Source organism: Amycolatopsis sp. NPDC005961 (assembly GCF_040629235.1).
Lineage (GTDB): Bacteria > Actinomycetota > Actinomycetes > Mycobacteriales > Pseudonocardiaceae > Amycolatopsis > Amycolatopsis camponoti.
Genome location: NZ_JBEXVF010000060.1, coordinates 1 through 56,020 on the forward strand (window position 1 = coordinate 1; position 56,020 = coordinate 56,020).

The following is a 56,020-nucleotide window of genomic DNA, read 5'->3' on the forward strand; positions in this document are numbered from 1 at the left end:
CGCCGAGCGAGACGTCCTTGATGGTGCCGACTTCGTACAGCGTGACCGTGCCGGGACCGGCGATGGCGCGGCCCGGCTCGCCGGCGATGCGCGGCCCACGAAGGGACTTCGAGTCCCTCGATGGGCCATTCACGGCTTCCGAGATGGGCGGCTCAGGCCGCGGCCGGAAAACCTCCGCCGAGCGCGCGGTGCCCGGCGTCGGTGAGTTCGGCGGGGGCCCACTGCCCGACGGCGGTGACGCCGACCGCGCGGATCAGCCCGGCGCGGGCCAGGTCGTGGGCGGTGTTCTGGTCGCAGCACGACAGCCCGTCCACGCGGAGGTCGGGTTCACAGCTGCAGCGGAGCTCGGCACGCCCGTCGCCGACCGCCTTGAGCATGGCGATCGCGCGGCGGCTCAGCGCGTTCGGGTAGGGGGACATCGGTCTGGCCTTTCGGTGCGCGGCTGGGTTCTGGCGGCGAGCGCTGCAGCTCTCACCGATGACTACGCGCCGGACGTGAGCGAGGTTCACTTCGATCGCCTCTTGACAGCGGAAGGCGCAGCGAGCAGGGTCATTCATCGGATGAATCAGCTCCGCCACCGACAGAATGCCCTAACAGGGCGGAACTCTGTCGCCATTCCGCCGTAGTCATCCGATCCCTGGAGGTTCAGTGACGACCTTCCGTCGCCGTCAAGCCCTCGGCATCGCCCTGGGTGGTGCCGTCGCCCTCGGCGCGGCCGGCCTCACCCCGGCCGGTGCCGCCGTGCCCGTGGACGCCGCCCCCGACAGCCCCGGCACCCCGATCGTACCGCCCCCGCCACCCGTCCCGGTCGCGCTCGACGCCTGGTTCTCCAACGACGGCATCGACAGCGCTTCGGCCACCGGCGGTGATTTCGACGGCTCCGGCTACACCTTCCCGGCCGAACACCTTCCGGTCGGGCAGACGGCGACCGTCGGCGGCGTCCCGTTCACGCTCGGCTCCGCCGCGGCGGGCGCGAAGAACAACATCGCCGCCACCGGCCAGACGATCGACCTGCCGAAGGGCCGGTACTTCGTCGCCTACTTCCTCGTCGCCGCCAGCTACGGCACCACCGGCGGCACGGCGACCGTGCACTACGCCGACGGCAGCACGAGCACCGGCTCCCTGTCCGGTCCCGACTGGTACACCGGCACCGGAGCCCTCGTTTCGCCGTTCCGCTACGCGCCCGGCGGGGTCGTCGACACCAACCCGGTTTCCCTGGCCACCGGCCAGGTCTGGGTCGACCCGGCCCGCGACGCCGTCGCGCTGACCCTGCCCACCACGGCCACGCCGGCGCCGAACGTCTCCAGCCTGCACGTCTTCGCGCTCACCCTGCAGCCGGTCGCCGTCGGCCGCTCGGCGCTGATCCTCGACGGGCGCTCGACGGCCAACCTCCTGACCGACGGCGGTCCGCAGGCCGCCGAGGCGACCGTCGTGAACGCCGGAACGGTGTGGCTCGGGGCGCGCGACAAGATCACCGTCACGGTCGACGTCCCCGGCGGCCGCACGACCGTGCCGGCGACCATCCGCGCGCTGGCGCCGGGGGAGCAGGCGACGGTCCGGCTGGGGCTCGCGCCGAACGCCTCCGTGCCGCCCGGGACCACCACGAACGGCCAGGTCCGCGTCACGGCCGGGCGCGGCACGCTCGCCACCCAGCAGGTCCCGATCACCCTCGGCGTCCCGGACTTCCGGCCCACCGACGCGTCCCTGTCGACGCACCGGGCGCCCTACTGGTTCACCGACAGCAAGTTCGGCATCTTCATCCACTGGGGCGTGTACGCCGTGCCCGCGTGGGCGCCGGTCGGGCAGCAGTACGCGGAGTGGTACTGGCAGAACCAGCAGGACCCGAACGGCGCGACCTACGCCTACCACAGGGAAAAGTACGGCGAGGACTTCGGCTACGACGACTTCATCCCGCTGTTCACCGCGAAGAAGTTCGACCCGCGCACCTGGCTGAACCTGATCGCCGACGCGGGCGCCGAGTACTACGTCCTCACATCGAAGCACCACGACGGCTTCGCGCTGTGGGACACCAAGGTCAGCGACCGCAACTCCGTGAAGCTCGGCCCACGCCGGAACATCATCGCCGAGCTGTTCGCGGCGTCCCGGAAGTACACGCCCCAGCTGCGCAACGGCCTGTACTTCTCGCTGCCGGAGTGGTTCAACCCGGACAACCCGTGGATGGGCCACGCGCCGCGCAACCCGTACACCGGCGCGGCGCTGCCCTACACCGGGTACACCGCCGGGAAGGACTTCGTCCGCGACTACCAGGCGCCGCAGTTGCTCGAGCTGATCTCGGAGTTCGACCCGGACGTCCTGTGGTTCGACATCGGCGGCGTCAACGACAGCCGGACCGTGCTCACCGAGTACTTCAACCACGCGAAGAACCGCAAGCGCCCCAAGGACGTCACCTACAACGACCGCGGCGGCATCCCCGACCACGACTTCACGACGCCGGAGTACACGACGTACCCGAACACCGTGGTGGCCAAGTGGGAGGCGAGCCGCGGCCTCGACCCGTTCTCCTACGGCTACAACCGCGCGACCCCCGACGACCGGTACATGACGGCGGAGGAGGTCGTCCGGACGCTCGTCGACATCGTGTCGAAGAACGGCAACTTCCTGCTGGACATCGGCCCGGACTTCGACGGCACCATCCCGGACGTCATGCAGAAGCACCTGCGGGACGCGGGTGCTTGGCTGAAGGTCAACGGCGAGGCGATCTACGGCACGACGTACTGGTCGCGGATGGCCCAGCTCGGCGACCTGCGGTTCACGGTGAAGCAGAACGAGGCGTTCTACGTGCACTCGCTGGTGGCGCCGGGCAGCCGGCTGGTCGTCGACGCGCCGGTGCCGATCCGCTCGGGTGACCGCGTCACGCTCCTGGGCTACCGCGGGACCCTGCACTGGACGGTCGAAAACGGCTCGCTGGTGATCGACGTCCCGGCCGCGGCCCGGCAGGCGGGCCGCTTCGCCTGGACGTTCAAGATCGCCTGGAGCTAGAGCTGTGTCTTCTTAAAGATCCGCGTTCTTGCCGATGTACAGCTCCGCGAACGCCGCCGCGGCCGCGGGCGAACCCAGCAGGCGACGCATCCGGGCCTCCGCGATGCGCGCCGCGAACGGGTTGTCGCCCGTGGCCGCGGTGTGGTGGAAGATGTCGGACAGCCACAGGGAAAACTCCTGGTACTGCCACACCAGCGGCAGGCACGCGGCGGAGTACCCGGCCAGCCCGGTGGGGTCGCCGGCGTAGTGCGCCTGGTAGGCCTCGGCGAGCAGGAACGCGTCGTGCAGGGCGAGGTTCATGCCCTTCGCCGCGATCGGCGCGACCAGGTGCGCCGACTCGCCCGCCAGGTGCAGCCGGCCGTGCGCCATCGGCTCCACGACGTAGTTGTGCATGCCGAGGATCCGCTTCTCGATCAGCTTTCCTTCGGTGATCGGGCCGTCGGGCACGGCCAGGCGGGCCCGCAGCTCCGTCCAGACGCGCTCGTCGGGCCAGTCCGCTTCGGTTTCGCCCGCCGCGGTCTGGAGGTAGAACCGCGTCACCGCGGGCGTGCGGGCCATGTGCGCGCCGAAGCCGCGCGGGTGGATGCCGAACAGCACGCCGTCGGCCGACGGCGGTGCCTCCGCGAGCAGCGCCAGCCAGCCGATTCCGTAGTCGTGGTGGGACTTCACGGTGGATTCCGGGGGCAGGTAGCCCTGCGATACCCCGCGCGCGCCGTCGCAGCCGGCGACGAAGTCGCAGTCGAGCCGGTGCTCGCCGTCCGCGATCCGGAACGTCACGGCGGGGGAGTCCGACGTCAGGTCGTGCAGCCGGACGTCGGAGACTTCGAAGACGGCGTCGCCGCCCGCGTCGGTGTACTGCGCGAGCAGGTCGGTGACCAGGAGTTGTTGCGGGTAGACGAAATGCCGTTGCCCGGTGACGTCGCCGTAGCGGAAGGTGTGCCGCCGCCCGGCGAACCGGAACTCGAACTTCTCGTGCCGCGGTGCCTTCGCGACGAGCTGCTCGCCGAGCCCGCGCTGTTCGAGCCCGCGGACGGCCCACTCCTCGATGAACCCGGCGCGCGGCCGCTGTTCGATGAACGCCCGGCTCTCCCGTTCGAGGAGCACGCAGTCGATTCCCGCCCGCCGCAAGAGGTTCGCCACCGTGAGTCCGGCCGGGCCCGCCCCCACCACGGCCACCGCCGTGCGCCTCGCCACCATGCGCCCGAGGGTAGCGCGAACCGGGCTCAGTAGAACTGCCGCAGCTTCGGCCAGGCCGTCGACCACGGCTCGGTCAGCGTGCACAGCGAGAGAAGGGTGCCGTTCTCGTCGTTGTCGACGCCTTCGACCGTGCGGTTCTTGGCCACCGCGCGGCAGCCGGTGATCAGGCGGGCCGCGGGCGAGTCGCGCTCGTGGCCTCCGACGAGCAGCACCGGGCCGACCAGCCGGTCCGGCGGCGGACCCCAGTCGGCGTAGGACATGTGCGGCGAGTAGGGCTGGGGCAGCCCGCGCGCGGGTCCGTAGTGCTCGAGCGCGCCGGCCTCGCCGTAGTTCGAGGTGACGATCACGGCCGTGTCCCGCTCGGTGGCCGGGATGCTCGCCCACGCGCGGGCGACGGTATCGGTGAACTCCGGCCAGCCGACCTGCTCGCCGGGCTCCTTGTTGACCGCCAGCACCGGACCCAGCGCGCCGGCCGGCAGCACCGGGAGTCCGATGAGGACGGACACCGCGACGCACACCGCCGCGGCCACGCCGGTCAGGGTCCGCGCCACCGTGCCGACCCGGGCCAGCCACGCCAGTGCGGGCTCGGCACCGAGGGCCACCAGCGGCAGCAGCAGCGGCACCGAGTAGTACGGCTTCCCGCCCAGCGCCAGCAGCACGACGCAGACCACGGGGTAGGCGATCGTGAGGGCGCGGGCCCAGCGCACGCGTTCGTCGGACAACGGCCGCCGGAGCCCGGCGATCCACACCGGCACCAGCACCGGCGACAGGTAGACCAGCTGCATCGGCACGAACAGCACGCGGTTCTCCACGCCGTCGTCCTCGCTGATCCCGCCCGCGACCGTGAGCATCGGCCAGCCGTGCGAGGCCTGCCAGAGCACCGTCGGCGCGGCCAGCACGACGGCGACACCGATGCCGGCGGCGAGCCACCAGGTCCGGAACACCCGGCGCGGCCCGGCGACGGCCACCCCCACGCCGAGCCCGGCCAGCAGGAGCAGCACCAGCCACTTGTTCGCGAGGCCGACCCCGGCCGCGGCACCGACGGCGAGCCACCACCGGCCGTCCTGGGTGCGCAGCAACCGGAGCCCGAAGAAGGTGACGAGCGACCACAGGAACGTGTCCGCGGTGTTCGTCGCGAGCATGTGCGTCACGGCCAGCACGTACGTCGAGAGCGCGGTCGCGACCGCCGTGAACAGCTGCGCGCGGCGACCGCCGCCGAACTCGCGCGCCATCAGCGCGACGACCACCACCGTCGCCATGCCCAGCAGGGTCGCGACGACCCGCAGTCCGATCGGGGTTTCGCCGAACAGCGCCGTCGACGCGCGCGCGAGCCACGGCGTGATCGGCGGGTTGTCGACGTAACCCCAGTCCGGCCGTTTCCCGGCGGCGACGAAGTACAGCTCGTCGCGGTGGAAGCCGTAGCGTCCGGACAGGACGGTCAGCACCACCGCCTGGACGATGACGACGACGCCCACCGGCAGTGCGGCGAACCGCGGCAGTTCCCGACCAGCCCCCATGGCAATCCCCCTCGGCGTGCCCGGATGCTACGCCGGTGATCACGCCCGCGGGAGCGCTCCGACGTATTCGCCGCCGGCGTCGGCGACCAGCTCGGCGATCGACTGCGCGCGCCGGATCGGCGTGAACTCCACGTGTCCGCGCGCGGACACGGTGAAGCCGTGGACGGCCGGGCGCGGCAGCGTGTTGTAGGCGTAGTGCGCGCCGAAGTAGTAGGCGCCGGTGTCGTGCGCGACGACGAGGTCGCCCGGTTCCAGCAGCGGCAGCGGTCGCTCCTTCGCCAGGAGGTCGCCCGCGAAGCACAGCGGCCCGGCGATGTCCTGGGCGACGTCCGGCCCGGTCTTCGGCCGGCCCGCGGCGTCGAGCGCGGTCAGCCGCAGCGGCCAGTGCTCCGGCTGGAGCACCGTGCGGGCCGCGACCTGCGCACCCGCGTGCGTCACGGCGATGGGCCGGCCGCCCGCGACCTTCGTGTACTCGACGGTGCTGACGAGGAAGCCGTTCTTCGCCAGCAGCGACCGGCCGAACTCGGTGACGAAGGTGTAGCGCCCGTCGGCCAGGGCGGGGACCGTGGCCAGCAGCGTCGCGACGTAGTCGGCGTAGGTCGGGCCGGCGTCCTCGGAGGCGAAGTTCACCGGCAGCCCGCCGCCGAGGTCGAGGCTGGTGACCTGCCGGCGCCCGGCTCGGGCGTTGATCTCCTCGGCCAGCCCGTGCACGGCGGCGACGCCGTCGGCCATCAGCTGCGGCGGGCAGCCCTGCGAGCCGACGTGGACGTGCAGCCGGGTCAGCCACGGCCGCCGCGCGAAGGCCTCGACGACGCGGGTCCGGTTGTCCCGCAAGGGGATGCCGAACTTCGACGTCGTCGTCGCGGTGCTGGTGTCGCCGATCCGGCCCGCGCCGACCTGGGGGTTGATCCGCAGGCCGAGCACCGAGTGCGGGCGGTCCCCGACGAGGTCGTCGAGCCGGCCCAGCTCCTGGAAGTTGTCGGCGTTGACCGCCGTGCCTTCGGCGAGGGCGTGCGCGAGCTCGGCGACGGTCTTGGCGGGGGAGTCGAGGACGAGCCGCGGACCGCGGATGCCGGCGGCTTCGGCGACGGCCGTCTCGCCCGGGCTCGCGACCTCGGCGTCGACCCCGAGGTCGGCGAGGTAGCGCAGGACCGGCGCGAGACCGCACGCCTTGGCGGCGACGGTGTGCTGGACGCGCCCGAGCGGCGCGAACGCCTTGGCCAAGTCTTCGACGGCTTCGCGGATCCCGGCGAGGTCGACGAAGCCGGCCATCGGGTCGAGGAGGTGCTGGTCCGCCGCGGCGGCGAGGGCGTGGAGCTTGCGGTCGGTGCGGTTCACCTCCCCAGTCTCGGGCCGGGTTCGGCGGGCGGTCCAAGACTTCGTCCTTCTCGATCTATAGGCCGGTCCTATAGTGGCTGGGTGGACCTGCGCCGATGGCACTACTTCGCCGTGCTCGCCGAGGAGATGCACTTCACGCGGGCGGCGGCGCGGCTGTTCGTTTCGCAGCCTTCGCTGAGCCAGCAGATCCGGGCGTTCGAGGCGGAGCTGGGGGTGGCGCTGCTCGACCGTTTGGGCCCGCGGTTCGCGCTGACGGAGGCGGGCCGCGTGGCGGCGGAGGAGGCGCGGGAGCTGCTTTCCCGGCTGGACCGGGCCCGCGGCGTGATCGCGGCGGCGGGCCGCGGCGACGCCGGACGGCTGCGGATCGCGTACACGCGTTCGGCACCGGGCCCGCTGGCCGGCGACCTGGTGGCGGCGTACCGCGCTGCTCACCCGGACGTCTCGCTGGCGCTGGAGACGGGGTGGACGAGCTTGAACCTGGCCCGCCTGTCGGCGGGCGAGATCGACGTGGGGTTCGTCCGGCCGCCGGTGGTGGCGCCGGGCATCGAGGTGGCGGTGGTGGGGTCGGAGGAGGTGCTGATCGCGGTGCCGTCGGACCACGCGCTGACCCGGCGGCGCGGCCGGCTGCGGCGGGAGTGGATCGCCGAGGAGCCGGTGGTGTTCTGGCCGCGCGAGAACGGCCCTGGCCAGTACGACGCGATCAGCGCGCAGGTCTGGCCGGGCGGGGTGCCGCGGATCGTCCGGGAGGAGCCGGAGGACGAGCAGCTGATGCGCGCGGTCGCGGAGGGAGCGGGGATCGCGGCGGTGCCGGAGCACCGGGCGCGCGGGTTGAAGCGGCGCGGAGTGGTCCTGCGTCGGGTGGCGGAGCCGGTGCCGGTGATCGACCTGGGGGTGGCTTGGCGGGCCGGGACGGCGGCGCCGGTGGTGCGGGCGTTCGTGGAAATGGCGCGCGGCGCGGAAGGGTAGGCGCGGCTGGGACTGCCCACCGCCGGTCCGGACGACGACTCATCCGCGCGCCGACCGCGAAGCCGCGCGGGCCCTCTCGGCGACCCGGATCACCCGGGCAGGGGTACCCGCGCGGCGTATGATCGCGGGCGGACAGGAGGGTTTCGCATGCCAGGCCACGAAGTCACCGACCGCATCGCCGACCTGATCGACGAGGAGCACCGCCTGCGCACGGGCGCCCTCCACCACGGTGGGCTCACGCCCGCCGAGCGCCTCCGGCTCAAGGACCTCGAACGCCAGCTCGACGAGGCCGTCGACCGCCTCCACCGCCGCCAGGCCCTGTCCGCCTTCGACGACGACTGACGGCGACCGGACGACTGACCACGCCCATCGGCAACCACCAACGCTCGTCGGCCGGACAAGTCGGCTCAGCTGTGCCGTAGCGAGGCTCCGAAGCCCTCCCAGAGGTCCAGGCGCTCGTCCAGCACCACGACCTCCGCACCGGTGGCGACCGCCGCGAACGGGATCGCCTCGTCCGCCCGGCGCTGCTCCGGCTCGGCGACGCCGAGCGCCTGCAACCCGGCCTTGCCCACCGCCACCTGCGTGGGCTCCGGCCCGGCGAACACCGACGTGGCGCCGGGGGAGCCGACGAGCAGGGTGGCCACGTTGGCCTCGGCCAGCGCCGTCGTCACGGCTTCGAGGCCGCTGACCGCCAGTCCCGACTCGCGGCCCGACTCCGCCCGGAACTTCTCGGCCACGTCGTCCAGGCTCGCCAGCCGGCGGCCGGCCAGCAGCTCGTGGACCCGGCGGTCCAGCTCGTCGCGCGACGAGCCCGGCGCGCGGCTGCCGCCCTCGACCTCGGTGGTGATCCGGCGGACCGGCTCCGGCAGCCGTTCGTGCAACGCCGTGCGCGCCTGTACCTCGCCGGCCAGGACGACCAGCTCGGCTCGCGAGCGCTCGGCTGCCTTCGCGACGTGTCGCGCGATCTCCTCGAAGTTCTGCCGGGCCGTCTCGCCGGTCTGCTTGTCGCGGTGCGCCGGGCCGCTGCCGCCCTGGACCTCGAGCGGGTCCACGCCTTCGACCGTCTCGGTGCGCGGCGTGCCCCGGCCGTGCTCGGTGACTTCGGCGCCGACCTGGTCGGTCACGACGACGAGGTACGGCAGCGTCTCCGCCTCGTGCGTCGCGAGCGGGAGCAGGTACGGCAGCGCCGAGAACCGGACGATCTGCTCCGGCGGCGGCGCGGCCAGGCGCCGGTCGAGCAGCACCGAGCCGTGCGCGGCGACGATGCTGCGGCCGGCCTTGCCGACCGGCGGCTCGCTGCCGACGACGGCCTGCAGGACGGCGTGCACCGTCTCGGCGTCGGCCCGTTGGTCGCTCAACGCCGCTTCGATTTCCTTCAGCCGGATCGTGAGCCTCTTGGCGGCGTCTTCGGTGTCGTGCGACTCGTCGAAGTGCACGGATGCGAACGGCCCGCCGGCCGTGGTGAGGTCGCGCAACGCGGATGTGTCCACAAGGGACTCCCTTCAGCGTTTGGTGGGCAAGAGCTCCTGGAGCTTGGTCTTCATGCCCTGGGTGAACAGGTGCCAGGCGTTCGGGTCGCCCTTCAGCACCGCTTCGGTCATCGACTTCAGCTGCTCGGCCGTGGCGTGCGGCGGGATCGGCGGGACCTCGGGGTCGCACCGCACGTCGAGCACCGTCGGCACGCCGGCGCCGAACGCGGCCGACCACGCGTCGCCGAGCTGGTCCGGGTCGTCGACGGCGATGCCGCGCAGCCCGATGCCGCGCGCGAAGTCCGCATAGGACACTTCGGGCAGCGACTGCGACGCCTCGAACTTGGGTGCGCCGCCCATCGCCCGCAGCTCCCAGGTGACCTGGTTGAGGTCGCCGTTGTGGAACACGCAGATCACCAGCCGCTGGTCGGCCCAGAGCTCCCGGTAGCGGGCGATGGTCAGCAGCTCCGCCATGCCGTTCATCTGCATGGCGCCGTCCCCGGTCAGTGCGACGACGGGCCGCTCGGGATGGGCGAACTTGGCGCCGATCGCGTACGGCACCGCCGGGCCCATGGTGGCCAGCGTGCCGGACAGCGAGGAGCGCATCCGGCCGCGGATCCGCAGGTTGCGGGCGTACCAGTTGGTGGCCGAGCCGGAGTCGGCGGTGACGATCGCGTCGTCGGGGATCCGCTCGGACAGCTCGTGCACGATCCGCATCGGGTTGACCGGGTCGGCCTCCAGCATCGCCTGCCGCACCACGGTCTCGTGCCACTCGGCGACGTTGTGCGCCACCTTGCCCTGCCACGACGTGTCGCTCTTGCGCTCCAGCAGCGGCAGGAGCCGTTCGAGGGTGCTCTTGGCGTCGCCGAGCAGGTTCACCTCGGTGGGGTAGCGCAGGCCGAGGAACCGCGCGTCGACGTCGATCTGGACCGCCCGCGCCCGCCCGAACTCGGGCAGGAACTGGGAGTACGGGAAACCGGACCCGACGATGACGAGCGTGTCGCAGTCGCGCATCAGCTCGTAGCTGGGCCGGGTGCCGAGCAGCCCGATCGCCCCGGTCACGTAGGGCAGGTCGTCGGGCAGGACGTCCTTGCCCAGCAACGCCTTCGCGATCCCCGCGCCGGTCAGCTCGGCGAACTCGCGCAGCTCGGTGACGGCGTTGCGGCCGCCCTGGCCGACGAGCACCGCGACGCGCTCGCCCGCGTTGATCACTTCGGCGGCCCGCGCCAGCTCGTCCGCGGGCGGCACGACGCTCGCCCGCGGGTGGAACGGCGGGCTGGACGGCACCTGCTTGAACTCGTGCTGCGGCGCCGAGTACGTCTCCTCCTGCAGGTCGGCGGGGATGATCACCGCCGTCGGCGCGCGTTGCGCGATCGCGGTGCGCATCGCCCGGTCGAGCGCGTTGGGCAGCTGCTCGGGCACGTTGACCTCGACGAGGTACTCGCTCGCGACGTCCTTGAACAGCGCCTGCAGGTCGACTTCCTGCTGGTAGCTGCCGCCCATCGCGCTGCGTGCGGTCTGCCCGACGATCGCCACCACCGGGACGTGGTCCAGCTTCGCGTCGTAGAGGCCGTTGAGCAGGTGGATCGCGCCGGGACCGGACGTCGCCATGCAGACGCCCGGTTTGCCGCTGAACTTCGCGTACCCGACCGCGGCCAGTGCCGCCATCTCTTCGTGGCGCGCCTGGACGAACCGGGGTGCGTCATCCGCCTTGCCGAACGCGGTGACGAGTCCGTTGATCCCGTCCCCGGGATAGGCGAAGACCTGGTCGACGTCCCATTCTCGTAATCGGGCCAGTAGGTGGTCGGCAACGGTTTCGCTCATGCGCGGCGGTTACCGCCCGTGTCGCGCGGCTAAACGTCGCCCAGTGCCGCCCGGACGGCCGCCACGACGTCCGGGTGGCCGAGCGGCAGCGGGTCTTCGGCGTCCGCCGAGAGCACCTGCACGTCCGTGCCCGCTTCGCGCACCTTCGTCACGACGTCGTCGCGCCCGGCCGGCGAGTCCGAGTCCGAGTCCGGGTCGACCAGCAGCAGGAACGTGGCCGCGCCCGGGTGGCGCTCGATGAACTGCAGCGCGGTGGCCGCGGACGAACCGCCCGCCACGACGGCGATCTCCGGATCGCCCGGCCCGTGGTCGCCGAGCAGGTCGTCGGCCTCGCCGAGGGCACCGCCGGCCGGCACCCGGCACCAGAAGACGCCACGCCGCTCGGCCAGCGGCCGCCAGGTCGCGGGCAGCCCGTCGTGCTTCCCGGCGCCCGCCGGGTCGAGGACGATCACCTTCGGCCCGGACGGGTCGCCGGCGGTGACGACGGACGGGCCTGCGGCGCGGGCGGAATCCGATGCGGCGGCGGTCATGGGTTTTCCCTTCAGCGCCGGGGGAGTTCGGGGGAGTCGGTGTCGAGCGGCACCGCGCCGGAGCGGACCAGTCCCAGCTGGACGGTCTGGCGGCCGGTCAGCCGGTCCAGGATCCAGTCGACGGCCGTGCGCACGCGGTTCCCGGGCATCGCCATCAGGTGGTAGGCGCGGGTCACGACCTTCGCCGGCAGCCCGGAGAGCGGGATGTGCAGCGGGTTCGCCGCGGCGGCGCCGGCACCGAGGTCGACGACGAAACCGAGGTCGTGGTGCCGGTAGGTACCGGTCCGGCCGTAGCCGAGCGACGCCGCGACGTTGCGCCCGGCGAGCTTCCCCTGCCGCTCGGCGTGCTGCGCGGTCATCGCGGTGTACTGGCCGGGCCGGGTGAGGTCGGGCACGGCGGCCGCGTCACCGCAGGCGAAGACGTCCTCGTGGCCGGGGACGACGAGCTGTTCGTTCACGCAGAGGCGGCCCTTCGCCGTCTCGAGCCCGATGTCGGCCACCAGCGGGTCCGGCCGCACGCCGACGCACCACACGAGGGTCCGGGTCGGCACCGGCTCGCCGTTCGTCAGCGTGACGCCCTTGGCGTCGGCGTGGTCCACCGAGGTTTTCATCAGCACCTCGACGCCGCGGGCGCGCAGCACCTCGTCGGCGGTCTTCCCCAGCCGCTTGCCGAGTTCGGGGAGCACCCGCTCGGCGACGTCGAGCAGCAGCCAGCGAATCTTCTGCCCGGCCAGCTCGGGGTGGCGCGCGGCGAGGGCGTCGGTGAACGCCGGGCCCTGCGCGGCGACCTCGGTCCCGGTGTAGCCGGCACCGACGACGACGAAGGTGCAGCGCGCGTCGCGTTCGGCGGGGTCCTCGGCCGCGGCGGCGAGCTCGATCTGGCGCGTGATGTGGTCGCGCAGGTACAGCGCCTCGGGCACACCGCGGAACCCGTGCGCGTACTCCGGGACGCCCGGGATCGGCAGGAGCTTGTTGACGCTGCCCGCGGCGAGCACCAGCCGGTCGTACCCGATCCGGTGATCCTGGTCCTCCGGATCCGTGTAGGTGACTTGGCGAGCGTCGAAGTCGACGCCGGTGGCGGTACCGAGCACCAGGCGGACGCCGGGCAGGGTCTCCGGGAGCGAAACCGTCACGCGCCGCGGGTCGAGGATCCCGGCCGCCACCTCCGGCAGCAGCGGCAGGTAGAGGAAGTAGTCCGTGGGGTTGAGCACGACCACTTCGACGTCCGCACCGGCCGTCTTGCGCAGGCTCTTGGCCGCGTGGTAGCCGGCGAAACCACCGCCGACGATGACGACTCGCATGGAGCTCCTTCCGGGCCGGATTTCGGTCTTCCGGCGATTACCCGAGGTCAGCGCGGGGAAACCCGCGGGGTTGACCTGGGGGCCCAGGGGCGTACGGTCAGAGGCGTTGGCTGTTGTTCAGACTCACGTGCTCCGGTCAGCGCCCCTGCACACTGCGTTAGGGAGCGCCATGTACTGCTTTCGCACGATCGACGAACCGTCCGGCCTGACCTACACCACCACCGAGCGACCGGGCGGCGTCCGCGTGGTCACCATAGTCGGTGACGTCGACGCCGCCACTGTCGAAACCTTCGACGAAGCCCTCGCCACCGGCGAGCGGCTGGTCGTCGACCTGACCCGCGTCGCCTTCCTCGGCTGCGCCGGTGTCCGGTCCCTGCTCGCGGCGAACAACCGCGCGCGCCTTGCCGTCGTCCTCGGCGGCCACGCCGTCACCCGCTCGCTGGAGGCCACCGGCGCGGACGTGCTGCTGGAGATCCACCCCCGGGTCGGCGCCGCGCTCGCGGACCTGACCCCGGTCGCCGAGCCCGGCCGGGAGGCGTGACCGCCCGCCGGTCCCGCCTCCCGTCGTCCACTGTGGACAGTAAAGACACTGTGGTCAGTCGTCCGGCCAGTCGCCGGTGGCTTTCTCGTAGCCGATGGCGCCGGCCCGCTCGGTCGCGGCCTTGACCGCGGCGAAGATCGCGCCCTGCACCGCCGCCGCGATGATCACCTGCCGCCAGGTGTAGTCGCGGTCGGTGGCGTCGGGCGCGTCTTCCTCGCCCGCGACGCGCTTCCAGACCTGCTTGAACGCCTGGCCGGCGAGGATGCCGCCGAGCGCGCCCACCACCCAGCTCAGCGGCTTGTACAGCACCTTGTTCACGAGTCGTTCCTCCGTCGCAGGATCAGCCGGATCACGATCACCAGGCCCAGCACCCCGGCGAAGATCGGCAGCGGGTTGCTGCGCACGACGTCGGCGCCCTGGCGGAACTTGACCGCGGTGGGCTCGTTCGTCACGTCGGCGACCTTCGCGGTCGCCTGGTCGAGCTTCTCGTCGACGTTTTCCTTGACCCGGGTCTTCACGTCGAGCTTCTGCCCGAGCGCTTCCAGCGTTTCGGTCAGCTCTTCGCGGGTGGTGTCCCGGTCGAGCCGCGCCTCTTCGGCGTTCTTCGGGAAGTCCCCGCTCATGTGTGCACTCCCTGTTTCACGGTTTCCACGTCTTCGCGGACGCCGCTGATGGCTTCTTCGGGCACCGGTGGCACGCCCTGCGTGACTTCCTTCTTGCCGACCAGCGCGGCGATCCCGGCGACCAGGAACAACGCGACCGCGACGATCACCGCGGCCAGCCAGCCGGGTACGACGAGCGCGAGCGCCAGCACGGCGGCCGCGACCAGCGTGGCTGCGCCGAACAGCGCGAACAGGCCCGCCGCGCCGAACAGCCCGGCACCGAGGCCCATCTTCTTGCCCTTGCGCTGCAGTTCGAAGACCGCGAGCCGCATCTCGTCCCGGACGAGCCGCTTGACCTCGCCGGTCAGGTCCGTCACCAGCTCGCCGACCGAGCGGTCGGCCGCCGGCTGCTTGTTGACTTCTTCGATCACGGAACACCTCCTTGCCTGGCCGCCGTGTACCCACTGGGCCCGGGGTCAACCACGCCGGGTTTGACCGGTGCGGCACCGGGTAGGCGGTTTCCCGGTCGTCGGCCCCGGTCCGGGAGCACGCCGGCGCACACCCCAACGCCACACGAACGGGTGACGCGGCGAGGCGGGAACGCACCGCGGTGTTTCGCGTCCGGGGGCCTCGGGTAGGCGGCAAGCATGACTTCCCCCGACGTCCCGGCCGTGGAACTGAACAACGGCGTGCGGATCCCGCAGTTCGGGTTCGGCGTGTTCCAGATCCCGCCCGAGGAGACCGCCCAGGCCGTGCGGACCGCGCTGGAGGCCGGCTACCGCCACATCGACACGGCGCAGATGTACCGCAACGAACAGGGAGTCGGCGCCGGGATCGCGGAGTCGGGGATCCCGCGCGAAGACGTGTTCGTCACGACGAAGCTGGCGAACGACGCGCACGGCCACGACAACGCCATCACCGCGCTCGAGGGCAGCCTGCAGCGCCTGGGCTTCGACTACGTCGACCTCTACCTGATCCACTGGCCGTTGCCGCACAAGAACAACTACGTCGCGACGTGGCGGGGCTTCGAGGACATCCTGCGGGCGGGCAAGGCCCGCGCCATCGGCGTCTCGAACTTCCAGCCCGCGCACCTCGACCGGCTCGCCGAGGAGACCGGCACCGTGCCCGCGGTCAACCAGATCGAGCTGCACCCGGCGTTGCAGCAGACCGAACTGCGCGCCTACCACCGGGAGCACGGCATCGCCACCGAAGCCTGGAGTCCCTTGGCCCAGGCCGAAGTCCTCTCGGACCCGGTGCTCACCGACCTGGCCGAGAAGCACGGCCGGACCGCCGCGCAGGTGGTGCTGCGCTGGCACATCCAGCTCGGCAACATCGTCTTCCCCAAGTCGTCTTCGCCGGAGCGGATCAAGCAGAACATCGACGTCTTCGGCTTCGAGCTCGACGACGAGGACATGACGGCGATCGGCAAGCTCGACGCCGGCCGGCGCACCGGGCCGGACCCGGAGACCTTCACGGGGTGACCGCGGCGTTTCCCTCCGCAACCGCCCGGGTACCTCACCCGGAGAGGTCCCCCTGGAAGGAGCATCCGGCATGAGCACCAACGCGTACCTGTCGTTTCTCGTGATCGGGGTGGTGCTGGTCCTGGTCGACGGGCAGATCATCTACCGCAGCGGACGCCGTTACCTGGAGAACTCCTACGGCGACCCGGCGGCGGGAGCGTCGATGACCCGGCTGGTCACGGTGCTGTTCCACCTCGCGACGCTGGGCATCCTGGCCCTCATGTCGACCATCGACCTCGGCGACGGCATCCCCGGCGTCGTCAAGCGCGTCGGCGTTCTGCTGCTGATCCTGGCCATCGCCCACGCGATCACGCTCGCCGTCCTGTCCCGCATCCGCGGCGAGCAGGAGGTGGAGGCGGTCGTCCAGCGCGGCCCCCGGCCGCAGCAGCGGGTGGAACCCGAGCCGCAGCGCCCGACCGTGACGCCGGCGCCGGGTCAGCCGGGTACCTACCCGGACGTCAGCCCGTCGCTGGAGAACCGGTCCCCGTACTCGGCTTCGTAACCGGATTCCGGCCCGAGGGCGGCACTTTCCCGGGAAAGTGCCGCCCTTGTCCGTGCCCGGGGCTCAGTGGTCCGCCGGCAGCTCCACCTCGGTGTGGCGGGTGGCGAGCGTCCGGGCCAGGTCGGCCAGCTTGACGTTCAGGTCCTGGGACGCGCGGCGCAGCACGTCGAACGCTTCGTCGGCGGTGATGCCGCGGCGCTGCATCAGGATGCCCTTCGCCTGGCCGATCACGTCCCGGCTCTCGACCGCGCGGCGCAGGTGCTCCGCCTCCAGCTCGGCCGCCACGACGGCCTCCGTGTGCGCCAGCGCCAGGGACGCGTGGGTCGCCAGCAGGAGCGCGAGGTCGATCGCCGCGCCGTCGAACGCACCCGGCCGGCTCGAGTAGATGTTGAGCGCGCCCGAGCGCCGCGGCGGACGGGCGTCGGGGAGCAGGGCCGTCGCCAGCACCGAGTGGTACCCGTAGCCGGCCGTGGCCGGACCGAACGACGGCCAGCGCGGGTCGCGGCCGACGTCCTGCGACCAGGCGATGGCCGGCCCGTCCGGGCGCGCCGACTCGACGCACGGCCCCTCGTCGTGGTCGTACTGCACCTGGTCCAGCCGCACCGCGACCGGGTCGGTCTCCACCGGCGTGTGGTACCGGCCGTCGGGTTCCCGCAGGGTGACGCTGACCAGGTCGGCGTCCGGGACGAGCGCGCTCGCGGCGCCGACGACGAGCCGGAGCACGCCGCCGACGGTCGGGGTCACGTCGAGCAGCGTGCGCGTGAGATCGGCGAACTGCCGCGCCAGCGGCCCGGCCGGCCCGGCGCCGTCCTGCCCGAACCCGGCGCGTTCCCGCGCCCACTCGTCTTCGTCGATGCTCATGCTTCTCCGTCGTCTTCGGGATGTACCCCCATTCAACCCGACGTCGGTGCTCAACCGGGCGAGCCGGCCGCGTGGCGCAGCGCGGCGCGCGCCCGGTCGACGAAGCCCGGGCCCGGCCACAGCTGGTCGGCCTGGGGCATGCGGTCGGACAGGTCCGGGTGCGGCAGCGTCGCCGCGTCGTCCCGGGCCGCCATGACCTCCTTGCCCAGCTCGGCGCGCCGCTCCGGCGAACACGTGAGCCGGACCTGCCGCACCGCCTCCGGGCCCTCTTCGCGGACGTGCCGGCGCACGGCGCGGATCAGCCCGCCCAGGAGGCGCTCGAACCGGGTCTCCTGCGGTCCGACGCCCTCCAGCTCGCGCATCAGGCCGTCCGCCTCCGCGAGGTCGCCTTCGCCGTCGACAAAGGACTCTTCGGCGACGGCGTGGCGGACGACCTCCGCGATCAGGTGGTCGGCGAGGTCCTTGCGGTTCTCGGGGCTGCCCTGGCCGAGCTCGAGCTCGGTGCACAGCCGGTCCAGTCTCCGGTGGTCGCCGGCGAGGACGGTGGTCAGGTCGGTTGCGGGCTGGCTGCCGTTCATGCACGCTCCTGGTCCGGACTCGGGTTTTCCCGGACCGGATACCCGCTGACCGGCGGCCGAATCCCGTGTCGGCCCGGTGCCCGCCGGGTACCCGCCGGGGGAACCGGCCCCGAAGGAGGATGACCATGGCAGCGCCGTCGTCGGTGATCGAGCGCGAACGCAAGTACGAGATCGTGGCGGGCAGTGGCGTGCCCCGGCTCGTCGGCGTCGCGGGCGTCGAGACGCAGGACGACCCGGTCGAGCAGATCCTCGACGCGTCCTACTACGACACCGAAACCTTCCGGCTGGCGCGCGGCGGCATCACGCTGCGGCGCCGCGTCGGCGGGCACGACGCGGGCTGGCACCTCAAGCTGCCGGTCTCCGCCGACGAGCGGCAGGAGATCCAGCTGCCGCTGGGCGGTGACCCGAACAAGGTCCCCGGACGGCTGCGCCGGCTCGTGCGCGCCTACACGCTGGGGGAGAAGCTGGTGCCGATCGCGCACCTGCGCACCGACCGGTTCGCCCACCGGCTGGCCGACGGCGACGGCCGGACCGTCGCGACCCTCACCGACGACCACGTGACGGGCGAAGCCGGTGGCGAGAGCGCGCGGCTCGACGAGTGGCGCGAGCTGGAGCTGGAACTCGATCCCGCGACCGACCCGGGCCGGCTCGAGGACTTCGACCGGGCCCTCGGGGAAGCCGGCGCCTCGGCCTCGCCGTGGCCGTCGAAGCTGCGGCGCCTGATCGGCGACCGCGTCCCCGCGCCGCCCCGCGGCCGCAAGAAGCCGACGGCGGGCGACGTAGTGCTGACGTCGCTGCGCGAGCACTACGCCCGGCTGCGCCGCGCCGACGTCGGGGTGCGCCTGGACGTCGAGGACTCCGTCCACCAGATGCGCGTCGCGACCCGGAAGCTGCGCAGCTCGCTGAAGACGTTCGGGTCCGTCGTGGCCGAGGACGAGACGCTCACGGCCGAGCTGAAGTGGCTCGGGCAGCAGCTGGCGCCGGCCCGTGACGCGGAGGTCAGCGAGCAGCGGTTGCGCGAGCAGCTCGACGAGATCCCGTCCGAGCTGGTGTTCGGGCCCCTGCGGCAGTATCTCACCCGCTATTTCGCCCGCGAGGCGGAGGAGGGGCGGACCCGGGCGATGGCGGCGCTGACCGGCAAGCGGTACCGGACCTTGCTGCGCACGCTGGACACCCTGGTGGAGGACCCGCCGCGCACCCGCCGGGCGCGCAAGCCGGCGAAGTCCGCCTTGCGCAAGCCCGTGCGCAAGGCCGCCGCGAAGCTGCGCCGGGCCGAAGCGGCGACGCGCGGGCTGACGGGCCACGAGCTCGAGACCGCACTGCACGAGGTTCGCAAGAAGGCGAAGCGGGCCCGCTACGCCGCCGACACCGTCAAGCCGGTCTACGGCAAGAAGCTGCGGCAGTGGCGCAAGAACGTCAAGACCGTCCAGGGCACACTGGGCGAGCACCAGGACACCGCGGTCGGCCGGGACGTCCTGCACCACCTCACCATCGCCGGGCACGGCGAAGGGCAGAACACGTTCACGTTCGGGCTGCTCTACGAGCGGGACGCCGAGACGGCGGAGAAGCTGCGCCGGCGGTTCGCGGGGGAGTGGCGGCGGCTCCGGAAGGGCGAGCGGCCGGGCTGGCTGCGCTGACGCCGTCCGGGAGGCCGGGAACGGCCTGGTCAGGACGCCGGATGTCATGAACGGGCTCGTTCATGACATCCGGGTCTAGCCTTCGCCGGTGAGCTTCCCGCGGAGCTGCTCCAGGGTCTGCGACAGCAGCCGGGAGACGTGCATCTGGGAGATGCCGACGCGGTCGGCGATCTGCGTCTGGGTCAGCCCGCCGAAGAACCGCATCACGAGGATCGCGCGCTCGCGCGGCGGCAGCTCCTGGAGCAGCGGCTGGAGGGCCTCGTGGTTCTCGACCATGGTCATCTCGTGGTCGGGTTCCCCCATGGTGTCCGCCAGCGACAGCGCCTCGGCGTCGTCGTGCACCGGCTTGTCGACGGACAGGGCCTGGTAGGCGTTGCCGGCCAGCAGCCCTTCGCGGACCTCGTCGACGTCCAGGCCGAGGTGCTCGGCCAGCTCGGTCGGGGTGGGCGCGCGACCCAGGCGCTGGGACAGCGCGGCCGAACCCTGGCTCAGGGACAGGTGCAGCTCCTTGAGGCGGCGCGGGACCCGCACCGACCAGCCGGTGTCCCGGAAGTGCCGCCGCACCTCGCCCATGATCGTCGGCACCGCGAAGGACAGGAAGTCGTGACCGCGGGCGGGGTCGAACCGGTCGACCGCGTTGATCAGGCCGATCCGGGCCACCTGCACCAGGTCCTCGCGGGGCTCGCCGCGGCCCGAGAACCGGGTGGCGATGTGCTCGGCGAGCGGCAGCAACTCGGTCACCAGCCTGCTGCGGACGACCTCGCGCCGCGGGTCGTCGGGGCCGAGGGTGCCCAGCTCCTCGAACAGCGGTTCGCAGTGGGCGTATTCATCCGGGCGGTGCAGGACGGTTTTGCGTTCGGTGCTCACGCGCTCGTTCCCGCGTTGAGCACCAGCTCGATCGTGACGATGCCCGCACCCCCGCCGGGGAGGACGTCGCAGTGCGCAGTCACCGAACCACTCAGCGTGGTCAGCACGTGCCAGCCGAAAGTGCGGTCGCTCGGCGGCCGCGGGTCGCTGGAGCGCGTCGAGATCGTCACGTGCAGGCCGTCGGGACCCTGCCGGAAGCGGCAATGCAGCTGGCTGCCCAGCTCGGCCAGCTGCACGAGCTGGGCGCAGGCCTCGTCGACGGCCATCTTGGCGTCGGCGATGGCGTCCAGCCCGAAATCGGCGCGCGAGACCACGCCGTGGGTGAGCATGCGGACGAGGGGGATCTGCTCGGCCATCGCGGGCAGCCGCAGCTCCACCAGTTCCTCGAGCAGCTCTTCCAGCGTCGGCTTGCCGCCGTGCGAGCTACCGCTTCGTGTTTCTTCCATGCCGAAGGTACTACCCATCTGGGCGAATGACGACACTTCGTGGCCAGGGATTTCCGGTTTCGTCACCGGCCCAGCGCCCGTTCGAGTTCCTTCTTGGTCATTTTCGAGCGCCCATCGATGTTCTTCTTCTTCGCCTCGTTGTAGAGCTGGTCCTTGGTCGGGCCCCCGGGACCCTTCCGGTTGCCGGACCGTTCGCCGCCGCGCTGCTGGGGCGACTTGTCCTCGATCGACGTCCGGCTGGCCTCGCGGGACTCGCCCGCCTGCGCACGGTTCTTGTTCACCGTGCGGGCCGCGATCTCCTTGGCCCGTTCCGGACCGGCCCCACGGTCCTCGGCCGAGTCCTTGACGTGCTCGTACTGGCGCTCGCGCTTCTTGCTCCACGACTGAGGCATGACCGCTCCCTTCGACTGCGTGGACGGGGTACCCGGTTGATCATCGGGTAAACGCCACTTCCGGGCGGTGAGCGGCCGGTTACCCGACCGGGGAGCGGGTACGCGGGGTGGGAGCGAAAGGAGGCGCCGATGCGGATCGGGTACACGCTGATGACCGAGCAGACCGGGCCGAACGAACTGGTCCGGTTCGCCGCCGGTGCGGAACAGGCCGGCTTCGACTTCGAGGTCATGAGCGACCACTACTCGCCCTGGCTGGCCGAGCAGGGGCACTCGCCCTACGCATGGAGCGTGCTGGGCGCCGTCACGCAGGTCACCGACCGCGCCGAGCTGATGACGTTCGTGACCTGCCCGACCATGCGCTACCACCCGGCGGTGGTCGCGCAGAAGGCGGCGACCGTGCAGGCGCTCTCGGGTGGCCGGTTCACCCTCGGGCTCGGCGCGGGGGAGAACCTCAACGAGCACGTCGTCGGCCGCGGCTGGCCGCCGGCGAACGTCCGGCACGACATGCTCGCCGAAGCCCTGCAGATCATCGGCGGCCTGTTCGACGGCGGGTACTTCGACTACGAGGGCAAGCACTTCCGCGTCGACTCGGCGAAGCTGTGGGACCTGCCGGAGCAGCGGACGCCGATCGGCGTCGCGGTGTCCGGCTCGCAGTCGATCCGGCGGTTCGCCCCGGTGGCCGACGCCATGGTCGCCGTCGAGCCGAAGGCCGAGCTGGTGAGCGAATGGGACGCGACGAAGCCGGGTCCCCCGACCCGCAAGATCGCCCAGCTGCCGGTGTCGTGGGGCACCGACCGCGAGGCCGCCGTGAAGCGCGCGCACGAGCAGTTCCGCTGGTTCGCCGGCGGCTGGAAGGTCAACGCCGAGCTGCCCGGCCCGGCCGGGTTCGCCGGGGCCACGCAGTTCGTCCGCGAGGACGACGTCGCCGGCTCGATCGCCTGCGGCCCGGACGTCGAGCCGATCGTCGCGGGCGTCCGCGAGTTCGAGAAGGCGGGCTTCACCGACGTCGCCCTGATCCAGATCGGCGGCGACCAGCAGGAAGGCTTCCTGGACTTCGCCGAAAAGGAGCTGCTCCCGGCGTTGCGGGAGTAGCTCCACCCGTTCGGGGTAACGCGGATCTATGCCGGCAGGAGTAAGACGCGCAGTACGGACAGTCCGGCGACGGGAGTTGCGGATGACCGACGTGAAGCCGACCCTCCAGGCGGTACCGCTGGCGGTGGCGCGGCGGGGCCCCAAGGGCGGGACCCTCCTGGCCCTGCTGCGCACCACCGACCCGAAGCAGATCGGGTTGCTGTACCTGACGACGTCGTTCGCCTTCTTCATGGCGGGCGGCGCGATGGCGCTGCTGATGCGCGGCGAGCTGGCCCGGCCGGGGCTGCAGTTCCTGTCGCCGGAGCAGTACAACCAGCTGTTCACCATGCACGGCACGATCATGCTGCTGCTCTACGCCACCCCGAACCTCTTCGGGTTCGCGAACTACATCCTGCCGCTGCAGATCGGCGCGCCCGACGTCGCGTTCCCGCGGCTCAACGGCTTCGCCTACTGGCTCTACCTGTTCGGCGGGCTGATCGTCATCAGCTCGTTCCTCACCCCGGGCGGCGCGCCCGACTTCGGCTGGACGGCCTACACCCCGCTGTCCAACGCCATCCACTCGCCGGGCATCGGCGGCGACCTGTGGATCATGGGCCTGATCGTGTCCGGGCTCGGCACCATCCTCGGCGCGGTCAACATGGTCACCACGATCGTGTGCCTGCGCGCGCCCGGGATGACGATGTGGCGGATGCCGATCTTCACCTGGAACATCCTGTTCACCGCGGTCCTGATCATGCTGGCGTTCCCGATCCTCACCGCGGCGCTGTTCGGCCTCGAAGCGGACCGCCGGCTCGGGGCGCACGTGTTCGACCCGGAAAACGGCGGGGCGATCATGTTCCAGCACCTGTTCTGGTTCTTCGGCCACCCCGAGGTCTACATCGTGGCGCTGCCCTACTTCGGGATCGTCACCGAGATCGTGCCGGTGTTCAGCCGGAAACCGCTCTACGGCTACCGGCTGATGGTGTTCGCGACCGTCGCGATCACCGGCCTGTCGGCGGTGGTGTGGGCGCACCACATGTTCGCCACCGGCGCGGTGCTGCTGCCGTTCTTCTCGATCATGACCTTCCTCATCGCGGTGCCGACCGGGATCAAGTTCTTCAACTGGATCGGCACGATGTGGAAGGGGCACCTGACCTTCGAGACGCCGATGCTGTGGTCGGTCGGCTTCATGGTCACCTTCCTGTTCGGCGGCCTCACCGGCGTGATCCTGGCGTCGCCGCCGCTGGACTTCCACGTCACCGACTCGTACTTCGTCGTCGCGCACTTCCACTACGTGCTGTTCGGCACGATCGTGTTCGCGACGTTCGCCGGGATCTACTTCTGGTTCCCGAAGATGACCGGCCGGATGCTCGACGAGGGGCTCGGCAAGTGGCACTTCTGGACGACGTTCATCGGCTTCCACACCACGTTCCTCATCCAGCACTGGCTGGGTGACGAGGGCATGCCCCGCCGGTACGCGGACTACCTGACCTCGGACGGTTTCACGACCCTGAACACGATCTCGACGATCGGCGCGTTCATCCTCGGCGCGTCGACGCTGCCGTTCGTCTGGAACGTCGTGAAGAGCTACCGCTACGGCGAGCGGGTCCTGGTCGACGACCCGTGGGGCTTCGGCAACAGCCTCGAATGGGCGACGACGTGCCCGCCGCCGCGGCACAACTTCCTGGACCTGCCGCGCATCCGGTCGGAGCGGCCCGCGTTCGAGCTGCACCACCCGGAGGCCGTCGAGCGGATGGCGGAGGAGCGGCACGTGCGCTCCAAGCGGGCCCAGGCCCGGGCACTGGACCGGGCCGCGAGTCCGTCCGGAGCGCGGGAGGGGCACGCGGGCGCGGCGGGTTCGTCGCGCTGACGCGCCGGTCGCTCAGGCCGGCGCGGGCTCCGGTCGCAGCGCGGCGACGGTGAGGCGCCGGTCGGCCTCCGTCACCCGCAAGGCCCGGCGGACCATCGGGTTCGGCCCGGTGACGACCAGCAAGTCCGTGCCGCTCTGCTCGGCCTGCAGCGCCGCGTGCAGCAGCATCCGGACGCCCGCCACGCCGAGGAAGTCCACTTCGGACAGATCGAGGGTCAGCCGCTCCGGCGTCGCCCACAGGCGGTCCGAAACGAGGGCGGCCAGATCGCCGGCCGTCGCGGTGTCGAGGGCGCCGCGGGCGGTGATCAGCACCGCGTGCGGAGCGGGCCACGACGTGCGTAGCCGCAGGGCGGGATTTCGTGTTCGGGGAAGCATGATGCGGTTCGCCGCCGTCCTGGTGTGGCGCGGGGCCGCAGCGCCGCGCTCGAGGGGTTTCCGAGCCGGCTGCTGTGCTGAACCGATACCCGAGCCTAACCGTGGGCGAGCGGCTCGCAACCGTCGTTGCTCCGAACGGGCGTGTGGCGCGCCGCGGCGGTGACCGCTTGTGCCCGTGCCGACGAGGATGCAGTAATCTCGCGCTGGACCCGTTAAAGCGCTAGCGGCCCACTAGTGGCGCGCGCCCGGGTCCTCCCTGGTTCTTAGCGCCCTGAGCACAAGAAGAGGGGCGTCACCAGGATGACGGGCGGCGATGAGCAGCTCACCGCGCGGTTGGACGAAGTCACGGTAGCGATGGAATCGCTGACCGCGATGCTGGACTCGGAGCTCGATCTGGGCCAGATGCTGCAGGCGGTCTGCGACCACGTGGTGCAGGTGGTGCCGGGAGCCGACATGGCGAGCATCACCCTGGTGCGCGAAGGCGAGCCGGAAACGGTGGCCAGCACGGACCAGCGGGCGGTGAACTTCGATCGCGAGCAGTACCGGATCGGGGACGGCCCGTGCCTGCGCGCGGCCGAAACCGGGCAGCCGGTGCGCGTCGGCGTCGGGGCCGTGGGCGACGTGTGGCCGCAGTTCGTGTCGAAGGCGGAACAGCTGGGCGTCGCGAGCTTCCTGGCCGCGCCGCTGACGGTGGACGACGACATGTCCGGCGCGGTGAACCTGTTCGGCTTCGGCGAGCACGGCTTCAGCGAGCTGGGCACGAAGATCCTCGAGCTGTACACGGCGACGGTGGTGATCGGCCTGCGCAGCGCGCGCCGCTACTTCGCGGCGCGCGAGCTGATCGACCAGCTGAACCGCGCGCTCGAGACGCGCGCGGTGATCGACCAGGCCAAGGGCATCCTCATGGCCGCGCACCGGATCAGCGCGGAGGAAGCGTTCCAGCGGCTCGTGAAGCGCTCCCAGGACGGCAACCGCAAGCTCCACGAGGTGGCGGCGGAGTTCGTGGAGGCGGTCGCGACCACGACGGCGTGACACCCGGCTAGCTGGTCGGTACCTCGTCCGGTGGTGCCTCGGCTTCGGCGATCGGGTCGGGCCGGTGCCGGCTGCGCTGGCACGTCGTGCAGACCAGCGTCCGGCCGAGCACGGTCCCGTCGTCGGCGACGACCTGGGCGACGTGCATCGTCGGGAAGCCGCAGACTTCGCAGGGCAGCGACCCGTCCTCACGGCTGATGCGGATCTGGGTGCCCATCCGGCCTCCTGTGTGACGTGGGTCTCACACACCTTGCCGGGTTCCCGGTCGGAACCGGCCGAATTCACTCGTTCGGCCTAGCGTCGGCTGTCTCCGGGAACCCGTTCGGTGCCTCTTGTGTTCAGGGGGATGAGACGGGGTAATCGCCCGGCGAAGGGTGACCGGGGATAGCCGGAGGGGAGCGAACATGCGAGACAAGCGGAACGACCTGCGACCGGTGGCGGACCTGCTCTTGGAGGGCGGGGACACGCCGGCCCAGGCGTCGACGCGGCGCAAGGCCGCGCTGGCCGTCGCGGCGAACGCGAAGGACCCTGAAGACTGCGCGCAGCTGCTCGACATGCTGGGCCTGCACCGGGCCGGCAGTCGCAGCAGCGAAGTCGCCTGACGCACGCCGGAGCCCGCTGTGACCACCCGGTCGCGGCGGGCTTTGGCGCGTCACCCTCCGTGTTTCGCGCTCCGGGCCCGCGGGTATCGCTGCCGGTGAGGAGGTCGAGACATGGCGAGACCGGTGTGGAGCGGGGCGCTGAGCCTGGGGCTGGTCACCGTTCCGGTGGAGCTGTACCCGGCGGTGGCGGACCACACGATCCACTTCCACCAGTTCGAACGCGGCACGTCGGACCGGATCCGCAACCGCCGGGTCAACGAGCGGACCGGCGACGAGGTGACCCAGGACGAGATCGTCAAGGGCTACGACCTCGGCGGCGGCGACCACGTGCTGGTCGAGCCGGACGAGCTGGACGAGATCGCCCCCGAGCGGTCCCGGCGGATCGACATCGAGCAGTTCGTCGAGCTGGACGAGATCGACCCGTGGTTCTTCGACCGCACGTATTGGCTCAAGCCGGCGAAGGAGGACTTCGCCAAGGCGTACGGCTTGCTGCTGCAGGCGATGGACCGCAGCGAGAAGGCCGGCGTCGCGAAGTTCGTGCTGCGCGGCAAGGAGTACCTCTGCGCGGTCCGCGCCGGCGAAGGCGTGATGGTCCTCAACACGCTGCACTTCGTCGCGGACCTGCGGAAGCCGGAGGACGTCATGGGCGGGCTGCCCAGCCTGCCGAAGCCGCGGCCCAAGGAGCTCGACATGGCGCTCGCGCTCGTCGACCAGATGACCGCGCCGTGGAAGCCGGATGACTACCGTGACGAGTACTCCGAGCGCGTCGAAAAGCTGATCAAAGCCAAGGAACAGGGCAAGGAGATCGCCCACGAAGAGGAGCCGGAGCCGTCGGCCGACGTCGTCGACCTCTTCGAGGCGCTGGCGCGCAGCGTGAAGAACCGCAAGGGCGGGCGAAAGCAGGGCGGCAAGCAGGACCTGTCCGGCTTGACCAAGTCCGACCTGGAGAAGCTGGCGCGCGAGCAGGGCGTGAAGGGCCGCTCGAAGATGACGCGCGCCGAGCTGGAGAAAGCGCTGAAGGCGTCGTGAGCCGAGCGAAGGGAAGCGGCGCAGAAGCAGCTCACTCGAGTATCTTGCCAGCCGCCTTCAGATCGGCGACGAAGGCGGCGTAAGCCTCGTCGCGGTCCGGTGCGCGCAGGACGGCCGACGGGTGCACCGTCGCGACCGCCGACGGCACCAGCTCGGCCACGTCGTCGGGTGCTTCGACGGGTTCGCCGCGGTGGGCTGTCAGCCGGAACTTCGGACCCAGCAACGACTGCGCGGCGGTCGCCCCCAGCAGCAGCACCAGCTCGGGGCGCACCGCGCGCAGCTCCGCCAGCAGCCACGGCCGGCAGGCGACCACCTCGGTGCGGCCCGGCTTCTGGTGGATGCGCCGCTTCCCGCGTTCGTCGCGCTTGAACTTGAAGTGCTTGACCGCGTTGGTGACGTACAGCGTCTTCCGGTCGAAGTCCGCCTCGGCGAAGGCCCGGTCGAGGAGCTTCCCGGCGGGTCCGACGAACGGCTCGCCCGCGAGGTCCTCCTTGTCGCCCGGCTGCTCGCCGACGACCAGGATCTTCGCCTTCTCGGGCCCTTCGCCGAACACGGTCTGCGTGGCGTCCTGGTGGAGGGCGCACCCGCGGCAGTCCGACGCGGCCGAACGCAGGCGGTCGAGGTCGGTGGTGTCCGGCGGCTCCGCGCCGCGGGTGTCCGGCATGTGCCGGGCATTCCCCGGGCGGTGGGTGCGTAAACCCGCCGGTCACGGGGAGCGCGAGCTGCCCATCCGCGGCGAGGACAACCGGCTCGAAAGCGTTCAGTGCGAGCCGGCGGCCGGGGTGGTTCCGTCCGGCGCGGGCTCGCGGGTCGTCTCGGCGCGGGCGATGTGCCACGCCACGAGCGCGCCGGCGCCGACCGTGCCCCAGAGCACCAGGCCGGCGTCGCGGGCGAACAGGCCGACGAGCAGCATGAGTGCCGCGGTGACGTCGCACAGCACGAGGAGCAGGGTCCAGCGCCGCTTCTCGCGCAGGGTGCGGCCGGCGAAGGCGGCCGCGAACGCGGGATCGCTCGCCTGCAGCTCCAGCTCGATTTCGCGCAGGGCGTGGCGTTCGCGATCCGGCAGCATCAGTGGCCTCCTCGCCTCGGCTATCGCTGGAATACCCCCTCGGGGCCCGTTCGAAGCGGCACTTTCCGGTGGGATCAGTGGTTGTCGCGGGGGATGCCCTTCGTCGTCGCGATCCGCTGGTACGCCACCGCCGGGCGCAGCACCATGCCGTCGCAGAGCTGGTCGACCAGCGACCGCTGGATCTCCTGCCACGGCGTCTGCGCGTCCGGGACCGGGTACCCGCCCGCCTCGGCCAGCTCCTTGTGGCGCAGCGCCAGCTCCTCGTCCGGGATCAGGACGTCCGCGGTGCCGGCGGCGAGGTCGATCCGCACGCGGTCGCCGGTCCGCAGCACGGCGAGCCCGCCGCCCGCCGCGGCTTCGGGGGAGGCGTTGAGGATCGACGGCGAGCCGGACGTACCGGACTGACGGCCGTCGCCGAGGCACGGCAGCTCGCGGATCCCCCGCTTGATCAGCTCCGCCGGCGGCCGCATGTTCACCACCTCGGCCGCGCCCGGGTAGCCGAGCGGCCCGGTGCCGCGCATGACGAGCAGCGAGTGCTCGTCGACGCCGAGGTCCGGTTCGTCGATGCGGGCGTGGTAGTCCTCCGGGCCGTCGAACACGACCGCGGTGCCCTCGTAGACGCCGCCGGCGAGGTACCGGCGCCGGAACTCCGGCGAGATCACGCTGGACTTCATGATCGCCGCGTCGAAGAGGTTCCCCTTGAAGACCAGGAAGCCCGCGTCTTCGGTGAGGGCCGTGTCGAAGGTGCGGATGACGTCGCGGTCGCCGGCCTCGCTCTCGCGGCAGTTGTCGCCGAGCGTGCGGCCGTTGACCGTGGGCGCGTCCTCGTGGATCAGGCCGTGCCGCATCAGCTCGTGCACCACCGCCGGCACGCCGCCCGCGCGGTGGAACTCCTCGCCGAGGTACTTCCCGGCCGGCTGGAGGTCGACCAGCAGCGGGACGTGGTGGCCGAGCCGCTGCCAGTCGTCGAGGGGCAGGTCGACGCCGACGTGCCGGGCGATCGCGCCGATGTGGATGGGCGCGTTGGTCGAGCCGCCGATCGCCGAGCTCACGACGATGGCGTTCTCGAACGCTTCGCGCGTCAGGATGTCCGACGGCTTGAGGTCCTCGCGCACCATCTCGACGATCCGCAGCCCGGTGCGGTAGGCCATCCGCGCCCGGTCGCGGTGCGGCGCCGGGATGGCCGCGCAGCCGGGCAGGCTCATCCCGAGCGCCTCGGCCAGCGCGTTCATCGTGGAGGCGGTGCCCATGGTGTTGCAGTGCCCCGGTGACGGCGCGGACGACGCGACGAGCTCCATGAACCCGGCGTCGTCGATCTCCCCGGCGGCGAGCAGTTCACGCGCCTTCCAGATGATCGTCCCGGAGCCAGTGCGCTCGCCGTTGTACCAGCCGTTGAGCATCGGACCGCCGGACAGGACGATGGCGGGGATGTCGACGGTCGCGGCGGCCATCAGGCACGCCGGGGTGGTCTTGTCGCAGCCGGTGGTGAGGACGACGCCGTCGATGGGATAGCCGTAGAGCGTCTCGACCAGGCCGAGGTAGGCGAGGTTCCGGTCCAGGGCGGCGGTCGGGCGCTTGCCGGTCTCCTGGATGGGGTGCACGGGGAACTCGATGGCGATCCCCCCGGCCTCGCGGATGCCTTCGCGGGTGCGGTCGGCGAGCTGCAGGTGGTGCCGGTTGCAGGGGGACAGGTCGGAGCCGGTCTGCGCGATGCCGATGATCGGCCGGCCGGACTGCAGCTCCTCCCGGGTGAGACCCCAGTTCATGTACCGCTCGAGGTAGAGGGCGGTCATCCCGGGGTCGGCGGGGTTGTTGAACCAAGCTTCGCTGCGCAGTCCCATACCGGCCAGTCTGGCAACGGCGGTCGCGGAATGCACGCCTTCGCGGGCCGGACCCGTTTCTCCCGGTGTTTTCGTGGAGGCCACCCGCGCCGGTGGCCTCCACGAAAACTCAGCCGAGGCCGTTGAGCCCGACCACCCGGGAGTACCAGTGAGCGCTGCGCTTCAGCGTCCGGACCTGGGTCTCGTAGTCGACGTGGATCAGCCCGAACCGCTTCGCGTACCCCTCGGCCCACTCGAAGTTGTCCAGCAGCGACCAGTAGAAGTACCCGCGCAGGTCGACGCCCGCCGCCAGGGCGTCGTGCGCCGCTCGCAGGTGGGAGTCCAGGAACGCGATCCGGTCGGTGTCGACGATGTCACCGCCGTCGGAGACGACGTCCGGGTAGGCCGCGCCGTTCTCCGTGATGTACAGCGGCACCGGGCGGTAGCCGCGGTGGACCTGCAGCAGCGACTCGGTCAGCCCGGCCGGCTGGACCTCCCAGCCGGAGTCCGTGCGGGGCGCCGCCGGGTCCGGGACGAAGTGGACGTCGCCCGCGCCGACCCACTCCGGGCCCGCCGGCTCGCTGCCCGCCACCGGGCGGCCCGCGACGCGGTAGTCGCGGTAGTAGTTCACGCCCATCCAGTCGATGTGCGCGGCGATGATCGCCGCGTCCTCCGGCCGGACCACGTCTCCGAGCCCGAACGGCGCGAGATCGGCGACGAGGTCGTCCGGGTAGCCGCCGCGCAGCACCGGGTCGAGGAACAGCCGGTTCTGCAGGCCGTCGATCCGCCGGGCCGCCGACACGTCGGAGACGTTCGCCGGGTCGTGCGGCACGACGGGGTAGAGGTTGAGCGTGATCCCGGCCGGGACGCCCGGCGCGTGCCGGCGGATGACGTCCATCGCCAGCCCGTGCCCCAGCAGCAGGTGGTGCGTGGCGGCGACGGCGGCCGGGTGGTCGGTGCGGCCGGGTGCGTGGATGCCGCCCGCGTAGCCGAGCATCGCCGCGCACCACGGCTCGTTGAGCGTCGACCAGCTGGCGACGCGGTCACCGAGGCGCTCCAGCACCGTCTCGGCGTACTCGGCGAACCGGTACGCGGTGTCCCGCGAGGTCCAGCCGCCCTTGTCCTCCAGCGCCTGCGGCAGGTCCCAGTGGTAGAGCGTCGCCCACGGCTGGATCCCGGCTTCCAGCAGGCAGTCGACCAGCCGGTCGTAGAACGCGAGTCCGTCGGCGTTGGGGGCGCCGCCGTCCGGGCGCACCCGGGGCCACGCCAGCGAGAAGCGGTAGGCGCCGAGGCCGAGCCGGCGCATCAGGCCGACGTCCTCGGAGTACCGGCGGTAGTGGTCGGCGGCCGGGTCGCCGGTGTCGCCGCCCACGACCGCGCCCGGACGGCGTGCGAAGACGTCCCAGACCGAGTCGGTGCGACCGTCGGCCGTGGTGGCTCCTTCCACCTGGAACGCCGCGGTGGCGGCGCCCCAGACGAAGCCGGGCGGGAACATCTGCGCTGTCTCCGCCCGAACGCTGTCGGGATGTACGGACATGGTCACCCTTTCACGGCACCTTGCATGATCCCGGCCACGATCTGGCGGCCGAGGAGGACGAAGACGATGAGGATCGGGATGGTGGCCAGGGTCGTGCCGGCCAGCACCAGCGAATAGTCGACGTAGTAGCCGCTCTGGAGCTTCTCCAGCGCGACCTGGACGGTCGGGTTGCCCGCGTCCAGTACCACCAGCGGCCACAGGAAGTCGTTCCAGGACATCATGAACGTGAACATCGCCAGGATCGCCGCGGCCGGCCGGACCGCGGGCAGGCAGACGTTCCAGAAGATCCGGATCATGCTGCAGCCGTCGACCCGCGCGGCCTCGATCAGCTCGTACGGCAGCGCGTCCACTGTGTACTGCCGCATCCAGAACACGCCGAACGCGGTGACCAGGTTGGGCACGATCACCGCCGTCAGGCTCCCGGTCCAGCCCAGTTCGGACATCGCGATGAACAACGGGATGATGCCCAGCTGGGTGGGCACGGCGAGCGTGACGACGATGAACACGAACAGCTTGTTGCGACCCCGGAACCGCAGCTTCGCGAAGGCGAACCCGGCCAGCGACGAGAACAGCACCGTCGTCAGCGTCACCGTGCCGGACACGATGACGCTGTTGGCCAGTGCCTTCCAGAACGGCACGGTGTCGAACACCCGCGCGGCGTTGGCGAAGAAGTTGCCGCCGGGCACGAACGGCGGGATGCGCTCGGTGAGCATCCCGTTGTCGCGGCTGGCCACCAGGAACGACCAGTAGAACGGGAACAGCGAACCGAGCACGAAGATCGCCAGCACGACGTAGGTCGCCTTGCGTGGCTTGCCGAGCGTGGCGACCTTCTGTCGCAGTCCCGTTTTCGAAATGTCGCTGTGGAGTGTCGTCATTTCTTCTTCACCGCCTGGGGACGCGCGAGCCGGCCGGTGAGGAAGAAGTTCCCCAGCGCGATCAGCACGATGATCACGAACAGCACCCAGGCGATCGCCGAGGCGTAGCCGAGATCGGCGTTCTGGAACGCCGTCTGGTAGAGGTACAGCGTCACGGTCTGGAACTGGTTGGTGGAACCGCCGTTGTTCGACCCGGGCATGGCGTCGAACAGCTTCGGCTCGGTGAAGATCTGCAGGCCGCCGATCGTCGAGGTGATGGTGACGAAGATCAGCGTCGGCCGGAGCAGCGGCAGGGTGACGTTCCAGAAGCGGCGCCACGTGCCGGCGCCGTCGATCAGCGCCGCCTCGTGCAGCTCCTTCGGGATGGCCTGCATGGCCGCCAGCACGATCAGGGCGTTGTAGCCCGTCCAGCGCCAGTTGACCATGATCGCGATCGCGACGTGGCTGCCGAAGCGGCTGGCCTGCCAGTCGACCGGGTCCAGCCCGATGGTCTGCAGCACGCCGTTGATCAACCCGTACTTGGGGCCGAACAGGTTGGCGAAGATGATGCCGATGGCGACGAGGCTGGCCGCGTACGGCAGCAGGATGCCCACCCGCCAGCCGGTGGCCCCGCGCAGCCGGGCGCCGAGCATGGCCGCCAGCAGCACGGCGATGATGATCTGCGGGACGCTGGAGAGCAGGAAGATGCTGATCGTGTTCGTCAGCGCGTTCCAGAACTGCGCGTCGGCGAAGAGCTCCTTGAAGTTGTCGAGGCCGATGAAGTCGGGGTCGTCGCTCCCGGCTTCCCACTTGAACAGCGAGACGTACGCGGTGTAGAGCAGCGGGAACAGCCCGACGATCCCGAAGAGGATGAAGAACGGCGCGATGTAGAGGTACGGCGAGACCTTGACGTCCCACCGGCTCAACCGGTGACGGAAGGTGGGCCGGGGAGACGTGCGCTCCCCGGCCTTGCTCCCTTCCGGCGCGACCTTGTCGAGGACGGTCATCGGCTCAGCGCGTGATCTTCTTCGCGGCGTCGACCATCTGGTTCCAGCCGTCCGCCGCCGACTTGCCCTGTTCGACCGCCTGCAGGGCCGGGCTGGACGCGTTCTCCTGGATCTGGCCGTCGCCCGGGCCCTTGTACTGCGGCTTCTGGACCTTCTTGGCCTGCTCGGCGAACAGCTCGCCGACCTTCGCGCCGCCGAAGTAGGCGTCGGTCTGGCTCAGCAGCGCCGGGTCCGACAGGGCCTTGACCTGGCTCGGGAAGGTGCCCTTGGCCTGGAACGCCTTGATCTGCTGCTCCGGCGCGGTCAGCCAGGCCGCGAGCTCGGCGGCCTCCTTCGGGTGCTTCGACTGCGTCGGCACGGTCAGGTACGAACCGCCCCAGTTGCCGCCGCCGCCGGGGAAGGCCGCGGTGACGGCCCACTTGTTCGCGTTCTCCGGGCCGGCCTGCTCCTTGATCACGCCGAGCATCCACGCCGGGCACACCTTCGTGGCGAACGCGCCCTGCTTGAAGCCGGTGTTCCACTCGTTGCTGAACGCGGTCAGCTTGGCCGACTCGCCCTTGGCGACGGCGTCGGTGACCTTGGTCCAGGCGTCCTTGATGCCCTGGTTGCTCTCGACGGCGAGCTTGTCGTCGTTGCCGATGTAGCCCTGGGGGAGCTGGTTGACCATCGCGTTGAAGTTCTGCGCGGCCGAGTCGAACCAGGCCTTGCCCTTCGTCTTGGAGACGTAGTCGGCGCCGGCGGCGAAGTAGCTGTCCCAGGTGGCGAACAGCGGCTTGACCTGCTCGGGGTCGGTCGGCAGGCCGGCGGCCTGGAACATGTCCTTGCGGTAGCACATGGCGAGCGGGCCGATGTCGGTGCCGTAGCCGATGAGCTTGCCGTCCTTGGTCTTGGCGGCGTCGTACTTCCAGCTCAGCCAGCGGTCGGGGGAGGCGTCGGCCGGCCCGATCTTGCTCAGGTCGTTGAACTTCGAGCCCTTGTCGAGGAAGTCGGACAGGTGGCCCTCTTCCAGCGCCGTGACGTCGGCGAGGCCCGAGCCGGCGGCGAGCTTGGTGACGAGCTCTTCGTGGTACGGGCCGCCCTGGCCGGTCTTGCGGTGGGTGATCTTGATGTTCGGGTGCAGCCGCTCGTACTCCGGGATGAGGGCCTCGTAGCCGAACTCGGTGAACGTCGCCAGCGTCAGGTCGACGTGCTCGTTCGGACCGGCGGCGGGGGGCGTTGCGTCACCGCCGCCACCACAGGCCGTGGCGCCGAGCGCCGTCATCGTGATGCCCAGTGCCAGGACCAGGCCGTTCCGGATCGTTCTCACGTGTCCAACCACCTTGTTGACGGGAATGAGCGCTCTCACTGCTGGGAGCCCGATCAATCTGGGAGCGCTCCCAGGTGTCGCAGAGTCTGCTTGGGGGTCTCACCGGTGTCAAGGGGTCGTAACCGGAGCGTTTCCTGCGAGGAGCGCTCCCGGACATCGCCCTGCGTGACCGTTAAGCTGTCGGCGTCAGGGTGGTTGTGGTGAGTGAGGGCGGTGCCCGTGGGGCCTCGAGCAGGGGATGAAGAGCGGCCGACGCTGGAGGACGTCGCGGCGTTCGCCGGCGTGTCGCGGTCTACGGCGTCACGTGCGCTGAACGACGACGCCTACGTCAGCGCGGCGGCACGCGAGAAGGTCCTCGCCGCCGCCCGTGACCTGGGCTATTCCCCGAACCAGGCGGCTCGCTCCCTGGTCACCCGGCGCACCGGGGCCGTCGCCGTGGTCCTCTCGGAGCCCGAGGCCCGCCTCCTCGACGACCCGTACCGGACCGCCGTCATGCGGGCCGGCTACCGCGAGCTCGCCGACGTCGGCCGCCAGATGGTGCTCATCTTCAGCGACACGCGCGAGGACCTGAGCAAGACCGTCCGGTTCCTCGAGGGCGGCCACGTCGACGGCGCGCTCGTGTTCGCGCCGCACCGGGCCGATCCGCTGCCCAAGGCGCTGCGGCTGCTGCGCATCCCGGTGGTGTTCGGCGGGCAGGCGGCCGGCATCCGCCGCGGCGTGCACGTCGTCGACTTCGACAACGAGAGCGGCGCCCGGCTGGCGGTGGAGCACCTGGTCGCGTCCGGGCGGCGCCGGATCGGCACGATCGCCGGGCCGCAGGACCAGAGCGCCCCGATCGACCGGCTCGCCGGCTGGCGCAAGACCCTCCTGGACGCCGGGCTCGACCCCGCCGACCTGGCCGAAGAGGCCGACTTCACGCTGTCCGGCGGCGCGAACGCGATGTCCGCGCTGCTGGCCCGGCACCCGGACCTCGACGCGGTGTTCGTCGCGAGCGACATGATGGCGGTGGGCGCGCTGCGCACGCTGGACTCGGCGGGCCGCCGCATCCCCGAAGACGTCGCGGTGGTCAGCTTCGACGACAACGCCACGCTCGCCCCGGCGATGGACCCGCCCCTGACGTCGGTCCACCAGGACCCCCGCGAGCAGGTCCACGCGATGGTCGAGACGCTGATGCAGCTGCTCGACGACCAGAGCCTCAAGCCGCGCCAGCAGATCCTCCCGGTCTCCCTGGCGGTCCGCGCCTCGAGCTGACCCCCGTGTCGACTCCCCAATCACGCGTGTCGACCTCCTGATCACGCGTGTCGACCCTTGCCGCACGGACCGGTCGGCGAACTCGCGTGTCCCGAGGGTCGACTCGCGTGATCGGGGAGTCGACACGCGTGACTGAAGGGTCGACACGCGTGATTGCGGGGTCGACACGGTGGTGGGCACCGGTGGCTGGGAGCGATCCCGGCTGAGGTGCACGCCTTTGGCGCTAAACGGCGTTTCCTCGACACGGCGCGTGACCGTTCCGCTGGGCCGTTCGAGTGAGGTGGCGACCATCGGCCGCGGCTGTTCAGGAGTGTTCAGTGGGCCGGGCCGAGCCGGGAGCGTAGGTGTGACGTCTTCGTCCGCGGTGTCCTTCTGACTCGATTCTTTACATCCACGTTTCCGGCTGGCTACCGTCTGCGCCTGGAAGCGCTCCCAGATCGCTGGCTCCCTACGGACAAAGGAGTTCCGAAGCCATGCGTTCCTCCCCCCGATGGCGCCCTGTGCGCCGAACGCGCTGGTTACGCGGCCGCGCGCTGAGCATGGCCTCGGCCGTGGTCGCGTTCACCGCGGCGCTGGTCGTCCCCTCCTCGGCGCTCGCCGCCGACGTCGCCTGTTCCGTCACCTACACCACCAACGACTGGGACACCGGGTTCACCGCCAATGTCTCGCTGCGCAACGACGGCGCGCCGCTCGACAGCTGGAAGGTCGGCTGGACGTTCCTCGACGGCCAGAAGGTCCAGCAGGGCTGGAGCGCCACCTTCGCCCAGACCGGCGCCGCGGTCACCGCGACGAACCTCTCCTACAACGGCCACCTCGACACCGGTGCCAGCACGAGCTTCGGCTTCAACGGCTCGAAGGGCTCCGCCAACCGTCCGCCCGCCGACTTCTCCGTCAACGGCACCGCGTGCACCGGCGCCAACAAGGCCCCCACCGTCAGCCTGACGGCGCCGACGTCGTCCGGCACCTACTACGCCCCGGCCACCATCCCGCTCGCCGCCACGGCCGCCGACGCCGACGGCACGGTGAGCAAGGTCGAGTTCTACGCCGGCGACACCCTCCTGGCCACCGACACGGCCGCGCCGTTCGAGGGCAGCTGGGGCAGCGTCCCGGCCGGGACGTACTCGATCACGGCCAAGGCCTACGACAACAAGAACGCCTCCACGACGTCCAGCCCGGTGAGCGTGAAGGTCCTTTCCGGACCGACGATCGTCGCCACCCCGGCGACCGCGCAGGTCAAGCAGGGCGGGACGACGACGTTCGCCGTCAGCCTCGCCGGCGCGCCCACCGCGGCGGTCACCGTCGCGGTGGCCAGGACGGCGGGCAGCACCGACCTGACCGCGAGCCCCGCGAGCCTCACCTTCACGACGGCGAACTGGAGCACTCCGCAGAACGTCACCGTGCAGAGCGCCGACAACGGGGGAGCGCTGGGCAGCGCCACGTTCACCGCGAGCAGCAGCGGCTACACCGCGGCCACGGTGACGGTCAACGAGATCTCGTCGTCCACTTCGGACTACCAGCTCGCGTTCCTGACCCAGTACAACAAGATCAAGGACCCGAACAACGGCTACTTCCGCAAGTTCGGGAACATCCTGGTGCCCTACCACTCGATCGAGACGCTGATCGTCGAGGCGCCGGACCACGGCCACGAGACGACGTCGGAGGCGTTCAGCTACTACCTGTGGCTGGAAGCGTCCTACGGGCGGGTCACCGGTGACTGGGCCCCGTTCAACCAGGCCTGGACGTCGATCGAGACGTACGCGATCCCGTCCGCGGCCGACCAGCCGGGCAACTCCGGCTACAACGCGAGCAAGCCGGCCACCTACGCGGCCGAGTACCCGAGCCCGAAGCAGTACCCGTCGCAGCTGCAGTCCGGCGTGTCGGTCGGCGCCGACCCGATCGCGGCGGAGCTGAAGGCGGCCTACGGCTCGGCGGACGTCTACGGCATGCACTGGCTGCTCGACGTCGACAACATCTACAAGTTCGGCCACTGCGAGGACGGCACGAACACCGCGCCGGCGTTCATCAACACCTTCCAGCGCGGTTCGCAGGAGTCGGTCTGGGAGACGGTCACCCAGCCCAGCTGCGACATCCTGAAGTTCGGCGGCAAGAACGGCTACCTCGACCTGTTCACCGGCGACTCGTCCTACGCCAAGCAGTGGAAGTACACCGACGCGCCCGACGCGGACGCCCGCGCCGTGCAGGTGGCCTTCCAGGCCGAGAAGTGGGCCGGCGCGCAGGGCAAGAGCGCCGACGTCGCGGCCGTCGTGAAGAAGGCGTCGAAGATGGGCGACTACCTGCGGTACTCGCTGTTCGACAAGTACTTCAAGAAGATCGGCAACTGCGTCGGGGCGTCGACCTGCGCGGCGGGCACCGGCAAGGACAGCGAGCACTACCTCGTCTCCTGGTACTACGCCTGGGGCGGCTCGATGGACTCGTCCAGCGCCTGGGCCTGGCGCATCGGTGACGGTGCGGCCCACCAGGGCTACCAGAACCCGCTGGCCGCGTACGCGTTGTCGGCGGACCCGGGGCTGAAGGTCACCTCGGCGACCGGCGCGCAGGACTGGGCGACCAGCCTCGGCCGGCAGATGGAGTTCCTGCAGTGGCTGCAGTCGTCCGAAGGCGGGCTCGCCGGCGGCGCGACCAACAGCTGGGAAGGCCAGTACGGCACCCCGCCGTCCGGCACGCCGACGTTCTACGGGATGTTCTACGACCAGCAACCGGTCTGGCACGACCCGCCGAGCAACCAGTGGTTCGGCTTCCAGACCTGGGGCATGGAACGCATCGCCGAGTACTACCAGGCGACCGGCGACGCCCGCGCGAAGAAGATCCTCGACAAGTGGGTCCCGTGGGCGATCGCGAACACCACGGTCGGCGCGGGCGGGAGCTTCCAGATCCCGGCCGACCTGACCTGGAGCGGCGCGCCGGACACCTGGAACGCCACCAGCCCGGGGGCGAACACCGGCCTGCACGTCACGGTGAAGAACTACAGCAACGACGTCGGGGTCGCGGCCTCGCTGGCCAAGACGCTGCTCTACTACGCGTCGGGGTCGAGCAACGCCCAGGCGAAGACGGTCGGGGAGCAGCTGCTCACCGCGCTGTCGGCCAACACCGACACCAAGGGCATCGCGGTGCCGGAGACCCGGACGGACTACAACCGGTTCGACGACGCCTACAACGCCACCACGGACCAGGGGCTGTACGTGCCCACGGGCTGGACGGGCACGATGCCGAACGGCGACGCGATCAACTCCGGCTCGACGTTCGAGTCGATCCGGTCGTTCTACAAGAGCGACCCGCAGTGGCCGAAGGTCCAGTCCTACCTGGACGGTGGCGCCGCGCCGACGTTCACCTACCACCGGTTCTGGGCGCAGTCGGAGATCGCCACGGCGTTCGCCGCGCACGTCGCCCTGTTCGGCTGAAAGGCACTCGATGAAGCGACTGCTCGCCCTCGCGGTCGCCGCACTGGTCGGGGGCGCCGTTCTCACGGCGTCCCCGGCCACCGCGGCCCCCGCGGCTTCCGGTACCGGGACCGGCTACTGGCACGCGTCCGGTTCCCAGCTCGTCGACGCGACCGGCGCGCCGGTGCGGATGACCGGCGTCAACTGGTTCGGCGCCGAGACCGGCAACTACTCGCCGCACGGCCTGTGGAGCCGCAACTACAAGGACATGCTCGACCAGATGGCGGGCCTCGGCTACAACACGCTGCGGCTCCCGTACTCCAACCAGCTCTTCGACAGCGGTTCGAAACCGACCAGCATCGACGCCGTCCAGAACCCGGACCTGCAAGGGCTTTCCGGCCTCCAGGTGCTCGACAAGATCATCGCGTACGCCGGCACGAAAGGCATGCGCGTCATCCTCGACCAGCACCGGCCGGACTCCGGCGCGCAGTCCCCGCTCTGGTACACCAGCGCGTATCCCGAGAGCCGCTGGCTGTCGGACTGGACGATGCTCGCGCAGCACTACAAGGGCAACACCACGGTGATCGGCGCCGACCTGCACAACGAGCCGCACTCGATCCAGGGTGGCGGCGGCGCGTGCTGGGGGTGCGGCGACACCGCGACCGACTGGCGCCTGGCCGCCGAACGCGGGGGCAACGCCGTCCTCGCGGCCAACCCGGACTGGCTGGTCATCGTCGAGGGAGTCGACTGCGTCAGCGGCACCGGCGACCCGCAGTGCGGCTGGTGGGGCGGCAACCTCTCCGGCGCGCGGCAGTTCCCGGTGCGACTGTCCAAACCGGACAAGCTCGTCTACTCGGCCCACGAGTACGCGACGTCGGTGTTCGCCCAGCCGTGGTTCTCCGACCCGTCGTTCCCGGCGAACCTGCCGGCGCTCTGGGACCACTTCTTCGGCTACCTGCAGAAGCAGAACATCGCGCCGGTGCTGCTCGGCGAGTTCGGCACCACCCTCGCCGACCCGCGCGACAAGACCTGGCTGCAAGAGCTGATGAAGTACGCCGGCACCGGCACGACCGGGATGAGCTTCACGTACTGGTCGTGGAACCCCAACTCGGGTGACACCGGCGGCATCCTCAACGACGACTGGACGACGGTCAACCAGGCCAAGCAGGCGATCCTGCAGCCGTACCTGATCCCGCCCGTGGTCTCGGGTGGCGGGACGACGGATCCGCCGCCCGCGGTGAGCTGCGCGGTCACCTACCACGTCGACAACGCCTGGCAGGGCGGGTTCGTCGCCTCCGTGACGCTCAAGAACACCGGCACCTCGCCGCTGAAGACCTGGGCGCTCGGCTGGACCGTGCCGTCGGGGACGCAGATCACCGGTGGCTGGGGCGCCACCGTCACCCAGTCCGGGCAGCAGGCGACGGCCAAGGCGCCCACCTGGGCGCCGGACCTGGCCGGCGGCGCTTCGACGTCGATCGGCTTCCAGGCGACCGGCGCCTCGACCGGTAACCCGAGCGGCTTCGCCATCGGTTCCACCCCCTGCAGCGCCTGACCCGACAACACGAAGGAGCACACTCGATGAAGAGTGAATTCTGGAACCCGAAGAGGAAGGTGCGGCTCGCCGCGGCTTCCTCGGTGACGGCCGCCGCGGTCGTCGCCGGGCTGCTGGTGGCGGGCGGCAGCCCGGCGGTCGCCGCCACCGGCTGCAAGGTCACCTACGCGACCAACCTGTACGAGCCCGGGTTCACCGCGAACATCACGGTGACCAACCTGGGTGACCCGATCACGTCCGGCTGGGACCTCCAGTGGGACTTCGGCGGCAACCAGCAGGTCCAGCAGGGCTGGAGCGCGACGTTCACCCAGACCGGCAAGCACGTCAGCGCGAAGAACCCGTCCTGGGGCGCCACGCTGGGGACGAACGCCACCGCGAGCCTCGGCTTCAACGGCCAGTACTCGGGGTCGAACGCCGTCCCGACGTCGTTCACGCTCAACGGCGTCGTCTGCGACGGCAGCACGGGCGGCCCGTCGACCACGCCCACGACGCCGACGACCCCCACCACCCCGACCACGCCCACCACCCCGACGACCACGACCACGCCGCAGCCCGGCACCCACGTCGACAACCCGTACGCGGGCTCGAAGGGGTATGTGAACCCGGACTGGTCGGCCGAGGTGTCCGCCGCGGCCGCGGCCAAGGGCGGCACGCTCGGCGCCCAGATGGCGAAGGTGGCCAACACCTCCACCGCCGTCTGGCTCGACCGGATCGCGGCGATCGAGGGCACCTCGAGTGCCCGAGGCCTGCGCGGGCACCTCGACGCCGCGCTGAGCCAGGTGAGCGGTGGCACACCGGTGACGATCCAGATCGTCGTGTACGACCTGCCGAACCGCGACTGCGCGGCACTGGCGTCCAACGGTGAGCTGCAGGCCGGCTCGAACGGCCTGGCCCGGTACAAGTCCGAGTACATCGACCCGATCGCCTCGATCCTCTCGGACGCGAAGTACGCGCCGCTGCGGGTCGTCGCGGTCGTCGAGCCGGACTCGCTGCCGAACCTGATCACCAACACCGCGACGGCCAAGTGCGCCGAAGCGCAGTCCACCGGCGCGTACACCCAGGGCATCCAGTACGCGCTGAACAAGCTGCACGCGATCTCCAACGTCTACAACTACCTGGACATCGCGCACTCGGCGTGGCTGGGCTGGGACAGCAACTTCCAGCCGTTCGTGAACCTGGTCAAGCAGACGCTGCAGGGCACGACGGCCGGGGTGAACAGCATCGACGGCTTCATCAGCGACACGGCGAACTACACCCCGCTGACCGAGCCGAACCTGCCCGACTCGAGCCTCAACGTCGGCGGCCAGCCGCTGCGATCGGCGACGTTCTACCAGTGGAACCCGTACTTCGCCGAGGTGCCGTTCGCCACGGCGATGTACAACGCGTTCGTCTCCGCGGGCCTGCCGAGCGGCATCGGCATGCTGGTCGACACCTCCCGCAACGGCTGGGGCGGCTCGGCCCGGCCCAGCGGCGCCTCCGGATCCACTGTGGACGCCTACGTCAACTCGGGCCGGATCGACCGGCGGCTGCACCGCGGCAACTGGTGCAACCAGAGCGGTGCGGGGCTGGGCCTGCGGCCCACGGCCTCTCCCGCGGCGCACTTCGACGCCTACGTCTGGATCAAGCCGCCGGGTGAGTCCGACGGCGCGAGCTCGCAGATCCCGAACGACGAGGGCAAGGGCTTCGACCGGATGTGCGACCCGACCTACCACGGCAGCGACCAGGCCAACGGCGGCAACCTGACCGGCGCCCTGCCGAACTCGCCGCTGTCGGGCAAGTGGTTCCAGGCCCAGTTCGAAGAGCTGGTCCAGAACGCCTACCCGCCGGTTTCGTAAAAGGCTCCCGGGCCGGGCGGTGCCGCGCAGCCGCCGTCCGGCCCGGGTCTCCACCTGTCCCTTCGCAAGCAGAGGAGTTCGCATGAAGAACCGGCTACGGGCCACACTGGCGTCGTTCGGGGCCGCGAGCGTGCTGCTGTCCGGCGGCGTCGTGCTGACCGCCCCACCGGCCGCCGCCGACACGCAGCTGTGCGACAAGTACGGCTCGCTGCGCATCCAGAGCGGCAAGTACATCGTGCAGAACAACAACTGGGGCGACGACACGACCCAGTGCCTGTCGGTGTCCGCGAGTGGCTTCACGGTCACGACGGCGTCCCACAACCGTCCGACGAACGGGGCCCCGGGCAGCTACCCGTCCGTCTACGCCGGCTGCCACTACGGCAACTGCAGTTCCGGCAGCGGCCTGCCCCGCCAGGTCCGGTCGCTCGGCTCGTTGCGGTCCCATGTGGACTACACGACCGTCCAGGCGGGACAGTGGGACGCCGCCTACGACGTCTGGTACGACCCTTCGCCGAACCCGTCCGGGCAGAACACCGGCGCCGAGGTGATGATCTGGGGCAACCACCGGGGTGCCCCGCAGCCGGTCGGCAGCGTGATCGGCACCGCCCAGCTCGCCGGCGCGACGTGGACCGTCTGGTTCGGGAACATCGGCTGGAACGTGATTTCCTACGTCCGGAACTCCGGAACGGACAGCCTCGACGTGAACCTGTCCGACTTCACCAGGGACGGCGTGAACCGCGGCAAGATCAGCGACGCCTGGTACCTGACGAGCGTCCAGTTCGGGTTCGAGCCGTGGCAGGGCCAGACCGGGCTGGGCGTGCGCTCGTTCAGCGTGTCCGGCTAGAGGTCCTTGCGGAAGGACAGCCGGTCCAGGCCCGGCCCGTCGTAGTCGGGCTGGACCGGCAGTCCGCCGACCTCCTTCGGGCCCGCTTCGGTGACGAACCCCAGCCGGGTGTGGAAGGCGTGCGAACCCTTGTTCACCGGCGACGTGATGGCGCGGACGGTGCTGCGCCCGTGTGCGCGGCTGTAGGCGAAGAAGCGCTCGTACAGGGCGGCGCCGAGACCCTTGCCGCGCTCGGCGGGGTCGACGCCGACGAAGTGGATGTAGCTCTCGGCCGGCCGGGACGGCGAGAGGAACCCGATCAGGAACGCGACGATCCGGTCGTCCGCGGTCACCAGGAAGCTGCTGCCGGTGAAGTGCTGGAACATCAGCTTGGGCAGCAGGAGGGCCCGCTGGCGGGAGCCTTCGTCGCCGCCGAGCCCGCCCCACCACGTGTCGAGGACGGCGAGGACGGGCAGGTGGTCGTCCGGGCCGGGGTGCCGGACGCGGTGGCCCGCGAGCGGGGTGAGGTCGGGAGTCGTCATCGGGTCAGGGTGCCGGACCGGGGGAGTGGTGCGCGACCGCGTTTCGAACGGACACCGTGGCCGGTCCACTGTGTCCGGACCACAGACAGGAGACGCCGGGTGTCCACCCCTGGGAAAGTGTCACGGCACCACCTGGTGCACCCCGACGAGCACCTGCTGCCAGACGGCGGCCGGGTCGGCCCCCCGCTCGACCGCCTTGAGCGCGGGCGCGACGACCGTCTCCTGGATCTTGCCGTCGCCCGGGCCCTTGTACTGCGGCTTGCCGACCTTCCGGGCCTGGGCGACGAAGACCTGCCCGCTCAGCGCGCCGCCGAAGTAGCCGTTCATCTCGCTGAGCAGGTCGGGCGAGGTGAAGGCCTCGATCTGGCTGGGGAAGTTCCCGCTCGCCCGGAACGCGTGCAGCTGCTGCTCGGGCGCGGTCAGCCAGGCGGCGAGCGCGGCGGCCTCCTTCGGGTGTTCGCTCGCGGCCGGCACGGTCAGGTAGGAGCCGCCCCAGTTGCCGCCGCCGTCCGGGAACGCGTCGGTGATCGCCCACTTGCCGGCGTTGCCGAGCCCGGCCTGCTGCTCGATGACGCCGAGCATCCACGAAGGACAGACCTTCGTCGCGAAGGCGCCGATGCGCAGCCCGTTGTTGCCGTCGTCGGCGAAGGCGGTGAGCCCGGCCGACTGCCCCTGCTTCACGGCGGTGGTCACCTGGTCCCAGGCCTCCCGGAGCGCGGTGTTCGTCTCGAGCGTCGGGCGGTCTTCGCGGTCGAGGTAGCCGACCGGGAGCTGGTTGACCATGGCGTTGAAGTTCTGCGCCGCCGAGTCGAACCAGGCCTTCCCCTTGGAGCGCTTGACGTACTTCGCGCCGGCCTCGAAGTAGCTGTCCCAGGTCGCGAACATGGTCTTGACCGAACCGGGGTCGGTCGGCAGCCCGGCCGCCTCGAGGAGGTCCTTGCGGTAGCACATCGCGAGCGGGCCGATGTCCGTGCCGTAGCCGATCAGCTTGCCGTCCTTGCTGCGGCCCGCCTCGTACTTCCACTCCAGCCAGCGGCCCGGTTTGACGTCGGGCGGGCCGATCTCGGCCAGGTCGGCGAACTTCGCGGACTGGGCGAGGACGTCGGAGAGGTGGCCTTCCTCGACGGCCTGGACGTCCGCGAGGCCCTGCCCGCTCTGCAGCTTGCCCAGCAGGTCCTGGTGGTACGGGCCGCCCTGGTCGGTCTTGACCTGGCGGACGTCGATCCCGGGGTGGGTGAACCGGTACCCGGGGATCAGGTCGTCGTAGCCGAACTCGCCGAACGTCGCCAGGGTGAGCGTGATGCGCTCGGGCGTCGCCGGGCCGCAGCCGCCGGTGAGGACGAGCAGGACGACGGCGACGGCGAAGGCCAGCCGTCTTCGGATCAGCCTCATGCGTTGCCCCTCCGCAGATCACGCCCTCGTGATTGGGAGCGCTCCCGGACGGAGTGTTGTTTCCGGGGCCACCGGGTGTCAAGGTGCGCGACGGCGGGTGTCCGGGCGGACACGCTTGCGCACCGGGAAGGACGGCGATGAAGCGTCCGACGATCACCGACATCGCGCGCGAGGCGGGCGTGTCCAAGGGCGCGGTGTCCTACGCGCTGAACGGCCGCCCGGGCGTCTCGGAGGCGACCCGGCACCGGATCACGCGGATCGCGCGGGAGCTCGGGTGGTCCCCGAGCAGCACGGCGCGCGCCCTGTCCGGCGGCCGCGCCGGGGCGATCGGGCTGGTGCTCGACGGGCCGTCGGAGCTGGTCGTCCCGGCTCTGCTGGACGGGTTCTCCCAGGAGCTCCTGGTCCAGGTCGTGCCCGGCCGCGAGGCGGCGCTGGCGGTCCACCGCCGCTGGCGCGCCGAGCGCAAGGTGGACGGCGCGCTGCTCACCGGGCCGGGGTGCGCGGCGGAGCTGGTCCGGATCGGGCTGCCGGCGGTGGTGCTCGGCGGGCCGGGCGGCCTTCCGGGCGTGCCGTCGGTCCGCCTGGACGACACGGCGGGCGCGGCGGAGGCCCTGGAGTACCTGGCGGCGCTGGGACACCGGCACGTGGTCCGGATCGCGGGGGCGGCGGCGTTCACGGAGGAGGGGGAGCGCGGGAGGGCCTTCACGACCGAGGCCCGCCGGCTGGGGTTGACCGGCAGAGGGACCGCGGGTGCCGGTTCGGCGGGGACGCGGGGTTTCCCGGGTGCCGGGCTGCCGAACGTGGGTGCGGTCGATCGCGGCGGTCCAGCGACCGGCGGTTCGTGGGCCGCAGGCGGGCTTTTCGGTGCGGGACTTGCTGCCGGTTCGGGGGATCGCGGGGGTTCGGGCCGGGCCGCCGCCGGCCGAGACCTCCCCGGCGCGGATCCGGCCGTCAGCACAAGAATCCGTTCCGCAGCATCCCACGACCGCCTGGAATCCTGCGGAAACCGGTCCCGCCACCCCACCGTCCACATCGAACCCTCGCCGGACGCGCTCCGGCACATCCTGAGCGCTCGTCCCCGGCCCACCGCCGTTCTCTGCGACACCGACTCGCTCGCCGTCGCCGCGCTCGCCGCCGCTCGGGAGCTCGGGCTCGAGGTGCCCCGGGACCTCTCCGTTGTCTCCTGGGACGACTCCGCCCTCTGCAGCCTCGTCCGCCCCGCGCTCTCCGCGATCCGGCGTCCGCTGGTGGAGCTCGGCGGGCTCGCCGCCTCCATGCTGCGGGACCTCATCGCCGGGCAGGACGTCGGCGACGTCTGGGCCTCGCGACCGCGGCTGGTCACCCGCGGCAGCACCGGTCCCGCCCGCTGACGGGACCGGTGCCGCACCTTCGGTCAGGTGCCCTGGCAGGTCGGCGTCGGCTGAGCGGGGTTCGTCCCCGGCGCGTTCACCACCAGGCCGAACGTCGTCGAACCGTCGGGCGCCACCGCGCCGTTCCAGTCCGCGTTGCGGACCGACACCACCGAACCCGACTGGCTCAACGTCCCGTTCCAGACGCTGCCGATCGTCTGGCCCGCCGGCAGCGTCCAGCCCACCTGCCAGCCGCGGTAGGCGGCCGTGCCGTGGTTCATCACCGTCACCGTCGCCTGGTAGCCGCCGTTCCAGGCGTTGGTCACCTCGTACATCGCCATGCACGAGCCACCGCCCGACGGGGTGGTCGTCGGCGTCGTCGGCGTGGTCGTCGGGCTGCCCGGCTGGTGCACGCCCGTCACTTCGCCGTGCCCGCCGTCGAACGTGACGTCCGAGCAGCCGTAGAACGTCTCGGCGCTGTCGGAGCGCTTCCACACCGAATAGATGATGTGCCGCCCGGACTTGTTCGCCGGCAGCGCCCCGCTCCACTTGTACTGCCCGTCCACCGTGCCGACCTGGCCGGTCACCGGCGGGTGGTCGACGGTCAGGAACGGCTGGTCCTCCAGCGAGTCCCAGGTCAGCGGCTTCGACGGGTCCCAGCCGTCCTTCGTTACGTACGTGTAGAACCAGCCCGGGTGCGCGGCCCACGCGTTGTACGAGAAGTCGAACGTCGCCCCGGCGGTGAGGTGGGTCAGCGGCCAGTCGCCGACCTGGTCGAACCCGGCGTAGCCCGGGTTCCCGCCGGAGCACAGCTTCCCGTCGTCGATGAAGCCGCGCGTGCGGCCGGCGCCGTCGGAGCGCAGCACGGCGAACCAGTTGTACAGCGAATTGGCGCCGCTGGTGTTCACCGCGGACTGGCAGGCCGGGTTCTGCGGGATGATCTGGCCGGTCGAGCTGAGCCCGTCCTGCCAGCACAGGAACGTCCGGCTGCCCGGTTTCATCATGGCCCCGTGCGCTTCGGCCGTGCCGGTGTTCAGCAGGATGACCGTCAAGCTCGCCAGCAACACGGTGACGGCGGCGAGGATCGTACTTCGTCTCCTGGTCACGTCTGTCCCTTCGTCGGGTAGCGTGCGTCGAAGACTGGGAGCGCTCTCACGATCAGGATACGCGGTGGGGGTCGCTTCCGGAATCCCGCGGTGACGACCGGCGGTGCCGTGGCCTACCTTGGCGGAGGGAGCCGATCACCGGGCCGGCCGTGGAGAAGGGCAGAGAGTGGACAGTCCGTCATCGGTTCCCGCCTGGGTGCGCGCCGAACCCGCGCGGCTCCTCGGCTTCGCCGCCGACGCGGCCCACCCCGCCGGCGGCTTCGCCTGGCTCGACGACGCCGGGCGGCCGGTCCTCGACCGGCCCGTCGAAACCTGGATCACCTGCCGGATGACGCACGTCTTCGCGCTGGCCCAGCTCCAGGGCGCGGCGACCGCGGCGCAGGTCGCACACGGCGTCGAAGCGTTGACCGGCGTCCTGCGCGACCCGGACCACGACGGCTGGTACGCGACGACAACGTTGTCAGAAAAGCGCGCCTACGAACACGCCTTCGTCGTGCTGGCGGCGTCGAGCGCGGTCGCCGCCGGTGCCGAGGGCGCGGAACCGCTGCTCGCCGAAGCGCTGGAAGTGGTCGAACGCCGCTTCTGGGAGCCGGGCGCGGGCCGCGTCGCCGACGTCTGGGACCGCGGCTGGACGCACCTGGAGGACTACCGCGGGGCCAACGCCAACATGCACACGGTCGAGGCGTTCCTGGCCGCGGCCGACGTCACCGGCGACCGGGTCTGGGCGACCCGCGCGCTGTCCATTGTGGACCACCTGGTGCACGGCGAAGCCCGCGCGCACGGCTGGCTGCTCCCGGAGCACTACGACGCGGGCTGGCACGTCGAGCTGGAGCACAACCGGGCCGAGCCCGCCCATCCCTTCCGGCCGTTCGGCGCCACCATCGGCCACCTCTTCGAGTGGGCGCGGCTGGCCGTGCACCTCAAGCGCGCGCTCGGGGCGGACGCGCCGGAGTGGTTGGTCCCGGACGCCGAGGCGCTGTTCGCGACGGCCGTCCGCCACGGCTGGGCCGTCGACGGCCGCCCGGGATTCGTCTACACCACCGACTTCGCCGGGAAGCCGGTCGTGCGCACCCGCCTGCACTGGGTCGTGGCCGAGGCGATCGCCGCCGCGTGGACGCTCCACCAGGAGATCGGCGACCTGGCCTACCTGGACCGGTTCCGCGAGTGGTGCGACCACGCCGAAGCTTGTTTCGTCGACCGCGAACTCGGTTCGTGGCACCACGAGCTGGACCCCGAGAACCGCCCCGCGGCGGCGGTCTGGGCGGGGAAACCGGACATCTACCACGCCTACCAGGCGACCCTCCTGCCCGCGTTGCCGGCCGCCGCGTCGTTCGCCGGCGCGGTGATCACCCACGGCTAGACTGCGCGCGAGACCCCCACGCCGACGAGGAGAACCATGTCGCCTTACGCCGCCGCCGAAGACCGGTACGCGGGCATGCCGTACCGGCGGGCCGGGCGCAGCGGGCTGAAGCTGCCCGCGGTGTCGCTGGGCCTCTGGCACAACTTCGGGGACGACAAGCCCCTCGACGTCCAGCGCGCGGTGCTGCGCCGGGCGTTCGACCTCGGCGTGACGCACTTCGACCTGGCCAACAACTACGGCCCGCCGCCCGGCGCGGCCGAGGCGAACTTCGGCAGGCACTACGCCGCCGACTTCCGCCCGTACCGCGACGAGATCCTGGTGTCGTCCAAGGCCGGCTACCTGATGTGGGACGGCCCGTACGGCGAGTGGGGCTCGCGCAAGAGCGTCCTGGCCAGCCTGGACCAGAGCCTCGCGCGCACCGGCTTGGACCACTTCGACGTCTTCTACTCCCACCGCCCGGACCCGGAGACGCCGATCGAGGAGACCATGGGTGCCCTCGACACCGCGGTCCGGTCCGGGAAGGCGCTGTACGCGGGCATCTCCAACTACTCGCCGGAGCAGACCACGGCCGCGCTGGCCGCGTTGCAGGAGCTCGGCACGCCGCTGCTGATCCACCAGCCGTCCTACTCGATCCTGAACCGCTGGGTGGAGGACGGCCTGCTGGACACCCTGGACGAGCACGGCGTCGGCTCGATCGCGTACTCGCCGCTGAGCCAGGGCCTGCTGACCGACCGCTACCTCGACGGCGTCCCCGCCGACTCGCGGGCGGCCGGCGCCAGCCCGTTCCTCACGACGGACCGCCTCACCGAGGAGACCCTGGCGACGATCCGCGCGCTGAACGACGTCGCGAAGCGGCGCGGGCAGACGCTGGCGCAGCTGGCCATCGCCTGGGTGCTGCGCCGCGGCCGCGTGACCTCCGCGCTGATCGGGGCCAGCAGCGTCGCCCAGCTCGAGAACACCGTCGCGGCGACCGCGAACCTGGAGTTCTCCGACGACGAGCTGGCCGAGATCGACCGGATCGTCTCCGCCTAGCAGCCGATCCTGGTGCTGCCCACGGCCACGTCGTCGAACCAGAGCGTGTCGGCGTCGGAGCCGTAGCTCTCCCAGCCGAGCCGCAGGTCGGTCACCGCCGGGTGCCAGGCCCGGCCGAGCCACTGCTGGTCGACGTCGGGGGTGGGCACGCCGTCGACGACGAGCCCGGGCACCTCGGCCGACCCCAGCCACGTCCGCAGCTGCCCGGCGGCGCCGTCGATCTCGAACTCGAAGCAGGACCAGGTGCCGGTCGGCAGCGGGACGCTCTGGGCGACGCCGGCCGGGCTCTGCGCGGGCAGCGTCGCGTCGTCGGACTCGCGGTTCCACTGCAGGGCCCGGTTCTGCCCGCCCGCGCGCAGGTCCCGGCCGCCGTCCGCGGTGTCGCGCAGCGCCAGGAACGTGACGTGCCCGGCGGGCAGCGGGGTCGTGTGGCGGACCCAGAACCGGCCGTACAGCACACCGGAGCCGGGCACGCTCGTCCCGAAGAACGCGTGGTTGCAGTAGTTGCCACCGCCGGCCACCTTCACCGAGCGGGTGCCCGCGTGCGCGACCGCGGTGTCGACGGTGACCGTGCCGGTGCCCTGGCAGTTCGCCGCGCCGACGGTCCACCGGCCGGCCGGGACGGTGCCCGTCTGCTGTTCGAAGTCGTCGCAGAACGTCGCGGCCCCGCACCCGGCGGGCGGTGGCGCGGACGTGGTGGTCGTCGGTGTCGTAGGAGTCGTCGGTGTCGTCGTCACCGGGGGAGCGGTGTCCCCGCACGCGACGCCGTTGAGCGCGAAGTCCGCGGGCTCGGCGTTGGTTCCGCTGAAGGTGCCCTGCAGGCCGAACGAGACGGTGCCGCCGGCGGGCAGCGCGGCGTTGTAGGGCAGGCTCTCCGCGGTGACCGCGGCACCGGACTGGCGGACGGTCGCGTTCCAGGCCGACGTCACGGACTGGTTCCCGGAGTAGTGCCAGGTGAGCGCCCACGAAGTGAGCGCGGTGGCGCCGTTCGTCACGGTGATCTCGGCGGTGAACCCGGTCTGCCACTGGTTGACGCGGTAGCCGACCTCGCACGCCGGTGCGGCGGCGGCCGGTCCGGCCGCGACGACCGCGGTGGTGCCGGCGGCCGCGAGGCAGAGTCCGGCGAGGGCGGCGGCGAACCTGTGCATCGGGGCCTCCCGGGGACGCGGACAGGGGCGCCGCGGCTCGCGCCACGGCGCCCCTGGGTGGTGGCCGCGTTCTGATGAGGCGACCTGGCATGGGAGCGCTTCCAGCCGCCGGAAAGGTAACCCCGGTGTGTCGTCGTTGTAAAGCGCGACCCGGACGCGAGCCGACCCGGTGGTCCGTTTTCCGGTGCGTCGATCGTGGTCGAGGGCAACTGAACACTCCTGAACGGCCGAAGCCGTTGGGAGGCAGTGCATCCCGTGGTCGCGCTGTGCCACCGGCCGGTGGGCCCCGACGCCGCCGTTGGAGTGGATTCCGGGAATTCCTGCCCAAGATCACGGCGGGGTTTACAGCGCCTCGGGCAGCCGGGTACTGTCCAGCGCTGCTGGGAGCGCTCTCATGACTGTTCAGGATCAAGGGAGTGATCGATGCGTTCCGGACCAGCACTGCTCGGCGCCGTCACCGCGCTCGCCGTCGTCGGGGCGACGACGGCGTTCACGCTCGGCACACCATCACCCGCTTCGGCGGCGACGGCCTGCGAGGTCGGCTACACGGTGAACGACTGGGGAAGCGGTTTCACCGCCAACCTCAGCCTGAAGAACCTCGGCACGGCGCCGCTGTCCGGATGGCGGATCAGCTACGCCTACACCGGGAACCAGCAGCTCCAGCAGGGCTGGAACGGCACGTGGACGCAGTCCGGCAAGACCGTCACGCTCACCCCGGCGACCTGGAACGGCACGATCGCCCCGAACGCGTCGGTCACCGCCGGCGCCAACTTCGGCTACAGCGGGGCCAACGCGGCACCGACGTCGTTCAGCGTGAACGGCGAACCGTGCGGCGGCACCCAGCCGCCGACCACCACCCCGACCACCCCGACCACCACCACGTCCACGCCGCCGCCGAGCGGTGCGCCCCAGCTGCACGTCTCGGGCAACCGGCTGGCCGACGCCGCGGGCACCCCGGTGACCCTGCGCGGGGTGAACCGCTCGGGTGGCGAGTTCGCCTGCGTGCAGGGCAACGGCCTCTTCGACGGCCCGATGGACGCCGCCTCGGTCGCCGCCATCAAGAGCTGGCACGCGAACGTCGTGCGCGTCCCCTTCAACGAGGACTGCTGGCTGGGACTGTCCGACGTGGACCCGCGGTACGCCGGCGCCACCTACCGCGCGGCGATCAAGTCCTATGTGGACCTGCTGCACGACAACGGCCTGGTCGCGATCCTCGACCTGCACTGGACGCACGGCGTCTACACGGGAAACTCGTCGGCGTGCAGCGACGTCAACGCCACCTGCCAGAAGCCGATGACCGACACCGAGCACTCAGTGGACCTGTGGACCTCGGTCGCGACCACGTTCAAGGGCGACAACGCCACGATCCTCGACCTGTTCAACGAGCCCTACCTCGACCGCGCGGTGTCCGGCTCGGCCCAGGCGTGGACGTGCTGGCGTGATGGCGGCTCCGCGTGCTCCGGCATCGGCTACCCGGTGGCGGGCATGCAGACGCTGGTGAACGCCGTGCGCGCGACCGGCGCCACCAACGTCATCATGCTCGGCGGTCTCGCCTACTCCAACGACCTCACCGGCTGGCTCCAGTACAAGCCAAGCGACCCGGCCGGCAACCTGGCCGCGTCCTGGCACTCGTACAACTTCAACACCTGCAGCTCGTCGTCCTGCTGGGACAGCCAGCTCGCGCCGGTCGCCGCCGCGGTGCCGCTGGTGGCCGGGGAGATCGGCGAGAACGACTGCGCGAGCGGCTACGTCACCGGCCTGATGGACTGGCTCGACCGGCACCAGGCGTCCTACCTCGGCTGGACCTGGAACACCTGGAACTGCAGCACCGGCCCGGCCCTGATCTCGGCCTACGACGGCACACCGACGGCGTTCGGCGCGGGCATCCGCGCCCACTTCCTCGCGGCCGGCTGACGGGACCGGGCGTGGGGGGCGGGGCGGCGGATCCTTCCGCCGCCCCGTTCCCGTTCCTCGTCAGGACGTGGTGCAGGCCCTGCCGTTGAGGCTGATCACGGACGGCTTCGTATTGGTGCCGCCGGACGTCCCGGTGAAGCCGAACTCCGCGCTGCCGCCCGCCGGGATCGTCCTGTTCCACCCCGCGTCCACCGCGGACACCGCCACGCCGGCCTGCGTCACCTGCGCGTTCCAAGCCTGCGACACGCGCTGGCCGTCGGCGAACGACCAGGTGACCGTCCAGCCGTCCACCGGCACGGCTCCGGTGTTCCCGACCTTCACCCCCGCCTGGAAACCGCCCTGCCACTGGTTCGTGACGGTGTAGGCCGCCGTGCACGACGAAGACGGCACCGGAGTGGTCGTGGTCGTGATGGGCGGGGAAGAAGTGGTCGTCGTCGTGGGCGGCGGCTGGTCACCGGAAGACTCCCCGACGATCACACCCCGCCCGTTCGTCCCCACGTACACCCGCCCGAACACCCGCGGATCCCCGCTCAGCGCCGCCCCGATGTTGCCGTACTGGTGCTGATCGTCATTGACCCGCGTCCACGACACCCCCGCGTCATCCGACCGGAAGATCCCACGCACCCCACCGATCTTCGCGATGGTGTATAACGCCGAATACGTCCGGCCGGGAGCGGCTTTGCCGAACCCGATGTTGTCGGCTTCGGCGACCCCGCTCAGCTTCGTGAAAGACGCTCCGGAATCGGTCGAGTGCCAGAGGCCGTACGTCGTGCCGGAGCCGCCGGCCAGCCAGACGTCGCCGGTCTTGCCCGGCATCGCCTTGAAGTGCACCGAAGCGCTGGGCAGCCCGGTCGCCGCGGTCGCGGTGAACGTCGCGCCGCCGTCGGTGCTGAGGTAGAACCGGCCGGCCGCGAAGCCGTAGAACCGCTTCGGGTTCACGCGGTCGGCCTCGACCACCGCGCCCGCCGGGATGCCGGCCGACGCCGTCCACGACGAGCCGAAGCCCACCGAATAGCTGACCGCGCTGCCGTCCGGGCTCCACACGAACCGGCTGCCGTCGGCGGCCGCGGCCACCGTCCCGCCGCTCGCGCCGCCGCCCGGTTCGGCGCCCTGGAACCAGTTCCTGCCGCCGTCGGTGGAGAAGGCGATCCGGTTGTCGGTCGGCCGGGCGCTCCGGTCGAGCGTGCCGGTGCGGACGATCGTCGCCGGGTTCAGCTCGGCGTAGTCCAGGCTGGTCGTCGTCGTGAAGACCGGCGAGGTGAACATGGTGGCCGGGACGGCGTCGAGGCTGTCGTGCCGGAACCCGCCGATGTCGCCGAGGCCGGAGATCAGCGGCGCGCCCGCGGGCGGGCTGATCAGGTCGAGGACCGCGGTCTCCTCGAGGCCGCCGACGTCGGGCTTGATCGTGATCTTCCCGCCGCTGTCCCACTTCGTCAGGTCGGAGGTGCCGTAGACGGTCGCGCCGGTGCCGTAGAGCAGGTGGTTCGAGTCGAACGGGTCGATCTCCACCGACTCGGTCATCCAGCCGAGCTTGGGCGAGGGCACCGGGGGAGCGGCCTGGACGCCGAAGGTCAGCCACGGCACGGAGGAGATGTCCTGCGTGTAGCGCAGCGACCGGTCGGGGTAGCTCGTGAAGTCCCAGATCCGGGTCCAGGTGGTGCCACCGTCGGTGCTGCGGAAGAAGATCACGTCCGGCCACCACGACACCTGGGTCGCGACCATCAGCGTGTTCGGGTGCTGCCGGTCGATCGTCAGGCCGCTGTAGCCGAAGTAGTCGTCGGCGCTGTCGGAGGCGATCGGGCTGATCCGCGTCCAGGCGCCGGTCTTCGTGGCGTACTTCCAGACGTCGCCCTTCGCGCCGTCGTACGGGCCGCCGGTGTCGCTGGTCGCGAGGTAGAGGTAGCCGCCGGTCGCGTCGAGGACGCCCTTGTGCGCCAGGAATCCGGTCGGCTGGCCCGCCAGCCGCGCCCACGTGGTGCCGCCGTCGGTGCTGCGGTAGACGGTGTTCGCCTTGTCCGCGACGCCGACGTAGATGGTCTGCGTGGTGCTGCCGCGGGTGCCGGTCGACGGGTCGAACGTCACCCACGTGACGCCTTCGTTGTCGCTGGAGTAGCCGGACGGGTCGCCCGGGTCGGGCGCGTAGTTGCCCGGGTTGGGGAAGGCGGTCACCTTCGCCCACGTGACGCCGGAGTCCGTGCTGCGCCAGAGCCCGTTGCCGCTCGGGGCGCCGAGGTAGAGGACGCTGTCGCGGTTCGGGTCGATCGCGAGCCGTTCGCCCATGCCGCGGCCGGGCATGTTGCCGCCGAGCTTGAACGGCAGCGCCGACGCCTGCCAGGTGGCGCCGCGGTCGGCCGAGCGCAGGACCGCGCCGGTGTTCGGGTCCCAGCTGTTGGTGTACATCCCGGCCGCGGCGTAGACCCGGTTCGGGTCGACGGGGTCGGTGGCCAGGCTGACCACGCCGTTGTGGCCCCAGTCGGTCCAGCCGACCGAGTCCAGCAGCGGGATCCAGCGCCCGGTGGCGGCGTCGCGGCGGTACGCGCCGCCGATGTCGGTGCGAGCGTAGGCGAGGCCGGGCTCGGCCTGGTTGAAGACGATGCCGGGGACGAACCCGCCGCCGCCGATCTCCGCGTTGCGCCACGTGTACGGCGCGGGGGCGGC

General features: G+C 71.3%; 51 protein-coding genes (1 of these 51 cut by a window edge). 21 read left to right on the forward strand and 30 right to left on the reverse strand.

Annotation, left to right across the window (positions count from 1 at the left end; translation table 11 throughout):
- Window positions 1-152 precede the first annotated feature (152 nt).
- The gene (locus ABZ342_RS37220; protein WP_155549681.1) at window positions 153-419 is read right to left on the reverse strand and encodes a hypothetical protein; all 267 of its coding nucleotides are present in this window, start codon (window positions 417-419) and stop codon (window positions 153-155) included.
- Between the two features lie 229 nt (window positions 420-648).
- Between ABZ342_RS37220 and ABZ342_RS37225 the strand changes: the two genes are divergently transcribed.
- Window positions 649-3,000 carry an alpha-L-fucosidase gene (locus tag ABZ342_RS37225; protein WP_360483367.1) on the forward strand — a complete coding sequence of 784 codons (2,352 nt, stop codon included), beginning with the start codon at window positions 649-651 and terminating at the stop codon, window positions 2,998-3,000.
- 12 nt (window positions 3,001-3,012) lie between these two features.
- Here ABZ342_RS37225 and ABZ342_RS37230 read toward each other — a convergent pair whose 3' ends face one another.
- Genes ABZ342_RS37230 through ABZ342_RS37240 form a run of 3 tightly spaced genes read right to left on the reverse strand, consistent with a single transcriptional unit; the run spans window position 3,013 to window position 7,052 of the window.
- The gene (locus ABZ342_RS37230) at window positions 3,013-4,197 is read right to left on the reverse strand and encodes a 4-hydroxybenzoate 3-monooxygenase (RefSeq protein ID WP_360483370.1); all 1,185 of its coding nucleotides are present in this window, start codon (window positions 4,195-4,197) and stop codon (window positions 3,013-3,015) included.
- Between the two features lie 26 nt (window positions 4,198-4,223).
- Window positions 4,224-5,714 carry a glycosyltransferase family 39 protein gene (locus ABZ342_RS37235; RefSeq protein ID WP_360483373.1) on the reverse strand — a complete coding sequence of 497 codons (1,491 nt, stop codon included), beginning with the start codon at window positions 5,712-5,714 and terminating at the stop codon, window positions 4,224-4,226.
- 39 nt (window positions 5,715-5,753) lie between these two features.
- Window positions 5,754-7,052 carry a diaminopimelate decarboxylase gene (locus ABZ342_RS37240; protein ID WP_360483376.1) on the reverse strand — a complete coding sequence of 433 codons (1,299 nt, stop codon included), beginning with the start codon at window positions 7,050-7,052 and terminating at the stop codon, window positions 5,754-5,756.
- A gap of 81 nt (window positions 7,053-7,133) precedes the next feature.
- On the opposite strand from ABZ342_RS37240, the gene ABZ342_RS37245 reads away from it, so the two are divergent.
- Together ABZ342_RS37245 and ABZ342_RS37250 are read left to right on the forward strand one after the other, a co-directional pair.
- Window positions 7,134-8,018, forward strand: coding sequence for a LysR family transcriptional regulator (locus tag ABZ342_RS37245; protein WP_360483379.1), 885 nt, complete (start codon window positions 7,134-7,136; stop codon window positions 8,016-8,018).
- A 147-nt stretch (window positions 8,019-8,165) separates the two neighbouring features.
- A complete protein-coding gene (locus ABZ342_RS37250; RefSeq protein WP_360483382.1) occupies window positions 8,166-8,360 on the forward strand; it encodes a DUF2630 family protein in 195 nt (64 codons plus the stop codon).
- 65 nt (window positions 8,361-8,425) lie between these two features.
- On the opposite strand, the gene ABZ342_RS37255 is transcribed toward ABZ342_RS37250, so the two are convergent.
- From ABZ342_RS37255 to ABZ342_RS37270, 4 genes are read right to left on the reverse strand one after another with little or no spacing between them, the layout of a single operon-like run.
- Window positions 8,426-9,508 carry a hypothetical protein gene (locus ABZ342_RS37255; protein WP_360483385.1) on the reverse strand — a complete coding sequence of 361 codons (1,083 nt, stop codon included), beginning with the start codon at window positions 9,506-9,508 and terminating at the stop codon, window positions 8,426-8,428.
- Window positions 9,509-9,520: 12 nt separating this feature from the next.
- Window positions 9,521-11,311 carry a thiamine pyrophosphate-requiring protein gene (locus ABZ342_RS37260; protein ID WP_360483388.1) on the reverse strand — a complete coding sequence of 597 codons (1,791 nt, stop codon included), beginning with the start codon at window positions 11,309-11,311 and terminating at the stop codon, window positions 9,521-9,523.
- 29 nt (window positions 11,312-11,340) lie between these two features.
- On the reverse strand, window positions 11,341-11,841 hold the full coding sequence (locus tag ABZ342_RS37265) for a hypothetical protein (protein ID WP_360483391.1): 501 nt from the start codon (window positions 11,839-11,841) through the stop codon (window positions 11,341-11,343).
- An 11-nt stretch (window positions 11,842-11,852) separates the two neighbouring features.
- Entirely contained in the window at window positions 11,853-13,142 is a 1,290-nt protein-coding gene (locus ABZ342_RS37270; RefSeq protein ID WP_360483394.1) for an NAD(P)/FAD-dependent oxidoreductase, read from the reverse strand.
- Between the two features lie 169 nt (window positions 13,143-13,311).
- Between ABZ342_RS37270 and ABZ342_RS37275 the strand changes: the two genes are divergently transcribed.
- Window positions 13,312-13,683 (forward strand): STAS domain-containing protein, encoded by a 372-nt coding sequence (locus tag ABZ342_RS37275; RefSeq protein WP_155549691.1) that lies wholly within the window; start codon window positions 13,312-13,314, stop codon window positions 13,681-13,683.
- 54 nt (window positions 13,684-13,737) lie between these two features.
- On the opposite strand, the gene ABZ342_RS37280 is transcribed toward ABZ342_RS37275, so the two are convergent.
- From ABZ342_RS37280 to ABZ342_RS37290, 3 genes are read right to left on the reverse strand one after another with little or no spacing between them, the layout of a single operon-like run.
- A complete protein-coding gene (locus ABZ342_RS37280; RefSeq protein ID WP_155549692.1) occupies window positions 13,738-14,001 on the reverse strand; it encodes a DUF4235 domain-containing protein in 264 nt (87 codons plus the stop codon).
- Complete coding sequence (locus ABZ342_RS37285) at window positions 13,998-14,306, reverse strand: DUF3618 domain-containing protein (protein ID WP_360483397.1); 309 nt, start codon at window positions 14,304-14,306, stop codon at window positions 13,998-14,000. The genes ABZ342_RS37280 and ABZ342_RS37285 overlap by 4 nt, the downstream gene beginning before the upstream one ends.
- Window positions 14,303-14,716: a phage holin family protein gene (locus tag ABZ342_RS37290; RefSeq protein ID WP_155549694.1), complete on the reverse strand. Its 414-nt coding sequence runs from the start codon at window positions 14,714-14,716 to the stop codon at window positions 14,303-14,305. Before ABZ342_RS37290 ends, ABZ342_RS37285 begins: the two co-directional genes overlap by 4 nt.
- A gap of 216 nt (window positions 14,717-14,932) precedes the next feature.
- On the opposite strand from ABZ342_RS37290, the gene ABZ342_RS37295 reads away from it, so the two are divergent.
- Window positions 14,933-15,766, forward strand: a complete 834-nt coding sequence (locus tag ABZ342_RS37295) for an aldo/keto reductase (RefSeq protein ID WP_360483400.1) — start codon at window positions 14,933-14,935, stop codon at window positions 15,764-15,766.
- Window positions 15,767-15,836: 70 nt separating this feature from the next.
- Entirely contained in the window at window positions 15,837-16,307 is a 471-nt protein-coding gene (locus ABZ342_RS37300) for a hypothetical protein (protein ID WP_155549696.1), read from the forward strand.
- Between the two features lie 63 nt (window positions 16,308-16,370).
- Here ABZ342_RS37300 and ABZ342_RS37305 read toward each other — a convergent pair whose 3' ends face one another.
- The gene (locus ABZ342_RS37305) at window positions 16,371-17,168 is read right to left on the reverse strand and encodes an ANTAR domain-containing protein (protein WP_360483403.1); all 798 of its coding nucleotides are present in this window, start codon (window positions 17,166-17,168) and stop codon (window positions 16,371-16,373) included.
- Window positions 17,169-17,218: 50 nt separating this feature from the next.
- Window positions 17,219-17,746, reverse strand: a complete 528-nt coding sequence (locus tag ABZ342_RS37310; RefSeq protein ID WP_360483406.1) for a hemerythrin domain-containing protein — start codon at window positions 17,744-17,746, stop codon at window positions 17,219-17,221.
- Between the two features lie 125 nt (window positions 17,747-17,871).
- Between ABZ342_RS37310 and ABZ342_RS37315 the strand changes: the two genes are divergently transcribed.
- A complete protein-coding gene (locus ABZ342_RS37315; RefSeq protein ID WP_360483409.1) occupies window positions 17,872-19,383 on the forward strand; it encodes a CYTH and CHAD domain-containing protein in 1,512 nt (503 codons plus the stop codon).
- A 75-nt stretch (window positions 19,384-19,458) separates the two neighbouring features.
- Here ABZ342_RS37315 and ABZ342_RS37320 read toward each other — a convergent pair whose 3' ends face one another.
- From ABZ342_RS37320 to ABZ342_RS37330, 3 genes are all read right to left on the reverse strand, one after another.
- Window positions 19,459-20,250, reverse strand: a complete 792-nt coding sequence (locus ABZ342_RS37320) for a SigB/SigF/SigG family RNA polymerase sigma factor (RefSeq protein ID WP_360483412.1) — start codon at window positions 20,248-20,250, stop codon at window positions 19,459-19,461.
- Window positions 20,247-20,696: an ATP-binding protein gene (locus tag ABZ342_RS37325; RefSeq protein WP_155549701.1), complete on the reverse strand. Its 450-nt coding sequence runs from the start codon at window positions 20,694-20,696 to the stop codon at window positions 20,247-20,249. The genes ABZ342_RS37320 and ABZ342_RS37325 overlap by 4 nt, the downstream gene beginning before the upstream one ends.
- Before the next feature lie 62 nt (window positions 20,697-20,758).
- A complete protein-coding gene (locus ABZ342_RS37330) occupies window positions 20,759-21,088 on the reverse strand; it encodes a plasmid stabilization protein (protein WP_155549702.1) in 330 nt (109 codons plus the stop codon).
- A 129-nt stretch (window positions 21,089-21,217) separates the two neighbouring features.
- Between ABZ342_RS37330 and ABZ342_RS37335 the strand changes: the two genes are divergently transcribed.
- Window positions 21,218-22,180, forward strand: a complete 963-nt coding sequence (locus tag ABZ342_RS37335) for a TIGR03557 family F420-dependent LLM class oxidoreductase (RefSeq protein WP_360483417.1) — start codon at window positions 21,218-21,220, stop codon at window positions 22,178-22,180.
- Between the two features lie 82 nt (window positions 22,181-22,262).
- The gene (gene ctaD / locus ABZ342_RS37340; protein ID WP_360483420.1) at window positions 22,263-24,029 is read left to right on the forward strand and encodes a cytochrome c oxidase subunit I; all 1,767 of its coding nucleotides are present in this window, start codon (window positions 22,263-22,265) and stop codon (window positions 24,027-24,029) included.
- Between the two features lie 12 nt (window positions 24,030-24,041).
- Here ctaD and ABZ342_RS37345 read toward each other — a convergent pair whose 3' ends face one another.
- The gene (locus ABZ342_RS37345) at window positions 24,042-24,404 is read right to left on the reverse strand and encodes an STAS domain-containing protein (RefSeq protein WP_360483423.1); all 363 of its coding nucleotides are present in this window, start codon (window positions 24,402-24,404) and stop codon (window positions 24,042-24,044) included.
- Between the two features lie 300 nt (window positions 24,405-24,704).
- Between ABZ342_RS37345 and ABZ342_RS37350 the strand changes: the two genes are divergently transcribed.
- Window positions 24,705-25,436, forward strand: a complete 732-nt coding sequence (locus tag ABZ342_RS37350) for a GAF and ANTAR domain-containing protein (protein ID WP_360483426.1) — start codon at window positions 24,705-24,707, stop codon at window positions 25,434-25,436.
- Window positions 25,437-25,443: 7 nt separating this feature from the next.
- Here ABZ342_RS37350 and ABZ342_RS37355 read toward each other — a convergent pair whose 3' ends face one another.
- Window positions 25,444-25,653 (reverse strand): hypothetical protein, encoded by a 210-nt coding sequence (locus ABZ342_RS37355; protein WP_155549707.1) that lies wholly within the window; start codon window positions 25,651-25,653, stop codon window positions 25,444-25,446.
- Window positions 25,654-25,840: 187 nt separating this feature from the next.
- On the opposite strand from ABZ342_RS37355, the gene ABZ342_RS37360 reads away from it, so the two are divergent.
- Together ABZ342_RS37360 and ABZ342_RS37365 are read left to right on the forward strand one after the other, a co-directional pair.
- Window positions 25,841-26,038, forward strand: coding sequence for a hypothetical protein (locus ABZ342_RS37360; RefSeq protein ID WP_155549708.1), 198 nt, complete (start codon window positions 25,841-25,843; stop codon window positions 26,036-26,038).
- Between the two features lie 111 nt (window positions 26,039-26,149).
- Entirely contained in the window at window positions 26,150-27,067 is a 918-nt protein-coding gene (locus ABZ342_RS37365) for a Ku protein (protein WP_360483431.1), read from the forward strand.
- A 31-nt stretch (window positions 27,068-27,098) separates the two neighbouring features.
- On the opposite strand, the gene ABZ342_RS37370 is transcribed toward ABZ342_RS37365, so the two are convergent.
- The 7 genes from ABZ342_RS37370 to ABZ342_RS37400 all read right to left on the reverse strand — a co-directional run bounded on the left by ABZ342_RS37370 (window position 27,099) and on the right by ABZ342_RS37400 (window position 34,660).
- Window positions 27,099-27,731 (reverse strand): UdgX family uracil-DNA binding protein, encoded by a 633-nt coding sequence (locus ABZ342_RS37370; RefSeq protein WP_360483434.1) that lies wholly within the window; start codon window positions 27,729-27,731, stop codon window positions 27,099-27,101.
- Window positions 27,732-27,827: 96 nt separating this feature from the next.
- Window positions 27,828-28,136 (reverse strand): DUF3040 domain-containing protein, encoded by a 309-nt coding sequence (locus tag ABZ342_RS37375; protein WP_360483437.1) that lies wholly within the window; start codon window positions 28,134-28,136, stop codon window positions 27,828-27,830.
- Window positions 28,137-28,210: 74 nt separating this feature from the next.
- Complete coding sequence (locus tag ABZ342_RS37380) at window positions 28,211-29,977, reverse strand: IlvD/Edd family dehydratase (protein WP_360483440.1); 1,767 nt, start codon at window positions 29,975-29,977, stop codon at window positions 28,211-28,213.
- Between the two features lie 109 nt (window positions 29,978-30,086).
- Window positions 30,087-31,493: a GH1 family beta-glucosidase gene (locus tag ABZ342_RS37385; RefSeq protein WP_230863127.1), complete on the reverse strand. Its 1,407-nt coding sequence runs from the start codon at window positions 31,491-31,493 to the stop codon at window positions 30,087-30,089.
- A 2-nt stretch (window positions 31,494-31,495) separates the two neighbouring features.
- On the reverse strand, window positions 31,496-32,368 hold the full coding sequence (locus tag ABZ342_RS37390; protein WP_360483443.1) for a carbohydrate ABC transporter permease: 873 nt from the start codon (window positions 32,366-32,368) through the stop codon (window positions 31,496-31,498).
- Complete coding sequence (locus ABZ342_RS37395) at window positions 32,365-33,354, reverse strand: sugar ABC transporter permease (protein WP_155549713.1); 990 nt, start codon at window positions 33,352-33,354, stop codon at window positions 32,365-32,367. Before ABZ342_RS37395 ends, ABZ342_RS37390 begins: the two co-directional genes overlap by 4 nt.
- A gap of 4 nt (window positions 33,355-33,358) precedes the next feature.
- A complete protein-coding gene (locus ABZ342_RS37400; RefSeq protein ID WP_360483446.1) occupies window positions 33,359-34,660 on the reverse strand; it encodes an extracellular solute-binding protein in 1,302 nt (433 codons plus the stop codon).
- Window positions 34,661-34,915: 255 nt separating this feature from the next.
- On the opposite strand from ABZ342_RS37400, the gene ABZ342_RS37405 reads away from it, so the two are divergent.
- The 5 genes from ABZ342_RS37405 to ABZ342_RS37425 all read left to right on the forward strand — a co-directional run bounded on the left by ABZ342_RS37405 (window position 34,916) and on the right by ABZ342_RS37425 (window position 43,540).
- Window positions 34,916-35,911, forward strand: coding sequence for a LacI family DNA-binding transcriptional regulator (locus tag ABZ342_RS37405; RefSeq protein ID WP_155549934.1), 996 nt, complete (start codon window positions 34,916-34,918; stop codon window positions 35,909-35,911).
- Window positions 35,912-36,450: 539 nt separating this feature from the next.
- A complete protein-coding gene (locus ABZ342_RS37410; protein WP_360483449.1) occupies window positions 36,451-39,330 on the forward strand; it encodes a glycoside hydrolase family 48 protein in 2,880 nt (959 codons plus the stop codon).
- 10 nt (window positions 39,331-39,340) lie between these two features.
- Window positions 39,341-40,861 (forward strand): cellulase family glycosylhydrolase, encoded by a 1,521-nt coding sequence (locus tag ABZ342_RS37415; protein ID WP_360483452.1) that lies wholly within the window; start codon window positions 39,341-39,343, stop codon window positions 40,859-40,861.
- A 26-nt stretch (window positions 40,862-40,887) separates the two neighbouring features.
- Entirely contained in the window at window positions 40,888-42,696 is a 1,809-nt protein-coding gene (locus ABZ342_RS37420; protein WP_360483455.1) for a glycoside hydrolase family 6 protein, read from the forward strand.
- Window positions 42,697-42,778: 82 nt separating this feature from the next.
- On the forward strand, window positions 42,779-43,540 hold the full coding sequence (locus ABZ342_RS37425) for a hypothetical protein (RefSeq protein ID WP_155549718.1): 762 nt from the start codon (window positions 42,779-42,781) through the stop codon (window positions 43,538-43,540).
- Here the strand turns inward: ABZ342_RS37425 and ABZ342_RS37430 are convergent.
- A complete protein-coding gene (locus tag ABZ342_RS37430; protein WP_155549719.1) occupies window positions 43,537-44,061 on the reverse strand; it encodes a GNAT family N-acetyltransferase in 525 nt (174 codons plus the stop codon). The genes ABZ342_RS37425 and ABZ342_RS37430 overlap by 4 nt on opposite strands.
- Window positions 44,062-44,181: 120 nt before the next feature.
- On the reverse strand, window positions 44,182-45,453 hold the full coding sequence (locus ABZ342_RS37435; RefSeq protein ID WP_360483459.1) for an ABC transporter substrate-binding protein: 1,272 nt from the start codon (window positions 45,451-45,453) through the stop codon (window positions 44,182-44,184).
- Window positions 45,454-45,590: 137 nt separating this feature from the next.
- Between ABZ342_RS37435 and ABZ342_RS37440 the strand changes: the two genes are divergently transcribed.
- Window positions 45,591-46,823, forward strand: coding sequence for a LacI family DNA-binding transcriptional regulator (locus tag ABZ342_RS37440; protein WP_360483462.1), 1,233 nt, complete (start codon window positions 45,591-45,593; stop codon window positions 46,821-46,823).
- Window positions 46,824-46,846: 23 nt separating this feature from the next.
- Here ABZ342_RS37440 and ABZ342_RS37445 read toward each other — a convergent pair whose 3' ends face one another.
- The gene (locus ABZ342_RS37445) at window positions 46,847-47,908 is read right to left on the reverse strand and encodes a lytic polysaccharide monooxygenase (protein ID WP_360483465.1); all 1,062 of its coding nucleotides are present in this window, start codon (window positions 47,906-47,908) and stop codon (window positions 46,847-46,849) included.
- A gap of 166 nt (window positions 47,909-48,074) precedes the next feature.
- Here ABZ342_RS37445 and ABZ342_RS37450 point away from each other — a divergent pair, with 166 nt between their 5' ends.
- Complete coding sequence (locus ABZ342_RS37450) at window positions 48,075-49,268, forward strand: AGE family epimerase/isomerase (RefSeq protein WP_360483468.1); 1,194 nt, start codon at window positions 48,075-48,077, stop codon at window positions 49,266-49,268.
- A 36-nt stretch (window positions 49,269-49,304) separates the two neighbouring features.
- Complete coding sequence (gene mgrA, locus ABZ342_RS37455; RefSeq protein ID WP_360483471.1) at window positions 49,305-50,300, forward strand: L-glyceraldehyde 3-phosphate reductase; 996 nt, start codon at window positions 49,305-49,307, stop codon at window positions 50,298-50,300.
- Here mgrA and ABZ342_RS37460 read toward each other — a convergent pair.
- Window positions 50,297-51,448 (reverse strand): cellulose-binding domain-containing protein, encoded by a 1,152-nt coding sequence (locus ABZ342_RS37460; protein ID WP_360483475.1) that lies wholly within the window; start codon window positions 51,446-51,448, stop codon window positions 50,297-50,299. The two genes, mgrA and ABZ342_RS37460, sit on opposite strands and share 4 nt — an antisense overlap.
- Before the next feature lie 423 nt (window positions 51,449-51,871).
- Here ABZ342_RS37460 and ABZ342_RS37465 point away from each other — a divergent pair, with 423 nt between their 5' ends.
- Window positions 51,872-53,362 carry a cellulase family glycosylhydrolase gene (locus ABZ342_RS37465; protein WP_360483478.1) on the forward strand — a complete coding sequence of 497 codons (1,491 nt, stop codon included), beginning with the start codon at window positions 51,872-51,874 and terminating at the stop codon, window positions 53,360-53,362.
- Between the two features lie 60 nt (window positions 53,363-53,422).
- Here the strand turns inward: ABZ342_RS37465 and ABZ342_RS37470 are convergent, their stop codons facing one another.
- A protein-coding gene (locus ABZ342_RS37470) for a cellulose binding domain-containing protein (protein WP_360483481.1) crosses the window boundary here: on the reverse strand, window positions 53,423-56,020 show its 3' portion. 108 nt of this gene lie beyond the right edge of the window; the window shows 2,598 of its 2,706 coding nt (coding positions 109-2,706); its start codon lies beyond the right edge, outside the window; it ends in the stop codon at window positions 53,423-53,425.

Coding starts and splice junctions, on each gene's coding strand:
- ABZ342_RS37220 (WP_155549681.1), bottom strand. CDS start 419: ATGTCCCCCTACCCGAACGCGCTGAGCCGCCGCGCGATCGCCATGCTC.
- ABZ342_RS37230 (WP_360483370.1), bottom strand. CDS start 4,197: ATGGTGGCGAGGCGCACGGCGGTGGCCGTGGTGGGGGCGGGCCCGGCC.
- ABZ342_RS37235 (WP_360483373.1), bottom strand. CDS start 5,714: ATGGGGGCTGGTCGGGAACTGCCGCGGTTCGCCGCACTGCCGGTGGGC.
- ABZ342_RS37250 (WP_360483382.1), top strand. CDS start 8,166: ATGCCAGGCCACGAAGTCACCGACCGCATCGCCGACCTGATCGACGAG.
- ABZ342_RS37260 (WP_360483388.1), bottom strand. CDS start 11,311: ATGAGCGAAACCGTTGCCGACCACCTACTGGCCCGATTACGAGAATGG.
- ABZ342_RS37265 (WP_360483391.1), bottom strand. CDS start 11,841: ATGACCGCCGCCGCATCGGATTCCGCCCGCGCCGCAGGCCCGTCCGTC.
- ABZ342_RS37270 (WP_360483394.1), bottom strand. CDS start 13,142: ATGCGAGTCGTCATCGTCGGCGGTGGTTTCGCCGGCTACCACGCGGCC.
- ABZ342_RS37275 (WP_155549691.1), top strand. CDS start 13,312: ATGTACTGCTTTCGCACGATCGACGAACCGTCCGGCCTGACCTACACC.
- ABZ342_RS37285 (WP_360483397.1), bottom strand. CDS start 14,306: ATGAGCGGGGACTTCCCGAAGAACGCCGAAGAGGCGCGGCTCGACCGG.
- ABZ342_RS37295 (WP_360483400.1), top strand. CDS start 14,933: ATGACTTCCCCCGACGTCCCGGCCGTGGAACTGAACAACGGCGTGCGG.
- ABZ342_RS37300 (WP_155549696.1), top strand. CDS start 15,837: ATGAGCACCAACGCGTACCTGTCGTTTCTCGTGATCGGGGTGGTGCTG.
- ABZ342_RS37305 (WP_360483403.1), bottom strand. CDS start 17,168: ATGAGCATCGACGAAGACGAGTGGGCGCGGGAACGCGCCGGGTTCGGG.
- ABZ342_RS37310 (WP_360483406.1), bottom strand. CDS start 17,746: ATGAACGGCAGCCAGCCCGCAACCGACCTGACCACCGTCCTCGCCGGC.
- ABZ342_RS37315 (WP_360483409.1), top strand. CDS start 17,872: ATGGCAGCGCCGTCGTCGGTGATCGAGCGCGAACGCAAGTACGAGATC.
- ABZ342_RS37325 (WP_155549701.1), bottom strand. CDS start 20,696: ATGGAAGAAACACGAAGCGGTAGCTCGCACGGCGGCAAGCCGACGCTG.
- ABZ342_RS37330 (WP_155549702.1), bottom strand. CDS start 21,088: ATGCCTCAGTCGTGGAGCAAGAAGCGCGAGCGCCAGTACGAGCACGTC.
- ABZ342_RS37335 (WP_360483417.1), top strand. CDS start 21,218: ATGCGGATCGGGTACACGCTGATGACCGAGCAGACCGGGCCGAACGAA.
- ctaD (WP_360483420.1), top strand. CDS start 22,263: ATGACCGACGTGAAGCCGACCCTCCAGGCGGTACCGCTGGCGGTGGCG.
- ABZ342_RS37345 (WP_360483423.1), bottom strand. CDS start 24,404: ATGCTTCCCCGAACACGAAATCCCGCCCTGCGGCTACGCACGTCGTGG.
- ABZ342_RS37350 (WP_360483426.1), top strand. CDS start 24,705: ATGACGGGCGGCGATGAGCAGCTCACCGCGCGGTTGGACGAAGTCACG.
- ABZ342_RS37355 (WP_155549707.1), bottom strand. CDS start 25,653: ATGGGCACCCAGATCCGCATCAGCCGTGAGGACGGGTCGCTGCCCTGC.
- ABZ342_RS37360 (WP_155549708.1), top strand. CDS start 25,841: ATGCGAGACAAGCGGAACGACCTGCGACCGGTGGCGGACCTGCTCTTG.
- ABZ342_RS37365 (WP_360483431.1), top strand. CDS start 26,150: ATGGCGAGACCGGTGTGGAGCGGGGCGCTGAGCCTGGGGCTGGTCACC.
- ABZ342_RS37370 (WP_360483434.1), bottom strand. CDS start 27,731: ATGCCGGACACCCGCGGCGCGGAGCCGCCGGACACCACCGACCTCGAC.
- ABZ342_RS37375 (WP_360483437.1), bottom strand. CDS start 28,136: ATGCTGCCGGATCGCGAACGCCACGCCCTGCGCGAAATCGAGCTGGAG.
- ABZ342_RS37380 (WP_360483440.1), bottom strand. CDS start 29,977: ATGGGACTGCGCAGCGAAGCTTGGTTCAACAACCCCGCCGACCCCGGG.
- ABZ342_RS37385 (WP_230863127.1), bottom strand. CDS start 31,493: ATGTCCGTACATCCCGACAGCGTTCGGGCGGAGACAGCGCAGATGTTC.
- ABZ342_RS37390 (WP_360483443.1), bottom strand. CDS start 32,368: ATGACGACACTCCACAGCGACATTTCGAAAACGGGACTGCGACAGAAG.
- ABZ342_RS37395 (WP_155549713.1), bottom strand. CDS start 33,354: ATGACCGTCCTCGACAAGGTCGCGCCGGAAGGGAGCAAGGCCGGGGAG.
- ABZ342_RS37410 (WP_360483449.1), top strand. CDS start 36,451: ATGGCCTCGGCCGTGGTCGCGTTCACCGCGGCGCTGGTCGTCCCCTCC.
- ABZ342_RS37415 (WP_360483452.1), top strand. CDS start 39,341: ATGAAGCGACTGCTCGCCCTCGCGGTCGCCGCACTGGTCGGGGGCGCC.
- ABZ342_RS37420 (WP_360483455.1), top strand. CDS start 40,888: ATGAAGAGTGAATTCTGGAACCCGAAGAGGAAGGTGCGGCTCGCCGCG.
- ABZ342_RS37425 (WP_155549718.1), top strand. CDS start 42,779: ATGAAGAACCGGCTACGGGCCACACTGGCGTCGTTCGGGGCCGCGAGC.
- ABZ342_RS37430 (WP_155549719.1), bottom strand. CDS start 44,061: ATGACGACTCCCGACCTCACCCCGCTCGCGGGCCACCGCGTCCGGCAC.
- ABZ342_RS37435 (WP_360483459.1), bottom strand. CDS start 45,453: ATGAGGCTGATCCGAAGACGGCTGGCCTTCGCCGTCGCCGTCGTCCTG.
- ABZ342_RS37440 (WP_360483462.1), top strand. CDS start 45,591: ATGAAGCGTCCGACGATCACCGACATCGCGCGCGAGGCGGGCGTGTCC.
- mgrA (WP_360483471.1), top strand. CDS start 49,305: ATGTCGCCTTACGCCGCCGCCGAAGACCGGTACGCGGGCATGCCGTAC.
- ABZ342_RS37460 (WP_360483475.1), bottom strand. CDS start 51,448: ATGCACAGGTTCGCCGCCGCCCTCGCCGGACTCTGCCTCGCGGCCGCC.
- ABZ342_RS37465 (WP_360483478.1), top strand. CDS start 51,872: ATGCGTTCCGGACCAGCACTGCTCGGCGCCGTCACCGCGCTCGCCGTC.